The 42,384-nt window shown below is 55.3% G+C and carries 39 protein-coding genes; 16 read left to right on the plus strand and 23 right to left on the minus strand.

All coding sequences use genetic code 11. From position 1 onward, the window contains the following. Nucleotides 1–113: 113 nt before the first annotated feature. The 5 genes from astE to AC4FIC_RS08490 all read right to left on the minus strand — a co-directional run bounded on the left by astE (nt 114) and on the right by AC4FIC_RS08490 (nt 4,383). A complete protein-coding gene (gene astE / locus AC4FIC_RS08470) occupies nt 114–1,118 on the minus strand; it encodes a succinylglutamate desuccinylase (protein WP_100258307.1) in 1,005 nt (334 codons plus the stop codon). Nucleotides 1,119–1,145: 27 nt separating this feature from the next. Then, a complete protein-coding gene (locus tag AC4FIC_RS08475) occupies nt 1,146–1,847 on the minus strand; it encodes an ABC transporter permease (protein WP_100258308.1) in 702 nt (233 codons plus the stop codon). A 3-nt stretch (nt 1,848–1,850) separates the two neighbouring features. After that, complete coding sequence (locus AC4FIC_RS08480) at nt 1,851–2,558, minus strand: ABC transporter permease (RefSeq protein WP_100258309.1); 708 nt, start codon at nt 2,556–2,558, stop codon at nt 1,851–1,853. Between the two features lie 160 nt (nt 2,559–2,718). After that, nucleotides 2,719–3,471 carry a transporter substrate-binding domain-containing protein gene (locus tag AC4FIC_RS08485; protein WP_100258310.1) on the minus strand — a complete coding sequence of 251 codons (753 nt, stop codon included), beginning with the start codon at nt 3,469–3,471 and terminating at the stop codon, nt 2,719–2,721. Nucleotides 3,472–3,609: 138 nt separating this feature from the next. Next, nucleotides 3,610–4,383, minus strand: a complete 774-nt coding sequence (locus AC4FIC_RS08490; protein WP_100258311.1) for an ABC transporter ATP-binding protein — start codon at nt 4,381–4,383, stop codon at nt 3,610–3,612. Between the two features lie 452 nt (nt 4,384–4,835). On the opposite strand from AC4FIC_RS08490, the gene AC4FIC_RS08495 reads away from it, so the two are divergent. The 5 genes from AC4FIC_RS08495 to AC4FIC_RS08515 all read left to right on the plus strand — a co-directional run bounded on the left by AC4FIC_RS08495 (nt 4,836) and on the right by AC4FIC_RS08515 (nt 10,462). Further along, nucleotides 4,836–6,431, plus strand: a complete 1,596-nt coding sequence (locus tag AC4FIC_RS08495) for an ABC transporter substrate-binding protein (RefSeq protein ID WP_287439167.1) — start codon at nt 4,836–4,838, stop codon at nt 6,429–6,431. A gap of 83 nt (nt 6,432–6,514) precedes the next feature. Next, nucleotides 6,515–7,525 carry an ABC transporter permease subunit gene (locus AC4FIC_RS08500; protein WP_100258313.1) on the plus strand — a complete coding sequence of 337 codons (1,011 nt, stop codon included), beginning with the start codon at nt 6,515–6,517 and terminating at the stop codon, nt 7,523–7,525. An 8-nt stretch (nt 7,526–7,533) separates the two neighbouring features. Next, nucleotides 7,534–8,454 carry a dipeptide ABC transporter permease DppC gene (gene dppC / locus AC4FIC_RS08505; RefSeq protein ID WP_100258314.1) on the plus strand — a complete coding sequence of 307 codons (921 nt, stop codon included), beginning with the start codon at nt 7,534–7,536 and terminating at the stop codon, nt 8,452–8,454. Nucleotides 8,455–8,462: 8 nt separating this feature from the next. Further along, nucleotides 8,463–9,443, plus strand: a complete 981-nt coding sequence (dppD, locus tag AC4FIC_RS08510) for a dipeptide ABC transporter ATP-binding protein (RefSeq protein ID WP_100258315.1) — start codon at nt 8,463–8,465, stop codon at nt 9,441–9,443. After that, nucleotides 9,440–10,462 carry a peptide ABC transporter ATP-binding protein gene (locus AC4FIC_RS08515; RefSeq protein ID WP_273286250.1) on the plus strand — a complete coding sequence of 341 codons (1,023 nt, stop codon included), beginning with the start codon at nt 9,440–9,442 and terminating at the stop codon, nt 10,460–10,462. The genes dppD and AC4FIC_RS08515 overlap by 4 nt, the downstream gene beginning before the upstream one ends. Before the next feature lie 73 nt (nt 10,463–10,535). On the opposite strand, the gene nusB is transcribed toward AC4FIC_RS08515, so the two are convergent. The 6 genes from nusB to AC4FIC_RS08545 all read right to left on the minus strand — a co-directional run bounded on the left by nusB (nt 10,536) and on the right by AC4FIC_RS08545 (nt 15,056). Further along, nucleotides 10,536–10,991, minus strand: coding sequence for a transcription antitermination factor NusB (nusB, locus tag AC4FIC_RS08520; RefSeq protein ID WP_100258317.1), 456 nt, complete (start codon nt 10,989–10,991; stop codon nt 10,536–10,538). Then, the gene (gene ribH, locus AC4FIC_RS08525) at nt 10,988–11,476 is read right to left on the minus strand and encodes a 6,7-dimethyl-8-ribityllumazine synthase (protein ID WP_100258318.1); all 489 of its coding nucleotides are present in this window, start codon (nt 11,474–11,476) and stop codon (nt 10,988–10,990) included. Before ribH ends, nusB begins: the two co-directional genes overlap by 4 nt. Before the next feature lie 58 nt (nt 11,477–11,534). Beyond that, nucleotides 11,535–12,650: a bifunctional 3,4-dihydroxy-2-butanone-4-phosphate synthase/GTP cyclohydrolase II gene (ribBA, locus tag AC4FIC_RS08530; protein ID WP_287420777.1), complete on the minus strand. Its 1,116-nt coding sequence runs from the start codon at nt 12,648–12,650 to the stop codon at nt 11,535–11,537. A 126-nt stretch (nt 12,651–12,776) separates the two neighbouring features. After that, nucleotides 12,777–13,880, minus strand: a complete 1,104-nt coding sequence (ribD, locus tag AC4FIC_RS08535) for a bifunctional diaminohydroxyphosphoribosylaminopyrimidine deaminase/5-amino-6-(5-phosphoribosylamino)uracil reductase RibD (protein ID WP_227003702.1) — start codon at nt 13,878–13,880, stop codon at nt 12,777–12,779. Further along, a complete protein-coding gene (nrdR, locus tag AC4FIC_RS08540) occupies nt 13,877–14,332 on the minus strand; it encodes a transcriptional regulator NrdR (RefSeq protein WP_100258320.1) in 456 nt (151 codons plus the stop codon). The genes ribD and nrdR overlap by 4 nt, the downstream gene beginning before the upstream one ends. A gap of 406 nt (nt 14,333–14,738) precedes the next feature. After that, entirely contained in the window at nt 14,739–15,056 is a 318-nt protein-coding gene (locus AC4FIC_RS08545; RefSeq protein ID WP_100258321.1) for a c-type cytochrome, read from the minus strand. Nucleotides 15,057–15,304: 248 nt separating this feature from the next. Here AC4FIC_RS08545 and AC4FIC_RS08550 point away from each other — a divergent pair, with 248 nt between their 5' ends. Next, complete coding sequence (locus AC4FIC_RS08550) at nt 15,305–16,216, plus strand: hypothetical protein (protein WP_100258322.1); 912 nt, start codon at nt 15,305–15,307, stop codon at nt 16,214–16,216. An 11-nt stretch (nt 16,217–16,227) separates the two neighbouring features. Here the strand turns inward: AC4FIC_RS08550 and AC4FIC_RS08555 are convergent, their stop codons facing one another. Further along, complete coding sequence (locus AC4FIC_RS08555; RefSeq protein ID WP_100258323.1) at nt 16,228–17,610, minus strand: L-serine ammonia-lyase; 1,383 nt, start codon at nt 17,608–17,610, stop codon at nt 16,228–16,230. A 210-nt stretch (nt 17,611–17,820) separates the two neighbouring features. Here AC4FIC_RS08555 and AC4FIC_RS08560 point away from each other — a divergent pair, with 210 nt between their 5' ends. From AC4FIC_RS08560 to AC4FIC_RS08580, 5 genes are all read left to right on the plus strand, one after another. Beyond that, on the plus strand, nt 17,821–18,777 hold the full coding sequence (locus AC4FIC_RS08560; RefSeq protein ID WP_100258324.1) for a carbohydrate kinase family protein: 957 nt from the start codon (nt 17,821–17,823) through the stop codon (nt 18,775–18,777). 66 nt (nt 18,778–18,843) lie between these two features. Further along, the gene (locus AC4FIC_RS08565) at nt 18,844–20,037 is read left to right on the plus strand and encodes an AGE family epimerase/isomerase (RefSeq protein WP_100258325.1); all 1,194 of its coding nucleotides are present in this window, start codon (nt 18,844–18,846) and stop codon (nt 20,035–20,037) included. A gap of 23 nt (nt 20,038–20,060) precedes the next feature. Beyond that, nucleotides 20,061–20,531, plus strand: a complete 471-nt coding sequence (locus AC4FIC_RS08570; RefSeq protein WP_100258326.1) for a GNAT family N-acetyltransferase — start codon at nt 20,061–20,063, stop codon at nt 20,529–20,531. Nucleotides 20,532–20,673: 142 nt separating this feature from the next. Beyond that, nucleotides 20,674–20,952 (plus strand): RNA recognition motif domain-containing protein, encoded by a 279-nt coding sequence (locus AC4FIC_RS08575; RefSeq protein WP_100258327.1) that lies wholly within the window; start codon nt 20,674–20,676, stop codon nt 20,950–20,952. Then, nucleotides 20,945–21,157, plus strand: coding sequence for a VF530 family protein (locus tag AC4FIC_RS08580; RefSeq protein ID WP_162495508.1), 213 nt, complete (start codon nt 20,945–20,947; stop codon nt 21,155–21,157). Before AC4FIC_RS08575 ends, AC4FIC_RS08580 begins: the two co-directional genes overlap by 8 nt. A 14-nt stretch (nt 21,158–21,171) precedes the next feature. Here AC4FIC_RS08580 and AC4FIC_RS08585 read toward each other — a convergent pair whose 3' ends face one another. The 4 genes from AC4FIC_RS08585 to rpe all read right to left on the minus strand — a co-directional run bounded on the left by AC4FIC_RS08585 (nt 21,172) and on the right by rpe (nt 24,589). Next, complete coding sequence (locus AC4FIC_RS08585) at nt 21,172–21,921, minus strand: hypothetical protein (RefSeq protein ID WP_100258329.1); 750 nt, start codon at nt 21,919–21,921, stop codon at nt 21,172–21,174. 96 nt (nt 21,922–22,017) lie between these two features. Then, the gene (locus AC4FIC_RS08590; RefSeq protein WP_100258330.1) at nt 22,018–22,926 is read right to left on the minus strand and encodes a DMT family transporter; all 909 of its coding nucleotides are present in this window, start codon (nt 22,924–22,926) and stop codon (nt 22,018–22,020) included. Nucleotides 22,927–23,001: 75 nt separating this feature from the next. Further along, the gene (locus AC4FIC_RS08595; RefSeq protein WP_158524408.1) at nt 23,002–23,832 is read right to left on the minus strand and encodes a Cof-type HAD-IIB family hydrolase; all 831 of its coding nucleotides are present in this window, start codon (nt 23,830–23,832) and stop codon (nt 23,002–23,004) included. 85 nt (nt 23,833–23,917) lie between these two features. Next, nucleotides 23,918–24,589 carry a ribulose-phosphate 3-epimerase gene (gene rpe / locus AC4FIC_RS08600; protein ID WP_100258332.1) on the minus strand — a complete coding sequence of 224 codons (672 nt, stop codon included), beginning with the start codon at nt 24,587–24,589 and terminating at the stop codon, nt 23,918–23,920. Between the two features lie 68 nt (nt 24,590–24,657). On the opposite strand from rpe, the gene AC4FIC_RS08605 reads away from it, so the two are divergent. Both AC4FIC_RS08605 and AC4FIC_RS08610 read left to right on the plus strand, forming a co-directional pair. Next, entirely contained in the window at nt 24,658–25,515 is an 858-nt protein-coding gene (locus AC4FIC_RS08605) for a DUF3530 family protein (RefSeq protein ID WP_100258333.1), read from the plus strand. A 137-nt stretch (nt 25,516–25,652) separates the two neighbouring features. After that, on the plus strand, nt 25,653–26,144 hold the full coding sequence (locus AC4FIC_RS08610) for a TIGR00645 family protein (protein WP_100258334.1): 492 nt from the start codon (nt 25,653–25,655) through the stop codon (nt 26,142–26,144). Nucleotides 26,145–26,214: 70 nt separating this feature from the next. Here the strand turns inward: AC4FIC_RS08610 and AC4FIC_RS08615 are convergent, their stop codons facing one another. The 6 genes from AC4FIC_RS08615 to AC4FIC_RS08640 all read right to left on the minus strand — a co-directional run bounded on the left by AC4FIC_RS08615 (nt 26,215) and on the right by AC4FIC_RS08640 (nt 37,377). Then, nucleotides 26,215–27,966: an ABC transporter ATP-binding protein gene (locus AC4FIC_RS08615; protein ID WP_100258335.1), complete on the minus strand. Its 1,752-nt coding sequence runs from the start codon at nt 27,964–27,966 to the stop codon at nt 26,215–26,217. Further along, nucleotides 27,963–29,708, minus strand: coding sequence for an ABC transporter transmembrane domain-containing protein (locus AC4FIC_RS08620; protein ID WP_476195037.1), 1,746 nt, complete (start codon nt 29,706–29,708; stop codon nt 27,963–27,965). The genes AC4FIC_RS08615 and AC4FIC_RS08620 overlap by 4 nt, the downstream gene beginning before the upstream one ends. A gap of 155 nt (nt 29,709–29,863) precedes the next feature. Next, the gene (locus AC4FIC_RS08625; protein WP_100258337.1) at nt 29,864–30,394 is read right to left on the minus strand and encodes a leucine-rich repeat domain-containing protein; all 531 of its coding nucleotides are present in this window, start codon (nt 30,392–30,394) and stop codon (nt 29,864–29,866) included. A gap of 151 nt (nt 30,395–30,545) precedes the next feature. Continuing rightward, nucleotides 30,546–30,842, minus strand: a complete 297-nt coding sequence (locus AC4FIC_RS08630; protein ID WP_100258338.1) for a hypothetical protein — start codon at nt 30,840–30,842, stop codon at nt 30,546–30,548. A 71-nt stretch (nt 30,843–30,913) separates the two neighbouring features. Next, nucleotides 30,914–35,593, minus strand: a complete 4,680-nt coding sequence (locus AC4FIC_RS08635; protein ID WP_476195038.1) for a translocation/assembly module TamB domain-containing protein — start codon at nt 35,591–35,593, stop codon at nt 30,914–30,916. Then, nucleotides 35,593–37,377 (minus strand): autotransporter assembly complex protein TamA, encoded by a 1,785-nt coding sequence (locus tag AC4FIC_RS08640; RefSeq protein WP_273286234.1) that lies wholly within the window; start codon nt 37,375–37,377, stop codon nt 35,593–35,595. Before AC4FIC_RS08640 ends, AC4FIC_RS08635 begins: the two co-directional genes overlap by 1 nt. Nucleotides 37,378–37,612: 235 nt before the next feature. Between AC4FIC_RS08640 and AC4FIC_RS08645 the strand changes: the two genes are divergently transcribed. Beyond that, complete coding sequence (locus tag AC4FIC_RS08645) at nt 37,613–37,888, plus strand: PA4642 family protein (RefSeq protein WP_100258341.1); 276 nt, start codon at nt 37,613–37,615, stop codon at nt 37,886–37,888. A gap of 69 nt (nt 37,889–37,957) precedes the next feature. Here the strand turns inward: AC4FIC_RS08645 and radA are convergent, their stop codons facing one another. Further along, entirely contained in the window at nt 37,958–39,343 is a 1,386-nt protein-coding gene (gene radA / locus AC4FIC_RS08650) for a DNA repair protein RadA (protein WP_100258809.1), read from the minus strand. A gap of 152 nt (nt 39,344–39,495) precedes the next feature. On the opposite strand from radA, the gene AC4FIC_RS08655 reads away from it, so the two are divergent. Beyond that, nucleotides 39,496–40,818, plus strand: coding sequence for a deoxyguanosinetriphosphate triphosphohydrolase (locus AC4FIC_RS08655; RefSeq protein WP_100258342.1), 1,323 nt, complete (start codon nt 39,496–39,498; stop codon nt 40,816–40,818). A gap of 134 nt (nt 40,819–40,952) precedes the next feature. Further along, the gene (locus tag AC4FIC_RS08660) at nt 40,953–42,353 is read left to right on the plus strand and encodes an SLC13 family permease (protein ID WP_287439888.1); all 1,401 of its coding nucleotides are present in this window, start codon (nt 40,953–40,955) and stop codon (nt 42,351–42,353) included. Nucleotides 42,354–42,384 lie beyond the last annotated feature (31 nt).

A 42,384-nucleotide genomic window follows, 5' to 3' on the forward strand; every position in this document is an offset into this window, starting at 1 on the left:
CTGAGGGGGTTGGCTGAGGCCTGGGGTTTTAATCGCAACAGGCCGCATTGGTTCCAGCTTGCCGGGCGAAGGGCCGGCACGGTTAAACCCCTCGCGAGCGGATACCTCTTGCGCTAACTCAGCTTGCGTAACATTAACCCAGCGCGTTGGCCGATCGGCACCTGTCCATTGGGAAAAACCAGGTATTCAGGTTCATCGCCGACCCGATATTCGTGCTCCCCGTCCTGCCAAATCAATTGACCGGGTAGAAATTCGGCGAAGTTGGCGCTCTCATCGGCCACCAGAAACTGCCACTGCTCGCTGGTGCGTTCAATTTCATGGCATACGCTAAAGCAATCGACCGGCCGCGCCGATCGGTTGGGCAAGGCATCCCCACTGATCAACTTGCGCAACGCCCCGTCAATGCCGCTGAACTGGCTTAGGTCGTTTTCTCCGAAGGGCTTTACCTTGCCCAGCTCAAGGGTAAAGCTCTGCGCCTGCTGGGTGCTCGCGCTGAACGAGCTAAAGGTATTGCCGGCACGTTGCTGCAACAACAGGGTCTGAATATCGGCTTGGTCGAGAAAGGCTTTCTGGCTGTCGGGTATCTTGCGGTCGGCGACGAAGGGGTATAGTGCAAAGCGCGCGCGGGCACTGTCCTTGATAGCGGTGTGGCAGTCATAGTGAAAGCGCTGCGTCACGGTGACCGGCTCTTCGGCATAGAAGTTCGCTACATAGGCTTCCAGCTTGGCCGCACGCTTAACTTCCTTAAGCGTCAGATCCTGGTGTTGCCATTGGCCGCAAAACAGTCGATTCATATTCAGGTCGACAAAGCGCTCGGCGGCGACCATTGACCAGGGGTTAGCGAGAATAAACAGGATCCGCTGACCACACTTCTGCTCTTCGGCTAATAGGTCATCGATAATCCGGCTGATAATTTCGATCGGGGCGGTCTCGTTGCCGTGCACGGCACAGGAAATAACCAGTGAGGTGTCGCACGCGGTATTGGGTTCGAACTTAATCACCCCGGTATCGAGAAAGGTCACCTCGGTGCCGGCCGTTAAAAAGTCGTGTTGGCGGACGTGCGGTGCATCGGCGTTGGCTAGGGTGTGCGAAATAATACTGCTGTGCGTGTCGAACATGCGGACTCCGAAAAATAGTGGCCTGGACTATCGGGGCTGCAAGTGCCCCAACATTCTCTTTTCAATCTGTTTAAAGATGGCCAGTATGCCAAAGGTAATACAGAGGTAGACCAGACCAATGGAAATAAAGGCTTCGAACGGGGCGTAGTAGCGCGCGTAAATATCGCGCGCCGCGCCCAACAGATCTATCAAGGTGACCAGCGAGGCGATCGAGCTGGCATGCAGCATAAAGATCACCTCGTTGCTGTAAGCAGGAATGGCTCGACGAAAGGCGCTCGGCAGTATGATCCGGCGCATTCGCTTGGCCCAGCTCATGCCATAGGCCTTGGCGGCCTCGATCTCACCGCGCGGGGTTGCTTCTATGGCGCCGCGGAAGATTTCGGTGGTGTAAGCGGCGGTGTTCAAGGCAAAAGCGATCAAGGCGGGATAGAAAGCCCCCTCGAAAATCACCCACCAGATAGAGTCCTGGAAACCCTCGATCAGGGTCACACCGTAGTAGATCATATAGAGCTGAATCAATAACGGCGTGCCACGGAATATGTAGGTAAAGAACCAAACGGGCCAATTGATAAAGCGGTTTTTCGAGGTGCGCATAATCGCCAAGGGCACCGCCAATAGGCCGCCTACCAAGAGCGAGAGGAACACCAGCTGAACCGTGGTGACAAGTCCGTCCCAGTAGTGATACCAGGTCTCGGGATTACTGAAAATTGAAATGGCCGATTCAATCATTATCTATCCCCTCTCCAGGCCGGCGCTGTAGCGCACATTCAAATGTTTGAACACCAGATCCGACAGGGCCGATATGGCTAAATAGACCAGGGCCGCCGGCAATAAAAACTTAAAGGGTTGACCGGTGCTCTTCGACGCTTCACTGGCCAAGCGGACCATATCGGCCAGACCAATGACACTGACCAGAGCCGTGGTCTTGAGTAGCACCTGCCAATTGTTGGCCAAACCGGGTATGGCGTGGCGCATCATCTGCGGAAACAAAATCCGCCGAAAGACCTTCATCGAACTCATTCCATAGGCTTTCCCGGCTTCAATCTGGCCCACGTCGACAGCCATAATGGCACCGCGAAAGGTCTCTGACATATAGGCCCCAAAGATAAAGCCGATGGTCAGAACGCCGGAGGTGAATTCGTTAAAGGGCAGGAAGATGTCGATCTGCCCGTCGGACACATTGTAGAGCATATCGAAGAAGGCATTGACCATGATCTGGCCGCCGTAAAACAGCAACATCATCCAGACCAAGTCGGGTACGCCGCGAATCAGGGTGGTGTAAAAGATTGAAACACCCTTGGCCAGTCTATTATTCGACATTCTACCCAAGGCGCCAAATAGGCCGAGAATGAAAGCCAACACCAGCGACAACAGCGCCAGTTCAATGGTTAGAATTGCGCCACCGAAAATACCGGGGCCATAACCTTGAAAGTCAAACATCAATGGTTCTCTCTATAGCGCTCTGCAGACATGAGTATTCCGCTCTGTATTGACTGTTTAGGATCAACAATTAATAGAGAGCGTAACAAAACTGAATAGATTGGGGCTGTAAAAACAGCGCCCCGCGACCTGCTCGTGCAGGAAGGGGGCACAGTCGCTATTACATTTTGATGCTATAGCTGAAATAACGGTACATTATTTCGTCATAGGTACCATCTTGCTTGAGCTTATCCAGTGCCTTGGCAACGGCTGCTTGCAGATCGACATCACGCTTACGGAACGCAGCACCGGCGCCTTCACCGAAGATGCGCACCGGATCTTTCATCATTTCGCCCACCTGAACCACATCAGAACCTTCACCGAGCATTTCCATGCCCACTGGCGCGTCGATAAACATCGCGTCCAAACGGCCGCCTTTGATATCGACGATCATGTCGTCGGCCGTGGTGTAACGGACCACTTCGGCGTCGGTAACAAATTCAGTCACGTAGGTGTCTTGCACTGTTGCACGCTGCACACCGACACGCTTACCGGCTGAGTTGGTTGGGTCAAAGTTGGTCGATGAGAAGAAGGCCGACGGTGTGGTGTAATAGCCCGGCGTAAACAGGACGCGCTTCTGGCGCTCGGCGTTGATCGACATAGAAGAGAAGATCATGTCGTATTTACGGGCTAGCAGGCCAGGAATAATGCCGTCCCATGCTTGGATAATCCAATCACATGCCTTACCGGTCACTTCCATACAGACCTTGTCGCCCAGCTCAATTTCAAAACCGGTCAGGCTGCCGTCCGGTGCCTTATATTCAAACGGTGGATAAGGCGCATCGACACCGACTCGAATGGAGTCCCAATCTTTTGCGTCAACGGCTGAAACAACAGCCAATACAGTTGCCAGGGCTAAAAGCGTTTTTTTCATTGTGTGTGCTCCGTCATTATGTGTCTGAGTCGAGCCTTAGGGCTCTGTTCTTTTTTGTGTAAACCGGATAGATCGGGGTACTGCATCGGCCTGGCCAAAAGAGGCCAGACCTTCTTTTTTTCACTCTACCACTAACCGCTAGTATTTGGGTGAAAGAAACTGTTTCATACGCTCGGAACTGGGGTTGGCAAAGACGTCTTGCGGGTTACCCTGCTCCTCGATACGCCCCTCATGCAGATAGACTACATGGTTGGAGACGTCCCGAGCGAAGGACATCTCATGGGTCACGACGATCATGGTACGGCCTTCTTCAGCTAGGCCGCGCATCACCTTGAGGACTTCACCGACCAATTCTGGGTCGAGTGCCGAGGTCGGCTCATCGAACAACATAACCGTTGGGTTCATCGCCAAGGCGCGGGCGATGGCGGCACGTTGTTGCTGGCCACCAGACAGATGGGCGGGATAATAGTCCCGGCGATCGAATAGACCGACTCGGTTTAAGTGCTCCTCCGCCCGCTCAATAGCCTCGGCCTTGCTGATGCCGAGAACATTGATCGGCGCTTCAATAATATTTTCCATCACGGTCATATGCGACCAGAGGTTAAAGCTTTGGAACACCATGGCCAGCCGAGCCCGAATCTGCTCGACTTGGCGAATATTGGCCGGCACACGCAATCCGCGCTTATCGGTTTTGAACTCGATCGTCTCGCCGTGTACCTGAATATCGCCCGACGTGGGCACTTCGAGTAGATTGATGCAGCGCAAAAAGGTCGACTTACCCGAGCCCGAAGAGCCTATCAGTGAGATCACGTCCCCTTTGTGAGCGCGCATCGAGATACCCTTAAGCACCTCATGGTCACCGAACTGTTTGTGGATGTCGGTCGTCACTAACGCCGGGGCGTCTACTGCCATGGGGCTTTCCTCTTTATGCCTAAGATCAGCCCGGGTAAGGGAAACTTAGTCTTTAGGGCTGTTATTGTTTTTCTATCAGTCATTCTGACCAATCTTAGCATGAATTGTAAACCACAATATCACCCGGCATTTTTGCCTGTGCGACATCTGATGCTGTTGTTTAGGTCATTTGAGCTCGGCACCATGAACCCTGCAACGGTTCCCCGTGCCACGTCATAACGATACGCAGGGGTATAAAAAAGCTGCGCGCTTGGACAAAATATTCAGTTGGATCCATTTCACATCTTGCCCTCCGGATTCGCCTGCACTATTGTGTTCGCACTCAGCCGGCAAACTGCAATACAGTCTTGCCAAATAAAAAAAGAGGCGCGTATCACGCTTTTACGCAAGCCTTAAACTCAATGATGTCGCTTCTGCATAAATTGCAGACGACTCAAAGGAGCACTCTACTGATGAACAAAAGCATATCTCTATTCGCCACCGCAACCCTAGCTGCGACCCTTGCAGCTGGCGCTATGGCCGCACCGAAAACCTTTGTGTATTGCTCTGAGGCGAGCCCCGAAGGTTTCAACCCGGCATTTTACTCCTCCGGCACCACCTTTGATGCCTCCTCACGGACCCTCTTCAACCGTCTGGTAGAGTTCGAGCGGGGCGCCACCAATATCGTGCCGGGCCTGGCCGAGAGCTGGACCGTGTCAGACGATGGCAAAACCTATACCTTTAATCTGCGCAAGGGTGTGAAATTCCACCAACGCAATGATTTCCGTGCCTCGCGTGACTTTAACGCCGACGACGTGCTGTTCAGCATCAACCGTCAGCTGAAGGAGAGCCACCCGTACCATGCTGTCAGCGGTAAGTCATATGCCTACTTCGGCTACATGGATATGGCCAACATCATCGCCTCGGTCGAAAAACTGAATGACTATTCAGTGCGCTTTAATCTGAATTCAGCCGATGCAACCTTCCTGGCCAACATGGCGATGGATTTTGCGTCCATTAACTCGTCTGAATACGCCGATGCCATGATGTCAGCCGGAACACCTGAACAGTTCGATAAGACGCCCATCGGCACTGGCCCGTTCATCCTGGCGCAGTATAAGAAAGATTCGGTCATCCGGTATGTTGCCCACAACGCCTATTGGGAAGGTAAGTCTGCTCTGGATCGCCTGGTGTTCTCCATCACCCCAGACGCCAGCGTACGCTATGCCAAGTTGCAGAAAGGCGAGTGTCATATGATGCCGTACCCGAATCCGGCTGACGTAGCGGCGATGAAGCAAGACAGCGACATCACGGTATTGGAGTCCAATGGTCTTAACGTCGGTTACTTGGCGTTTAACGTCCAAAAAGCCCCATTCGACAACCAATTAGTGCGTCAGGCATTGAACATGGCAACTAACAAAGAAGCCATCTTAGAAGCGGTTTATCAGGGTGCCGGTGCGGTTGCCAAGAACCCAATTCCACCAACTATGTGGTCTTACAACGACAACGTTGTTGACTACGCTTACGATCCATTAGAGGCCAAGGCTTTGTTAAGCGAAGCGGGCTTCCCGAACGGTTTTGAAACCGACATTTGGGCTATGCCAGTGCAGCGTCCATACAATCCGAATGCCCGTCGAATGGCGGAAATGATGCAGGAAGATTGGGCCAAAATCGGTGTGACGGCTAATATCGTCTCATACGAATGGGCTGAGTACCTAGAGCGCACTAAGAAGGGTGAGCACCAGACGGCCATGTTGGGCTGGACGGGCGACAATGGTGATCCGGATAACTTCCTTTATGTACTCTTAGGCTGTGATTCCGGCGGTGGTAACATCGCGTCCTGGTGCAACCAGGAATTCCAGGGTTTGATCGAAGAAGCCAAGGTCACTGCAGACATCGCTGTCCGCACCTCGCTCTATGAAGAAGCTCAGGTTATCTTCAAGGAAGACGCGCCATGGATCACTGTTGCCCACTCGGTGGTATTTGAACCGATGCGCAAAGAAGTCACCGGTTACAAGATGAGCCCATTCGGTGCTCACGATTTCTACAGTGTTGATCTAGCCGAGTAACCATCCGGCTTTGCTCTATAGCAAACTAAACGGCGCCTGCAGACTGTCTGCCGGCGTCGTCTTTTTTCCGTTCAGGATCTCTCATGTTTCAATTTATTCTCCGTCGCTTGACCATGGTCATTCCAACCTTTGTTGGCGTCTCCATACTCACTTTTTCGCTTATCCACATGATTCCAGGCAATCCCGTTACGGTAATGGGTGGCGAACGTGGATTTTCGGCTGAACAGACCGCCGAGATCACCGCCATGCTGGGCTTGGATAAGCCGCTTTGGCAACAGTATTTTGTCTACGTTGGCAATGTCTTGCAGGGTAATTTAGGCACTTCCTTTATCACCCGCGAACCGGTCTTGGATGAGTTTTTAACCCTCTTCCCGGCCACAATCGAACTATCATTCTTTGCCGCCCTATTTGCCCTATCGATCGGCTTGCCGCTGGGCATTATCGCAGCCACCAAACGCGGCAGTTTCTTCGATCACAGCGTAATGACCATCTCATTGACCGGCTATTCGATGCCGATCTTTTGGTGGGGCCTGCTGTTAATACTCTTGGTCTCGATCAACCTCGACCTGACCCCTGTCGCGGGTCGCATCGATGTGCTCTATTGGGTCGATGAGGTGACCGGTTTTATGCTGATCGACGCTTGGTTGTCGGGTGAAGCAGGCGCGGTGAAATCTGCCGCAGCGCACCTGGTGCTGCCCAGTATCGTCTTGGGCACCATCCCGATGGCGGTGATCGCTCGGATGACCCGATCCTCCATGCTCGAAGTGCTCGGCGAGGACTATATTCGCACCGCCCGTGCCAAAGGCCTGTCGCCCTTTCGGGTCACCATGAAGCACGCCTTGCGCAATGCCTTGATTCCGGTCGTGACCGTGATCGGGCTGCAGGTTGGTACCCTGCTCAGTGGTGCCATCCTAACCGAGACCATCTTTGCCTGGCCCGGCATCGGCAAATGGTTAATCGAGGCGATCGGCCGGCGCGACTATCCAGTGGTTCAAGGCGGTCTGTTGATGATTGCGAGCATCGTGATTGTCGTCAATCTGTTGGTCGACCTGACCTATGGCATCATCAATCCACGTGTACGACACAGCAAATAGGAGTCGTCATGACACAGGCTGATCCAACCACCACAGTCCCACACCAATCGGTATCGACCGCCCCGGCGCCGCGTGCGCCATGGGCCGAGTTCTGGTTCTACTTCAAACAAAATAAGGGCGCCGTGATCGGCTTCGCCTATATCTGCTTTGTGGTCTCGATTGCCCTGCTGGCCGATCTGCTGGCACCGCACTCTTCCACCGAACAGTTTCGCGACTTTATTCTTACCCCGCCGGCCTTTTCCGACGGCGGCCAGATGCAATTTCTGCTCGGCACCGATGGGGTTGGGCGCGATATATTGTCTCGGCTAATGCACGGCGCTCGTCTCTCGCTCTTTATCGGCCTGGTGATTGTCAGCATCTCACTGGTACTCGGCATCTGCTTTGGCCTCATCGCGGGTTACTTCGGCGGCCTGCTCGATACCACTATTATGCGCCTGAGCGATATACTGCAATCCTTGCCGGCCCTGCTGCTGGCGATTGCGGTGGTAGCGGTACTCGGACCGAGCATCGTCAATGCTGCTCTGGCCTTGTCCTTGGTCTATTTACCGCACTATGTCCGCCTGACCCGGGCGTCGGTCTTGGCCGAGCGGCATCGCGACTATGTCGTCGCCTCCAGCGTCGCCGGCGCCAGTGCATGGCGTCTGATGTTTATTACCATCCTACCCAATTGCTTGGCCCCGCTGATCGTGCAGGCCACCCTAGGCTTTTCCAATGCCATCTTGGATATGGCCGCACTCGGTTTTCTCGGCCTGGGCGCCCAACCGCCGCTACCGGAATGGGGCACTATGCTCGCCACCGCGCGGGAATTTATTCAGAGTGCTTGGTGGGTGGTGACCTTCCCAGGCTTGGCCATCCTGACCACGGTGTTGGCCTTTAATCTAATGGGTGATGGCTTGCGTGATGCCCTCGACCCCAAACTGAAACAATAGGCTGCCGTATGAGTTTGTTATCTGTACAAGAATTATCGGTTACCTTCGGCACCAAAGAGCGCCCCTTTCGGGCCGTCGATCGACTCAGTTACACCGTGGAAGCGGGCGAAGTGCTGGGTATTGTTGGCGAGTCTGGCTCGGGCAAGTCGGTTAGCTCTTTAGCGCTGATGGGTCTGATCGACTTCCCCGGCAAGGTGTCGGCGCAACAGCTTGAGTTTGAAGGCCAAGATTTGAGCGCGATGTCCGATCGGGCCCGACGCAAGATAACCGGCGATCAGATCGCGATGATCTTTCAGGACCCGATGACCGCGCTCAACCCCTGTTTTACCGTCGGCAACCAAATTATGGAAGCCATCGCAGTACACCAGGGTGGCTCTAAGAAGGAACGTCGGCTCAAGACCATCGAATTGCTGCGCCAGGTCGGCATACCGGCGCCGGAATCGCGCATTGGCTCCTATCCGCATCAGCTCTCAGGTGGCATGAGTCAACGCGTTATGATTGCCATGGCGATCGCCTGCGATCCCAAGCTGTTGATCGCCGATGAACCGACCACGGCGCTCGATGTTACCATTCAGGCCCAAATCATCGACCTGTTGCTCGAACTGCAGCGCAAAAAAAATATGGGTCTGATCCTGATTACCCACGATCTGGCGCTGGTCGCCGAATCGGCCGATCGCGTGGTGGTACTCTACGCTGGCCAAGTGGTGGAGATGGGGCCAGCCAGTGAGGTGTTTCGCAATCCGCAACATCCTTACACCGAAGCGCTGATGAAATCGTTGCCCGAATCCGGCAAAGGCCAGGCCCGGCTCAATGCCTTGGCGGGCGTCGTGCCCGGTGCGAATGATCGACCCAATGGCTGCCTATTAAATCCGCGCTGCCCCTATGCTATGGATCGCTGCCGGACAGAAGAGCCGGAATTGATTACCAGCCAAAACCATGCCGTGCGCTGTTTTATCCCGCTCGGCGCAACCCCAGAGGTGGCCCAATGACCGACCGTGAACAGGGTCCTGTGCTGGCCGGTAAGGGCCTGAAACAACATTATGAAATCAGTCTTGGCGCCTTTAAAGCCAAGGGCATCGTAAAGGCCGTCGATGGCGTCGATTTCAGCGTTCAGGCCGGCAAAACCCTGGCCGTGGTCGGTGAGTCCGGCTGCGGCAAGTCAAGCCTGGCGCGCCAACTGACCCTAATCGAAAGTCCGACGGCCGGCACCCTGACCTTCGACGGTCAGGATATTCTCAGCCTAAGCCCGGCGGAGAAGCGCTTGGCTCGGCAACGTATCCAGATTATCTTCCAGAACCCCTATGGCTCGCTCAATCCGCGCAAAAAGGTTGGCCAGATCCTCGAAGAGCCACTGGTGATCAATACCAATGTCGGCGCCGCCGAACGCAAGGAACGGGCGCTGTCTTTGTTGGCCAAGGTTGGCTTGAAGGCCGAGCATTACGATCGCTACCCGCATATGTTTTCCGGCGGTCAGCGCCAACGGATCGCTATTGCGCGCGGCCTGATGATGAATCCGCGGGTCGTGGTGGCCGATGAGCCGGTGTCGGCCTTGGATGTCTCGGTCCAGGCGCAGGTGTTAAATCTGATGATGGACCTGCAGCAGGAATTTGGTCTGGCCTATGTCTTTATTTCCCACGATCTCAGTGTGGTCGAACACATAGCCGATGATGTGCTGGTGATGTATCTGGGTAAGGTGGTGGAAAGTGGCACCACCGAACAGATTTTTAACCGGCCTCAGCATCCCTATACCCGCGCCCTGCTCTCGTCGACACCGCGTATCGATCCGGCCAATCGGATTGAGAAGATCCGTCTGCCGGGTGAGCTACCGTCGCCGTTGAATCCGCCGTCTGGCTGCGCCTTTCACGGCCGCTGCCAATACGCCAACGCCCGTTGTCAAAACGAAACGCCAGCCTTAGATCAAGCCGGGCACGATAGCGCCGTCGCCTGTTTCGCGGTCGAGGAACAACGTTTGGACTATCTAACAAACCGCGCAGGTTTAACCGAATAGGACAAGGGGTTGGCGAACAGGAAGGGGGCTGAGCGGGCCACCAGCCGGTCTTCGACCGGCGGTAGCTGGGATCTTAGGGCTCTTGTTTGTTATGCTTCACTTCGGGCATACGCAGCTCTTGAGCGAGCTGATCGAGCACACCGTTGACAAAACGGTGTGCTTCGTTGGCGCCGAAGATCTTTGATAGCTCGACACCCTCATTGATCACCACCTTGTAGGGCACATCGATGCGATGGATCAGTTCATAGGTACCGATGCGCAGAATGGCCAATTCGATCGGCGTCATCTGGCTGTTGGTACGGTCGGTATACTTGCCGATTAGATCGTCAAATTCCGATTTAAACTTGGGTACGCCGCGCAACAACTCACAAAAATACTCTTTATCGACCTTGGTCATATCGTTGTCGGTTAAAAACTCCGCTTCGATCTGGGTCACTGGCGTTTCCGCGACCTGCCATTGATACAGCGCCTGGATCGCCAGTCGGCGCGCCTTGCGACGCTGTCCGGGGTTGGCTTTTTGCTGCGTCATTCTGCTGCCTCTCCCGTACCGATCTGGGTCAGGAGGTTAACCATTTCGATGGCCACCAACGCTGATTCCGCACCCTTATTGCCGGCTTTGGTACCACTGCGCTCAATAGCCTGTTCAATCGAGTCAACAGTCAGCACACCAAATACCACGGGAATGTCGAAGGTCAGGGCTACGCTGTTTAAGCCACCAGCCGCTTCGCCGGCAACATATTCAAAATGGGGTGTCCCACCTCGAATCACGGCACCCAGAGCGATCAGGGCGTCGTACTGACCGGTATCGGCCAAACGCTGGCAAACCAGCGGCAATTCATAGGCACCGGGGACCTTGATCACGGTGATCTGTTCGTCGCTGATACCATGACGCTTCAATGCATCGATAGCACCGGACTGCAGATGATCGACCACAAAGCTGTTCCAGCGTGTGACCACTATGGCGTAGCGGCCCTGATTGGCCGAGAAATCACCTTCAATTGTATTAATAGTCATAAATAATCCTGTGCGTTTTGTGCGAACCTGCCCGCTCGGTGCCGGCAGCGCTGCCTACTTAAGTGGGTTCAACAAATTCGACGACTTCCAGATCAAAGCCTGAAATGCCCCCGAAACGAATCGGCGAACTCAATAGGCGCATTTTCTGAATGCCCAGCTCGCGCAATATCTGCGAACCGGTGCCAATGAAATTGTAGGTGCCGTACTTGTCGATATTGGGATTTTTAGCGCGTTTGTTATTGCCTGACAGCAGTGCCAATTCAGTTTCGACATCGAGTGACTGCTCCACATCAAGCAAGACCACTACGCCGGAACCGGCTTCGGCCACAGCCTGCATGGCCGCTTCAAGGGTCCAGCTCTTGCGTTCGGCGCCAGTGACACCAAGCAGATCCTTTAGGGTCGAGGTAACGTGCACGCGCACCAGAGTTGACTCTTCTGCGGTAAAGGGCTCGCCCTTGGTCAACGCTAGGTGGGTGCCACCGGTGATATTGTCGCGATAGACCCGTACATCGAAGTCACCAGCCTTGGTCGGTAAGCACTGCACCTCAACCTGTTCAATGGTGCGTTCGTTCAAGATGCGGTAATGGATCAGGTCGGCGATGGTGCCGATCTTCAAGCCATGCAGCTCGGCAAAGACCTTCAAATCGGGCAGTCGGGCCATCGTGCCGTCGTCATTCATGATTTCGACAATGGCGGCAGCCGGCATCAGGCCGGCCATCCGGGCCAGATCACAGCCCGCTTCGGTATGGCCGGCACGGCTCAACACGCCACCGGGCTGGGCCCGCAATGGAAAGATATGGCCCGGCTGTACAATATCGTCGGGTGACGATAGAGGGTCGACGGCGACTCGAATAGTGCGTGCTCGATCGGCCGCTGAAATGCCGGTCGTGACGCCTTCACTGGCTTCGATCGACACCGTAAAGGGGGTGCCATGGGCCGCCTGATTACTCGGTACCATGGGTGGCAGACCTAGAAACTCACAGCGTTCACCGGTCAGCGTCAGGCAGATCAGCCCACGTGCCTTGGAGGCCATGAAGTTGATGATTTCCGGGGTCACCTTCTCGGCGGCGACAATCAAATCACCCTCATTTTCTCGGTCTTCATCGTCTAACAAAACCACCATTTTGCCCTGGCGGATATCTTCGATAATTTCCTCGGTACTGTTTAACGACACGGATTCTACCTTTACCAGATGGGGTTTCGACGGGCCACCGCGGCCAATCGGATACTGTTTATGAAAACTGTGCGGATTATGGAGCTAATTGGTGCAAATTCAAGCAAAAACGGGCTAATTAGCCCGCTAATCGTGAATTGGCCGTAAGCGCATCCGAACATCCTGGCCGATCATGCGCCTATCGAGCACCGAGAAGCGCACGCCATCGGCCAGGCTGTGCCATTGATTGGCCAGCATCGGGCGCGTTTGCGCGCCGAGAAATAGGGGTGCCTGATAGAGCATCACTTCATCGGTGTTGCCCGACCCGATCAGGGCACCGGCCAGGGTTGCTCCAGCCTCAACCCAAAGCTGATTGAGCTGCTCGTGCCCGGCCCAGTCGAGCAGTGCATTCAAATCGATACGGTTGTCGACTAGGGGCAACCCCACGGGGCGATAGCCCGCCTGTTGCAGCGCGGCAACCCGTTCGGCCGCCAGATGCTCGCCATGCAACACCAGGGTTGTGCCGGGCATACGCAAGAGTTGCGCATCGAGCGGAATTCGGCCGTGGCTGTCGAGCACCAGACGCAGCGGTTGGCGACTGCAGTCGGGCAAGCGCACGGTCAGCGCCGGGTCATCGGCAAGCACCGTATCGACACCGGTCAAGATAGCGCAGGACTGGGCGCGCCAGCGCTGCACATCGGCGCGCGCCTCAGGTCCGGTAATCCATTGACTCTCGCCACTGGCCATGGCGGTTGCACCATCTAAGCTGGCGGCCAGTTTGACGATCACGCGCGGCCGGCCAGTGCGCATGCGCTTGAGGAAACCCAGATTTAACTGCTCTGCCGCGCTGGCCAAAACACCGTGTTCGGTGGCAATGCCCGCGGCACGCAACGCCGCCAAACCTTTGCCGGCAACTTGCGGATTCGGGTCCACCAGGGCACAGACTACGCGCGCCACGCCGGCGGCAATCAGGGCATCGGCACAAGGTGGGGTTTTGCCCTGATGGCTACAGGGTTCGAGCGTGACGTACGCGGTCGCGCCGGTCGCCGCCGACCCGGCTTGCAGCAGCGCATGCACTTCGGCGTGCGGGCCACCGGCACGCTGATGGTAGCCGGCGCCGATCAGCTGATCGTCTTTCACGATCACACAGCCGACATTCGGGTTGGGCGTGGTGGTGGTGCGCCCCTGTTCGGCCAGCTTGAGGGCCTCGGCCATCCAGAAGGCATCGCGGGCGGGCAATGGCTCGCTCAATCGTCTTTCTCCAGTCGATCGATTTCACTGCGAAACTCGTTGAGATCCTGAAAGCTGCGATACACCGACGCGAAGCGCACGTAGGCGACGGGGTCGAGCAGGCGCAGCTCCGCCATAACAAATTCACCCAGCTGGCGCGAGGGCAATTCCCGCTCACCGGTGCCGCGCAGCGTCTGCTTAATGCGGGTCAAGGCCGCTTCGATAGCTTCGACCGAAACCGGACGTTTTTCCAGCGAGCGCAGGAGACCGGAACGTAACTTGTTTTCATCGAAGGGTTCGCGATTACCGTTCTGTTTAATCACGCGCGGCATCACCAGCTCGGCGGTTTCATAGGTGGTATACCGTTCTCCGCAGCTATTACACTCTCGACGACGGCGCACCTGCTCGCCTTCAGCGACCAGGCGCGAGTCGATGACCTTGGTGTCATGGGCGTTACAGAAGGGGCAATGCATAATGGGAACCCTAGCGCTATTTACAGGGGCTTAGTGTAATGCGAAAAGGCTGGCAAAGATAATAGCCAAACTGCGTTTGAACCTTGAACATTGCCATGATAAACACTTGACTTTAGGGCCGCACCGGTAAAACAAAGGGTCAACAGGTTTCGGTTATGCACATTTTCGCTTCGTTCGGCAAAAGCAAGCAAAAAACTTTAACCGACCTAACATAAAACACTTGAAAATTACTCAAACCCTTTATTTCTGGGCATTGTGGCGAAGACGTTCAGAAATCGTGCAGATTGCACTAAGGCAGGAAGGGTGGGGCTTGAAGGCATTTGCTCAAGGGTTACCCCCAAAGTTATCCACAGCTTTTGTGGATGTATGGCGCCCACAGGTGGGCGCCATTTCGGTGGGGCGGGAATTACTTGCCAGTCGGGCTCAGGCTGGAATAGTAAGCCGCCAAGTTCGCGATAGACTCATCATTCAGTGAGGCGGCCATGCCCCACATCATAGCGGCGCTGCCGCCCTTGCGTTCTTGTGACTTATAGGCTTTCAAAGCCGATTCCAAATAGGCCGCGTTCTGGCCGGCCAGATTTGGATACATCGGCACAATGGCAATGCCGTTGGCACCGTGGCATGCGGCACACATCATGGAACTGGCTTTGCCAGCGGCGATATCGGCGCCCATCGCGCCACTGACCATGAGGCCGGTGAATAAAGTAATGGCTAACTTTTTCATAGTGTTGCTCCAAAGGTTTCTATTATTGAAAGGATGAATAGATTTATACGGCTGTTTTGCCACTCTCGGGCCAAAATTGCTACATATATTTGTCAGTCTGATGATAAAAACCTCAATAGGGTCAAATAATGCCCAAATAGGGCAGTTATTTTTTGCTCGCCAAGTGGTGAAAATTAGACCCTGTTCAATATATTGACGCCCAGATTCTCTACTATTGTTTTTCCCTATTCAAATTTGAATGATCAGCCATGACAAAACACTCTTGTATTAACCGGCTTGGCGTCGGCTTAGTAGTAGTCTCACTGCTTGGCTGTGGGCCGGAGACCAACTCGCGGGTCGGCGACCAGTTTTGGGACCCCAATACCACTAAAGAAGTCTTCGATCCGATCGACGCGCCGGCCTATTCGGTGGTCTATCGGGATAACACACCCGCCAACAGTGAAGACGACGACTGGACTGCACTGGTAACGGTCGATTTTACCGCCCTCAGCCGCCGCTCCAAGGACGGCATCGTGCCCACCTATACACGCGGTCTCTCGGCGCCCAAGGTGATCGATGACCTTATCGAAAGCATGGTGTCGGGCATTAACGATAGCCAATTTTTCAATAACTTGGCCACCGGTGAAGACGCGCGTCTGCAGGCAGACAACCCTGGCGACTATCGTCTGATACTCGACTTTGACGTGATTTGGCCAAACGGCAACAGCGTCTCCTATCTGTTCGATGATATTCGCTTTACCGTACCCGGTTGCCAGACTAGCTATCTTTATTACAGCGATTATATCAATCCGGTGCTCGCCGAGAACTGCGTTAACTGCCACAACGCCGGCGATGCCAGCGCCGCTTTCGACCTAGATGCCGGCAACCTAACCACCCGGCGTACCAGCTTTCTCGCCAAGGTCGATGCCAGCGCGCTGACGGCACCACGCACCGGCACCATGCTCGACTATATCTACAGTGCCGACCACAGTGGCGCCACTACCGTGGCCGCCTTGGCCGCAAGCGATAGCTCTGTGCTGCGCAGCTATATCACAAGCCTAAAGGCTATCGATGCTGACAGCAACGATGGCCGGGACGTGACCAGCGACTTTGCCTTTAGCGAGAGCGATGGGGCCGACTACTGCTTCGCTCGGCCGAGCACCCTGGTGGTGGAAAACTAACGCCTCTGGGCCTAACAGACCACAACATTGACCGCGAGGCCGCCTTGGGCGGTCTCCTTGTATTTGCTGGTCATATCTTCGCCGGTTTGACGCATCGTTTCGATACACTCATCCAGTGACACACAATGGTCGCCCGGCTCGCTCAGGGCCATCCGGGCCGCTTGCATAGCCTTGACCGCGCCGAAGGCATTGCGTTCGATGCACGGCACCTGAACCAACCCAGCAACCGGGTCACAGGTCATGCCCAGATGATGTTCCATGGCAATTTCAGCGGCGTGTTCAACTTGCTCCGGGGTGCCGCCCAAGACTGCGGCCATGCCGGCTGCAGCCATCGAACTGGCGACGCCGATCTCACCTTGGCAGCCCATCTCGGCCGCCGAGATTGAGGCATTGCGTTTGTACAGCCAACCGATGCCGGCACAGGTCAGTAAAAAGGTTTGCAACCAGTTGGCCAGCAGATCCTCACGATGGTATTTCAGATAGCCCATCACCGCCGGAATCACGCCGGCAGAGCCATTGGTGGGGGCGGTTACCACGCGGCCACCGGCGGCGTTCTCCTCATTCACCGCGAGGGCATAAACGGTAACCCAATCTATTGCGCTCAGATCATCGTTTGGCCGTTGACGCAGCGCTTGCGCCATGCGACTGGCGCGCCGCTGCACCTTAATGCCACCGGGTAAGGCTCCCTCCAAACTCATGCCCCGCTGCATACAACTCAACATGGTTTGACTGATCGAATCGACCCAGACCAGGAGTGATGCCGGAGTAGCCAATAGAGCCATTTCGTTGTCGCGAATGACCTCGGCAATGCTTAGGTGGTGCCCGGTGCACTGGTGCAGTAACTCATCGCCATTGCGAAATGGATAGAGCCGAGGATCGGGGAACTCCTGCAACAGATCGCGCTGGGCCGAGTTTTTCGCCAGCTCATTGGCAATGGCCCCCCCACCAACCGAATACCAGGTTTCGGCCAACAGCTCGATGCCGGCGACATCCAGGGCACTGAAGCGCATGCCATTGGGATGCTCGGGTAAAAAGATATCGCCCATAAAGCGGATACTGTCACTAACATTAAATGGGATCAGCCGGTGCCCGGCTAAGAACAGCTCGCTTTTGACCCGCGTTGCTTGGAACAGCTGTTCAGCCAAGTCCGGCTCGATGGTGGCCGCATCCAGGCCCTGCAGGCCAAGAATAATGGCCTTGTCGGTGCTATGACCGATGCCGGTTAGGGCCAGTGAGCCATAGAGATTGACCCGTACATGCGCCACCCTGGCGAGCAGATTCTGCTGCGTCAGACCGTCGACAAAGCGGCCGGCAGCCCGCATGGGCCCCAGGGTATGAGACGAGGATGGGCCAATACCCACTTTAAATAGATCGAGTACGGAAAAGGGTTGCACAGGGTCACCAGTTTTTATTTTTAGAGTGCTTGCACCCTCGCGCAAGCTTGGCGAAATGGCAACTTTTAGGTCAAAATAACCAGCGTCAGCGCTGGCCTAAATGATTTACACAGGCTTTTATAAGCCTTAAGGCCTGTTCAGTATAAAAATCCCACGGTACACTGCGCATCACCTTTCGACACACTATCTAACACACCTGGAGACACAACAATGGGTACAGTTACCTGCTTCGGCGAAGCCCTGATCGATTTTTTAAACACCGGCGCCAAACAGGAAGGACCCATTCGCATACCCGAATTCCGTCAATTTCCAGGTGGCGCACCGGCCAATGTGGCCGTCGCAATCAGCAAGCTCGGCGGCGAAGCGGCATTTGCCGGCCAGGTGGGTAACGACACCTTTGGCCTATTTATTAAGCAGGCATTGGAAGATTACCAGGTCGACACCACAAACCTGGTCTTGCACCCGAGTGCCAAAACGGCATTGGCCTTCGTCTTTCTCGATGATCAGGGTGAGCGGTCGTTTGAGTTTTTCCGCACCAACACCGCCGACCTGCTGCTCACCCCGCTCGATGTGAAAGACCGCTGGTTCATCGATACCGATATCTTCCATTTCTGTTCCAATACCCTGACCGACACGGCGATTGCCGAGACCACTCGCGTGGCCATCACCAAGGCCCGTCATCAAGGCTGCTTGGTCAGTTTTGACGTTAATTTGCGCCACAATCTATGGCCCAATGGCCAAGCCGACATAAAGGCGGTTACCGACTGCTTTAGCCAGGTCGATCTGATTAAAGTGTCCAAAGACGAACTCGATTATCTCGAGCCGGCCGGCGAAAAAGCCTTCGTACAGGCGGCCATCGCGCAAGGCGTTAAAACCGTCTTGATCACCGATGGCGGCAATACCATCAAGGTTCTGGCCAAGGGCGTATATTCTGAAATTACCCCGCCGCAGACCACCGTCGTCGATACCACGGCCGCCGGTGATGCCTTTACCGGTGGTTTTCTGTTTGCCTTAAGCGAGCAGGGTGATATCCGCAAGACCCTGGGCGATCAGGAGAAGCTCGAAGAGTTGGTGCTCTTTGCCAGTAAATGCGGAGCCTTTACCGTGGCCCGTCAGGGCGCCTTTACGGCCTTGCCCACGCTCGATGATCTAGCGCCAGAAGACTGACCAATATCTTGCTCTCGATCGGGCACGGTGCCTTGTCGAGGGCTTAAAAAAATCGGAGTACACCCCATGTCGCAAGCACCCAAGTTCCGCAGTGCTGAATTTTTAACGGCCCATATCCAAACCATCCTCGATTTTTATCAGCCAAATATAAAAGATAGCATGGGCGGGTTTCAGCAGAACTTTCTCGATTCCGGGGTCGCCTTTGACGGCGACAAAAAGCATCTGGTCAGTTCTTGCCGGATGATCTTTAACTATATCAAGGCTGACGCCCTATTTGACCGCGCCGAATACCAGCATCTCTGGCACCACGGACTGGACTATCTGCGCGCCACCCATTGGCAGAATGATCGACAAGGCTATAGCTGGACCTTAGATAAGAACGGGCCTACCGACGAGACCAACCAATGTTACGGCCTGGCCTTTGTCTTACTGGCGTTTGCCACGGTCTTAAAGGCTGGGGATGAGAGCGCCCGGGCCGATGTCTATCACACCTGGTCGCTGTTAGAGCAACATTTCTGGCAGGCCGATATAGGTCTCTATGCCGATGAGATTTCCGCCGATTGGCAGACGGTGTCCAGTTATCGTGGTCAGAACGCCAACATGCACTGCTGTGAAGCCCTGATCCTGGCCTATGAGGCGACCTTGGATGAGCAGTTTTTGGATCGCGCCTATCAGTTGGCCCACAAGATCGCCGTCGAACAGGCGGGTAAGTCCAATGGTCTGATCTGGGAACACTTTAACGCCGATCTGTCGATCGATTGGGACTACAACCGGGACGACGCCAAGAACCTCTATCGACCCTGGGGGTTTCAGCCCGGTCACCAGACCGAATGGACCAAGCTCTTATTGATGGTTCACAAACACCGGCCCGAAGCTTGGCTGCTGGCGCGCGCACAAGAGTTGTTCGATCGGGCTTGGGCAATAGCCTGGGACGAGCAAAACGGTGGCCTCTTTTATGGCTTCGACCTTGACGGCGCAATCTGTGATGACGATAAGTATTTTTGGGTCCAGGCGGAAAGTTTCGCCGCGGCCGCCCTGTTGGCGAAGGCCACCGGTGACGAAAAATACTGGCGTTGTTACGATCAACTGTGGCAATACAGCTGGGCGCACTTTATCGATCATCAGCACGGCGCCTGGTATCGGGTACTCAATGCCGACAACAGTAAGCAGAGCGACATCAAGAGTGCCGCTGGGGCTAAGTGTGATTACCACACCTTAGGTGCCTGCGAACTGGTACTGCGCGAAGTATTCCAAGACTGAATCAGAGGATAGGAGGCCAGAGCATGACCGATGACCTACAGATTTTGATCGATCACCGGGCTCATGCCAAGCGCCGAGAAAAGGTGTTACTGGCGCTGCGCGCCTACAATGATGGGCAGTCGTCTTGGCACAAAGAAATGCGCTCCAAAGGTGGGCGACCGCTCGATGTCTATGCGCTTGACCAAAACAAGCAGATTATCGCCGGCCTGGTTGGGGAAACCTTTTGGGGCTGGCTGTCGATCGATTACCTCTGGGTCACCGAGGCGCATCGCCACAATGGTCTGGGCAGCCTGCTGTTGCTCGAAGCCGAGACCGCTGCTATCGCGCGCAAATGCCAATGGGCGAAGGTCACGACCTTCAGTTTTCAGGCACCAACTTTCTACCAGAACTTGGGTTACCAGGTGAGTGGCCAGCTCGACAACTACCCTCCCGGTCATACTCTCTATTGGCTCAAAAAAAACCTTCCCGAGGCCACACTGCCAACCTCGGCGTAGCAGGCTGCGCAGCCATTTATCGACTAGGCTTAATGGTATGCGCGTAAGCGGACCGAAATCGCTATACTGGGTAACAGTGTCCGACAATAGGCCCTTCAATTAACCGGGCTGGCCTGCCCACGCCACTCTTTAGGACTTCCGCATGAAAATATTGGTACGTAATTTAAGCAAGGTCACCACCGAGGCAACGCTGCAAGGCATGTTCGAAGCCTTTGGTCAGGTACAGTATTGCACCCTCATCAATGATGTTAAGACCGGGCAACACAAGGGCTTTGGTTTTGTTGAAATGCCCAAGGCTATCGATGCCAAGAAGGCCATCCATCAGCTCAATAATGCCCAGGTGGACGGTCGAGCGATTCGCGTCAAACGCGCCATCGACAAGCCAGTTGACGCCCCTGAGGCGCGTCCGGCCGATGAGTAAGGACCCATTAGAGGGCATTAGCCTGAAAACCATAGTGACGCTACTAGAGGCCCGCTATGGTTTCGAAGAATTGGGGCAACGGATCAATATCCGCTGCTTTACCGATGACCCCAGTATTGCATCGAGCCTGAAGTTCCTGCGCAAAACGCCTTGGGCGCGCACCAAGGTCGAAGAGCTCTATATTGCCAGCTTAGATCAAGCCTAGGCGTTATCGGGCTTTTAGGCGGGGCAACTGAAATCGCTGGCCATCCGATACAACAGCTCTATTGCGCGCAGATGCTCTGCCGATCCCGGCACCCAGCGTTCCCCGCCCGAGTGCACCAATGCCCCGCCGACGGCCTGTGGCCAAGCATCGAACTGGGCCGCGACGTGGGCGACGAAATATCGCTCTGATGCAGCGCGAATCTTGTCCCAACGTTTTAGTGCCGCAAACGAGCTGTTGTCCGGTTGCTCAGTATGGCAACCGGTACAGCTATTGAAGCTGCTCTGTACCTGATTGGCAAAAAAATTCTCATTGAGCCCAGAACACTGGTTGCCGATGTCCAGGCTGAGTTCAGTGCTGTCACGTTGTCCGTCCTTGATAATGGTTAATTCGACAACATTGGCGCCGGCCTGGGCAAAGGTCAGGTAGGTTTGGCGGATATTATCGTTGCTGGTGAGGCCTGAGAACGGGCCAGCCACGACAGCCTCGGTCGGCATATTGCCACTTTCGAGTAACTCGCCATTGAGGCGCAGCTCGTATTGAGACCCGACGACGGCGCGCATCTGGACCCGAGCGGCAACCGGGAAGTCGCCATTGGGTGTGGTGCCGGCGGTAACGTTCAAGGAGGTGATGAGCGCTCCACCCGTTGGGTTGGTTTGACTGGCGCCGCTGGCAGAAGCCTGCGACGCCTCCTGGGGTGGCTCGAGCAATAGATTGCAGCCGACCAATAGCCATGGCGCAACCCAACTTACGATCGCTCTCTTCATGCCCCGCCCCCCTGACCGACTCAATAAAAACAGGATGCCAGTGGAGCGAGATCAATTCTGAGTGCAAGCGCACAGTTTTGAAGACCTAACTGCCGCCTAGCCGGTGATGCCGGGCGGAACTTCTTTGGGGATAATCGAGCGCCGCTCGTAGCTGAGATAAACACCGACGAAGACCACGCAAATAGCGATCCACTGGATCAGCGTCAATCGCTCGCCTAGGATCAACATGGAAAATAACAGCGTAAAGACCGGCAGCAGATTGGCATAGCCGGCCGCCGTCGAAGCCTTTACAAAGCCTAGGGAGAAGTTATACAGACCGTAGGCGCCTAAGGTAACCACCAGGCCGAGATAGAGCAACCAGCCCATGGTCGAGAGCGAAATCTGGCTGGGCCAATCCGATAACAGCGCGAGCGGCAGATAGAAGATGGCCCCAGAAAAACTTTGCAGCGCGGTTAAGACAAAGGCGGAATAGCGTTTCACCAGGTGCTTGACCAACAGGGTGTAGCCAACCGCCATGACCATGGCGAGGAACTCGAGAAAATTCCCGAGGATGGCATTGGGTGCTTGAGCGGAGTTGTCACCCGTCAGGGTCATCGCGATTACCCCGGCCACGGCGATGAGAAACCCGAACCACTGCTTCAGATTATTGCGCTCACCGAGGAAAAAATAGGCCGCAATGGCCACCATCAGGGGCAGCATGGCGGTCACCATGCCCGCTTGACCGGCACTGGTATAGCGCAGCGCCTGCGATTCAAAAAGAAAATAGAGGCAGGGTTCAAACAGCACCATGCCAAGCAAAAACTTCCAGTCACCACTCTGATAGACAAAGCCATGGCGCAGCCAGGGCCAGACCACCAGAAAGGCCACGGTGCCGATGGCCATCCGTAAAAAGACAACGATCATCGGCGACATTTCATTGACCGTAATCTTTAAGGCAATAAAGGAACTGCCCCACAGGATCATCGCCAGTAACAGTGCCAAATGGGCACGCAGGGTGGTGTTCATGGTTTACCTCAGGTGTGCTGTGCACGCCGGCTGGCGTGCAGGGTGATAACGCTAGGGTTGCTGATTTGGCCCTAACTAAAGCTCGAAGCCATAGCGAGCGGCAAGAAAATGGGCAATACCGTCATCCACATTGGAGCCGATGGTGGCGGTGGCGATGGCCTTGAGTTCGTCCAGGCCTTGCCCCATGGCATAACTCTCGTCCGCCAGGTGAAACATCGATAGATCGTTATCGGAGTCGCCGAAGCAGATCATTTTGCGTGCCCCCAGCTGTTTTTGAATAATTTTAACCGCGTCGCCCTTGGTGCCGCCGGCATGGTGAATATCCATCCAATAGCCGCCGCTGTGATACATGTCATGACCGGCAAACACCGCCACGCCAGGCAAATCGGCCAGCGCTTCGGCCATACCCAATACGGCCGGATTATCGGTTGCGGCAAAGATATTCAAGACATGGTCGCGAATATCGGAAAAGTCGGGCTGTTGTTGTACGGTAATGTCCTTGGAATTTAAAAAATCGACCCACTTCTTCTCTCTTGGCGTCGAGACACCGGCAATAATGGCACCGATGATATCTTCGTGGTCGATGGTATTGATCCAGGGATTAATGCCGTGCTGATGCAACCTTGTGCAGACTTCGATAACCTCTGCTTGGTCCATGGGCATTTTACTGATGATTTTGTCGGCATTCAGATCCCAGAGCAATACGCCGTTTTTGTACACCTGAGGATGGTTAAAATGCACATCGGGCAAGGACTCGCGCGCACCGTGGGGCATACGACCGGTCGCGATGGTCCAGTTAACACCCAACCGATCCAATTCGGACAGCGCCTTACGGGTTACCGCCGAAAGTTTTTCGAACGGATCGAGCAGGGTACCATCGAGATCAAAAACCAATAATTCTTCCACGGGGTCGTCCTTACTATTTGACTGAGCGCAACGCCCGCCTCGCGCAGGCGAGGACGTTGCAGAGCGTACGATGAATGGCTGAGAGCTAGCGCGCCAGTGCCAGCTCGGCGCGCATTTTGGCAATTTCTGTTTGGTAATCGTCGGCGTTAAAAATGGCCGAACCGGCGACAAAGGTATCGGCACCGGCCTCGGCGATGGCGCGGATATTGTCAACCTTGACGCCGCCATCCACTTCAAGCCGGATTGGCCGGCCACTGGCGTCGATCCGTGCTCGGGCCGCTTGAAGCTTGTCGAGCGTCGATGGCAAAAAGGATTGCCCGCCAAAACCCGGATTGACCGACATGATCAGAATCATATCGATCTTGTCCATCACGTAATCCAGATAATGCAGCGGCGTCGCCGGATTAAACACCAGGCCAGCCTGTAAACCGGCATCTTTTATCAGCTGCAAAGAGCGGTCGATATGCTCGCTGGCTTCCGGATGAAAGGTAATCATTGACGCGCCGGCCTCAATAAAATCGCCAATCAGCCGATCTACTGGGGAGACCATGAGATGCACATCGATTGGCGCGGTAACGCCGTGCTTTCTCAAGGCGTGACAGACCATCGGGCCGATGGTCAGATTGGGCACATAGTGATTGTCCATTACATCAAAATGCACCCAGTCGGCACCGGCCGCGAGGACATGATCCACATCGTCTCCCAAACGGGCGAAGTTGGCGGACAAAATGGATGGAGCTATGACAAAATTAGACATCGAAGGGCGGCCTCGGCGGCATAAAGGAGCGACCATTCTAGTGAGTCTCAAGGTGAGGTCAATTTCCAATGACCGTTAAGTGGAGTTTATTTTTAGTTGGGCTGCTCGCAGCGAATGCCATGGCGTTCGCAGAGACCGACCCTATGGCAGGTCTGCAGCGCAATCAAGAGCTGCCCAGACACTATCAGAACAGCCTCCAAGGCGATCAGGTAATCGAACTTAGCACCCCGTCTGAACGCTTTTTCGCCCTTAGCATGGAGCAGGAAACGGGATCCCCTGAAGGCGGGTTGCTGATATTACACGATGCCGGTCACACACCGGATTATCCTTTTCTGTTGCAACAGAGCCGAACCTATTTGCCGGTGGTCGGTTGGAGTACCCTGTCGATCCCGCTACCTACCCCGCAACGAGACGCCATCGCTTGGCAACCGGTGGCCGCAGATTCGGCCCCGGAGTTGCTGGTGGAAACCGATGAGCAATGGCAAGAGCGGGTTATGGCGCGTATCACCAGTGGTATTCAACAACTCAATGAGCAGGGCAACTATAATATTGCTGTGCTCGGTTATGGCTCTGGCGCCTATTGGGCAAGTCGCTATCTGGCCGAGCGGATGCCGCCCGAAGAGGCCCTAGGTTATGCCTTGATCCTCTTTCAGGCACCCGCCCTTAGACCCGATCTGGCCGACTATGTTGGCCGGCTGAGCATTCCGATTCTGGACCTCTATATGGGCAATGAGCCGGCCCAGGATAGAGCGGCCCGGCAACGTAAGGCGGCGGCAGCCCGCGCCAAACACCCAGACTACCTGCAGATACACGATGCCAGTCGCCATGGTTTCTATGGCGCACCGGCCATCGATCGCTCAACGCGGCGCATTTGGGGTTGGTTGCGCACGCATGCCGGGGGTGAGGAGATACTGGCTGGCGGTTAGGCCCTCAACAGATGCCCCGCCAAGCTTCTAACCAAATATTTCGCCAAGACCTACCTCAAAGTGATGACTAATTCATGACGGCTCAGCTTGCATGCTATATTCTTCAGTTTTAACTCTTACTGGAACTGGAACTGGCTATGGAACGTTTTATCGAACGACTGATGTATGCTTCACGCTGGATAATGGCCCCCGTGTATCTTGGCCTCAGCCTGATCTTGGTGGCCTTGGCCATTAAATTTTTCCAGGAAGTCGTTCATGTCTTTCCAATTGTCTTTTCGATTAACGAAGTCGACCTTATTCTGGTCATACTATCGCTTATCGATCTGACGCTGGTTGGCGGCTTGGTGGTCATGGTGATGTTTTCCGGTTACGAAAACTTCGTGTCCAAATTGGATATAGATGAGGACAGCGAGAAACTATCCTGGCTCGGCCGGATGGATCACGGTAGCCTGAAAAACAAGGTCGCCGCCTCAATCGTGGCAATATCGTCGATCCATCTGCTCAAAGTCTTTATGAATGTAAGCAATATCGACAATGAGAAGATCCTCTGGTATCTGCTTATTCACATCACCTTTGTACTCTCAGCCTTTGCCATGGGCTATCTCGATCGACTCTTGCACGCCAAATAAACTTCCGCACTGGCTAGGCAGCATGGCACGCAGGCGACTTACAGGGTCCTAGCCGGGGGCGCGATGACACCTAGCCATCAATCAGCGCAAAGGGGTCCTTCTGCTGCTGCAGCTGATACATGTGCTGGTACAGTCCATCTGCTGCCATCAGCTCACGGTGGCTGCCCTGCTGCTGGATATGGCCCTGGTGCAAGACATAGAGTCGATCGGCGTCGCGCACCGTGCTCAGGCGATGAGCGATGGCAATGAGCGTGACTTGACCGCGTAAACGCATCAGAGACTTCTGAATCAGCGCCTCAGTGTGGCTATCGATATTGGCAGTGGCCTCATCGAGAATGAGGATCTTCGGTTTCCGCGCCAGGGTGCGGGCCAGGCTGAGCAACTGCCGTTGGCCGGTGCTGAGGTTTTTACCGCGTTCGGTCAGCACCGTCTGGTAGCCATCGGAAAAGCCCATCACGGCATCGTGCAGTTGGGCCTGCTGCGCCGACTCGATCACTTGCTGATCGGTCAAATCCAGATTGAGCCGAATGTTGTCGGCGATAGTCCCGGCAAAGATAAAGGGGTCCTGCTGGACAAAGCCGACCAAGCCGGTTCGAGTCAGCGTATCCATCGTGGCTATATTGGCACCGCCAATAGAGATGCTGCCCACCTCGAGCCGATAGAAATCCATCAACAAGGCCATCAAGGTACTCTTGCCCGAACCGGTGTGGCCCACTATGCCGATAAAATCCCCACCGGCGACCTCAAACTCAATAGCGCTTAACACCGGCTGCACGCCATCGTAACTGAACGAGGGCACGTCGAAGCGAATATCGATACCCTGCGGTGCCTGCGGGCTGGTAATAGGGGCGACACTCGGTTCGTCGAGCAAGGCAAAGACCCGACTGGCCGAGACCAACGCCTGCTGAGCCATATTGAGCCGAGAGGTCATGTCGATCAATGGCTCGGTAACAGTGCCCAAATAGTTGATAAAGGCATAGATCACCCCGATCTGGATCGTCCCGGTCGAGCTCAGCTCGATCACACCAAAACCAAACAGCAGGGCCGACAACAACAACAGATAGACCAGATCGATCAGGGCGCGCAACAGAAAACCATCGATCACCAGATTGCGAATCTTGGCTCGATAATGATCGGTACTGGTTCGTTTAAACGCTTGTTGAAACGCCTTTTGCTGATTCATCAGCTGGATAACCGCCATCCCTTCAATGCTCTCGTTGAGCCGGGCGTTAATGTCGCTGAGCAAACTGCGTACGCGCTGAAAGATCGGTGTGGAGAGTTTTTGGTAGGTCCACATAATCAGCAGGACAATCGGCACCAAGGTGGCACAGATCGCCATCAGGCGCAGATCCAGGATTGCCATGGCGATGAGGATGCCCAAGACCCGCACGCTATTTTGCACAAATACCGAGATCACGTTGACATAGAGGTCTTTGATCGCCTCGGTATCGTTGGTGATCCGACTGATCAGACTGCCGGTCGCGACCTTGTCGAAGTAAGCAATGGGCAAGGTCAATACATGCGCAAAGACTTGCTCGCGTAAGGTTTGGATGACGTCGAGGGCAATACGGTTAAAGCGCATCGCTTGTAAATAGTAGGTGCCCGCGCCAATCAACTGCGACAAAGTATAGATGGCCGCTAGGGTCCAAATCGCTGGCATATCCCAGTTGGTCGGTCGCAGATAGTCATCGATAAAGACCTTAATCAAATAGGGACCGAGCACACTGGCACTGGTGGCCAACAGGAGCAGCAAAAAGGCCTCGACAATGGTCTTGCGATAAACCCGGGCATAGTCGAGCAGGCGCATAAAGGTGCTCTTCATCGCCCCTCCTCCACGGCCAATTCGAGCTGTTGGTAATCGAACATTTTGCGATACCAACCCCTTTGCGCCAGCAACGTCAGATGGTCACCCTGCTCGACGATCTCGCCTTGGCTGAGTACGACAATTTGCTCGGCCGTGGCCACGGCCGAAAGCCGATGACAGACGATAAGCGTGGTACGGCCGCGGCGCGCCACGCGCAGATGATTCAAAATGGACTGCTCGGTTTTAACATCCACGGCAGACAGCGCATCATCGAGAATGAGGATCGGTGCATCTTGCAACAGCGCGCGAGCAATCGCCAAGCGCTGCTTTTGACCGCCCGATAGGGTGACTCCGCGCTCCCCGACGGCGGTCTGATAGCCATCCGAAAAGCGCACAATGTCATCGTGTATTTGTGCGATCTGAGCCACCGCTTCGATGTCGGCCTGGCTTGCCTCGGGCCGCGCCAGGGCGATATTTTCGGCAATGGTCGCGGAGAACAAGAAGGGCGTTTGTGGCACGGTGGCGATGTGGGCGCGTAAGTTGGCGAGGCTGAAGTTCGCCACCGGGTGTCCGCCAATGCGGATCTGCGCACCCTCTTGCTCGGCCATGCGCACCAATAGATTGATTAGGGTCGATTTACCGGCACCGGTGTGGCCGACTATTCCCAAGGTCTGGCCCGCCGACAAGGTCAGATGAATATCTTTCAGGGTCGGACGCGGCGCCTGGGCGAAGCGAAATTCGTCGATCGCAAACTCGATCGAGGGCAGCACGACCGAGTTCAGAGTGCCCTCATCTTTGATGTCGGGCGCCATGGCAAACAAATCCGCGATCCGCGTGTAGGCCGCCTGACCGCGTTCCACCAGGTTTAATAACCAGCCGATGGCAAACATCGGCCAGATCATATAACCCAGATAGAGATTAAAGCTGGTTAACTGGCCCAGGGTCAGAACGTCCTGGTTAATATAATAGGCCCCGCCGGCGATACTGAGTAAAAAGGAGAAACCAATGCCCAACTGGATCGCCGGATCGTACTTGCTGTCGGTGCGGGCAACCGCCAGATTGGCTTGATTGGCTCGGGCGGCAACCCGGTTGAACTCGACCTGCTCGACCCCCTCCCGACCCAAAGCGCGAGTCAACCGCAAGGCCGAAATACTTTCTTGTACATCATCGTTGAGATCGCTGAAGCGCGCCTGAGCGTCCTTAAAAGACAGATGCAGCTCCTTGCCAAAACGCCACATAAAGTAACCGACGATCGGCCAGGGCACGAGAGCGATCAGGGTGAGCGGCCAAGAAATAACCAGGGTCATGACCAGCAACACCAGCAAGCCGGTAAAGGCACCGTCGAACAGCGCCAAAACGGCTTCACCGGCGGTCATCTCGACGGCTTGAATATCATTGGTGGCCCGGGCCATCAGATCACCGGTTTTCATGGTTTGATAAAAGTTGGGTGACTGTCGGCTCAGCTGGTCGAACAGCTGTTGGCGCAATTGATTGGCGAGCTTATAGCTGGCGCCGAACAGTGCAATACGCCAGATAACTCGCAGACTGTAGCTGGTGATAGCGGCCAGCAAAATCCAGCCGATATGGCTGTACAAAAACGGCCAGGTTGCGCTGCCATCAACCAACGCATCGACAATTTGACCGATCATCCAGGGCGGCACCATGGTCGCGAATGCGACCACCACTAAGGCGACCAACGCCACGCCATAACGACGCCATTCTTGACGGAAAAACCAGAACAGCTGTAAAAAAACCCGCACCTGCGATCCTCTGTAAGTGGATAACGAAATCAATTTCGGAACTGCAACTGGAGCATCAATCAACAGTCGGTTGTTGTTAAGTATGAACGATGTGGCAAATAATTTTGGCTGCGATTAACCTTGCGCTGGCAAAAGTCGGCTCCGTTTCGGTGTTCTTAAACAACCACTAAAAGGCCCGGCCGTCGTTGCCTTAAGGCGCTGAATTTTGCTCGTAAGGGTTGAGAAAAGGCGTTTTGCTCAACACATAAGATCTGTAATTTTGTCGCTCCGAATGCCCAGGCTAACAGAGCCTCACCGCCCAAATCGCTCAGCCCACATTGTACCAAACCAACCTCGGTCACGGTCGGGGGCAATCTTTTAACCAGACTCACCATGACCTGATCGGATACCTTATTATAACTCAGGCTAACCGAGTGCAAGGCCGGCCCGCCCTGGCTATGAATCGCCTGTATGGCGGCTGCGATGTGTTCGATTTGCATGCTGCTTAGGTTGGCATTGCGTAGATGCAAGTCGTAGTCCAGGCTATTTTCGTGCAACAACATCAGCTTAGCCGCGGCCGTTTGACACACTGCATTTTGGGTCGACTTTAAGACGTTCACTAGTGTTGCCAAGGTCATTTGTGGGTTTTCTTCTGCGTTAAGGCGACGGGTAAAGGCTTGCAGTATGGCAGTCAGGCCGAACAGCATTACTGACCCTTTTTTAAGCAGCCTTCTTCTGGTTAGATTTTTGGGCTTCGGATTAGATACATAATTCTGTGACATTTCCTAACCTACCTCAACACTTAACAGGCTGTAAAACAACCGATCGACTTTGCCATGGGCTTGCTGGCTTGGGTCATCAATCGCCTTTAAACGATACCACCTTGCCTTCACCTTTGACCGCGGCGACCAAAAAAAACAATCCAAAGGAACCCAGCAGCAAGGTCAAGAAGCCGCCCTGAAATGCCGTTTGCACCCAAAACCAAACGGGCTCCTGGTCTTGGAAAGTTTCCACGCCCTGGCGAGCATAAAAGATACCGCCCGTTAATGGCACGAGAAGGTCTTGATAACAGAAGTACCCCGCTAGAGCGGTTAGAAATACGCCAGAAAAGATTGTTTTTATCTTACTCTGAGTACTCAAATCTGTCTTAAACATAGCACGGATATCCTCGAAGATTGTTACTTTAGCCCGCCTACGCAAGCAGGCTATTGGAATTGCAAACCACTCTAGTAATCTACTGACCAGTTTAATTCTAGGCCGTTATTGTTGAATGACCCGAATTCTCCCTGCGTGTAGACTTCCAAATAGGTGCGCGGTGTCAGCTCATATTGTAGGCTGCTGCGGAAATCCTGGTCGGTCCCGACGCCCTGTTCAACCTCGAGATAGAGGTTTTCATTAACATATTTACCGGCACTGATATTAAAGGCAACATCACCTGAGCTGGTGCTTTTGGTGTCGACTACCAGAGAATCGAGGGCCAGCTCGTCGCGAGTCGCGGCGATCAGATCGAGCCCGGTTTCACCGGTACGTAAGCGGTTGACCACCGATGCCAGTTGCACGGCTTGAATCACACTCATTTGCTCCACTCGCCGGCCAAAGAGCAGCTGGGATAGCAGCTCATCTTGGCCCAGACCGGAGGGTGAACTGAGTACCAAGCTAAGAGCATCCTGGGTACCGCTAATGCGGATACCCACCTCTAAATCGCGCTCTTTGTAGAGCCCATTGACGTCCAGTACCAGCTGGTTGTTTTGAATTTGGACATTGCCGTCGGTCAGGGTAAAGGCCTTGCCAAAACCCACATAGTTGCCGCGCACGATGGCAAATTGACCGGAGATTTGCGGCAAATAAAAATCATCCGTTAGCTCCAGCGTACCGGCTAACTCGGCATCGATACCCTGACCGTAGAGGTTGACCCGGTTATTCGCCACCACCGAGACTTGCCAACGGCCCTGGGGCCAATAGGTCGGCTTTTGCGCAGACTTGCTGGCTACCCCATTCGCCTGCACTATATTTAGTTGCGGCGCGCCGTCCCAGAGGAAGGAATCCGACTGCATATTTAACGGTGCGACATTAAGTTTACCGGCCACCTGCAGCTGATGATAGGAACCAGTCGCCTGCAATGCACCGGACACAGTGGCGTCCATCTGCGCCTGATTTAACAGTCCAGCCTTGTTTAGGGTGACACCGAGATCAATCTTGTGAGCTAGCCATTGCTGCGCTTGCGGCAGAAATTGCACATCACCCTGAATGCGAATTTGTCCGCGATCACCATCCAGTGCACGACCATCGATTTGCCAAGTGTCCTGGTTGGCCGCCAGATCCAGATGAATATCACTGATCAATGTGCCGTAAGTGGCGTGTTCATAGAAACCATTGAGCCACTGCAGATTACCAGACCAAGATGGGGCCAACAGGCTGCCTTGCCATTCCAGTAACCCGGCCAATTCGCCACCGATTTGCTGGTCGGGCTGATCGATAAAAAACGGATCCAACACCGACAGCGGGGTGTCGATTTTCACACTTCCGGCAAAAAGCTTTTCGCTGACTAGAGCCTGCCATTGGGATAGAGCCACCCGAGCGGTGCCGAGTTCGACCTTAAGCCGGGTCTGAGCATCCGAACTGAGCGAGCCGCTCAGAAGATAACGACCAGCCTCGCTACGCAATTGGCCATTGATATTAATCGGCCAATTTTGTGCTTGCCAGTCGATGGCACCGGACAGCAGTGGGGCAGCTAGATTGCCACTGGCCTGCAGGTTAAAGGTCGCGATTCCAGGACCTATTTCGGCGTTATCGATCCAGTAGGCTGTGTCCGGTAACCGACCCTCAAAGAGCAGTTCGCCGTCTAGCCCTTGGCCCTGGCCGGACACCGTCAAACTGAGGGCATTGGGGATATCGAACAGTGTTTCGGCGACGCGCCAGTTTTCACGGTTGCCACTCAAGGACAGTTGCGCGCTAAAGGGCAGCGTACGGATATCCCGGCCTAAGCGACCGACACTGCTGACTTGGCCCTTGAATTCGGGCAACGCCAACGGGCCGGCCAGCGTCAGCTCGGCGCTCAGTTGCCCGGTTAAACCATCCGGGACCGGTGCGCCCAACTGACGGATCTGGGCAAACCGGAGATCCTTAATCGAGATCGCTCCAGTCACCGTTTGCTGCTCAGTCACCAGGCTAGCCTCGATACCGCTGGCACCCAATTGCCCTCTAAACTGGTGTTCTAGCTGATCCTGCCAGGCGCCTTGGCCTTGCCATTGGAGTCGATAGGGTTCTTCTAATAGGGTGCCAACGCTTGTCAGATCACCGTCGATGCGCCAATCGGCCGTGCGATTGTCGAGCTCTAACTTGCCATCGAGCGAGCCTTGCCAAGTATCCAGCGTGCTCAGATCGACTGACTCGCCGAGCACCGCCTTTAGCCAGGGCACCAGGGGTCGGGCATCGGGTGTTTGGGTGGCCACGGTCAAGGCTGCTTGCTCTAAGCGCCAGTGATATTGGCCCTCGATTTGCCATTCTCCGCCCGCCCACCGCCCTTGTGCCGCACGAATATCGACATGATCGACATCGAGCTGGGTCAGGTCGGCGCGCAGCACCACGGGCTGGCGATCGAACTGACCGCGAGCATCGACATCGCCGGTGATGATCGGTGCGGTTAGGCGACCGGTGAGCCGAATATCGGCATCGAAGCGCAGATCGAGCGTATCGGGTAGGGCGCGTTCAGCACCGATAAACTCACGCGACAGCAGTGGCAAGTGGCGACTGGCGATGGCTTCCAGCTCGGCATCGCCGTCTAGGGTCAGTTCATAGGGCCAGAAATCGCCCCGATAATACCAGCGAGCATCAAGCCACTGAGCCTCAAACTGATCGATTTTCCAGTGCAAATTGTCGTCGGGGCGAGTCACTAAGGCGAGCGTCAGCGGTTGCTCGAACCACTGGCCGTGTAAGATGCTGTCGGTGCCAATCGCCGGTTTGTTCCAGGGGCCGGTTAGGCTCGTTTGCCCGGTTAACTCGCCCTCGAGGGTATCGAGTATCTGCGGCCAAAAGGATAACCACGGCCGCAGCATGGCCAACGGCCAATCCTGATGGGTTAGGTTCAGGTCGAAACTTTTTTCACGCCAATCTATTTTACCCGCTCCGGCTAACTGGGATGTTCCCAGCTGCACTTCGGACGCTGCCAATTCAAGATGGCTCGATTGCAGGCTGGCAATGATCAGGCGTGCGCGCAGTGGCCAGTCTTGCCAAAAACCCTCAATAAGAACGTCACCGCTGATGTCGACCGCACGCCCCTGACCGGTGACGCTCAGGTCACCAGAGCCGGTGCCGCGAAACGCGACCGGCAAACTGACGCCCAGGCGCGCGAGCAATTCAGCGCGCCAGTCGATCAGTTTTAATTGGGCACGCCAGCTCTGATCGGCTAAGACATAATTCAAACTGCCGCCGGTTTGCAGTAACTCGGTTTCCAACTGAAATGCACTCAGGTTCAGTTCCCCCTGACCCCATGTGCCGGAGAGGCTTGCCTGCAGCGGTGCGTCATGCCACGTACCCTGCAGTTGGGCGTCGAGCGCAACCCGTGGGTCGGTGAATGACCCACTTAGGGTGCCGGCTACCGCACCGCCCAAACTAAGCTGAGCCAAGCTGGCGGGCAGCAGTTCCTGAAACAGCGGATCGGTGAACAGTTGGCCCTGATAACTCAGGTCTAGGGTATCGGACAACCAGTCGATCAAGCCAACGGCTGAGATCTGGTTGTTGCCCAGACTGAGCTTGGCAGTCTCTAGGCGCAGACGCGTTGCCTCCGCCAAACTGGTCATAGACAGATCAAAGGGTGTGCCCTGCCATGTACCCTGGGCGCCCACCTTGGCATCCAAGCGTGGTCGACGCCAACCGCCGTACCACTGCGCCTGCATCGAGAGTTGGCCGGTCAACTCTGCCACACCGGCAAATTCACTGAACGGGTCGAGCACCCAATCGGTCATCTCGATAGACAGCTCGGAGTCGTTCGGGTCGATCCAGCCGAGCAGCGCAGCCGGCTTACCATCAAGGCTGATGTCGACGGGTAGGAAGGTCAGTCGTCCGTCCGCTATCCGATACTCTAGCGCGCCGCTGGCTTCCAGTCGGTGAGAACGCCAGGGCAGCGACCACTGATCAATGGCCACCTGCAGCGTCGCGCTGTTGCTGTAGTCGATGCGTGCATCCCACGAGGCCTGTGCCGGTTCAGTCAATGACCAACGCAGCCATCGGGCCCAGGCCGTTGATGGCTGTGCTAACAGCGAACCCTGCAAACGGAAGCGATCTATGGCGTCGGCCGACAGTTCGGCCGAATAGCTATTGGCCGTGCCCGGCTCAGTCAACGACAGGGCAAGCCGGGCCGGTAATGCGCCCCAGTTGATTTCGCCTTCCGCCGCCAGGGTGGCATGCAGCGTCGGGTATCGAGGTCGGTCCAGGCTAATGTCGCCAATGGCCACATTTTCGATGCGCACTGCGGGTAAGCGGGGCCATAACTCGATGAGACGGGCGAATGGATTCGCGCCAGCGCCGCTGCCCGGTTCGGCCAGTTGCATTTGCAGCCGACCGATGGCGATATCATCGAACCACCAGCGATTTTGCACGGCATAAGGCCATTGCCAGCTGAGTGACAAGTTATCCATTTGAATGGTCGGTGCCGCGGCTAGACCGACCAGTTTGATTTGCCCGATGCGCCATTGACCCAAGCCCGGCGAACGGATCCCGCTGACGCTGATATCTTGCCCCGACCACAGACGCAAGAAGTGAACCCCTTGCGTCATCAAGCCGATGCGACCGCCCTCGGTGCCGACCAGCATGGCGCTGATCATCAGCACCGCAATGAGCAGTAACACCGTCACGCGCAGCAGCGTGATCCAACCGTGACGCGCCACCGCGCGCAGACGAATAGCCATTAAAAGGCCTGCCCTAGGCTGACATAAACCTGAAAGTTGGCATCGCTCGCACGCTGGTTTAGTGGCCAGGCCAGATCGATTCGGATCGGTGCAAAACGGGTGAAATATCGAATGCCGAGCCCGACACCGTGGTACCACTGCTCAGGCGAGTCTAAACTGGCGCGCTCACCCAAGGCCCCAACATCCCAGAAGGCAACGCCACCCCAACTGTCATTGATGCGCAACCGCGCCTCGTTGACCAGTAGCCAACGCTGCGTCGCGCCCGGCAACTCGGCGGCCAAGCTGCTGGGGTTCTCGGCAGTAATTTCCTTTTGGGCTAACTGGATGCTCTGGTAGCCATAGCCTCGAATCGAGGCGCTGCCGCCGGCCTTCAACCATTCCGATTGCGGAATGTTGGCCAGGGTGGACCCAAGCTCAGAACCATACCAGAGGGAATCCCAGCGGACCCGGCTGGCAAAGGTGGCGCGCTTCTTCAACGACCAAAAATACTGTAGATCAACACCGGTCAAGAGGAAGGGCGTGAACTTTTCATCGATGTCCCAGACCGGCTCGGCGCCCACGGACGTGCGCAAGCCAAGGCTAGGATTGAACGGATCCTGGACCGAGTCACGGAGATATCTGAGCGGGGTGCGCAACTGGCGATAGCGGTCGCTGACGCCATAGCTGGTCTCGTCGATCTGACTGACACCGAGACCAAACTCATAATAGTCCAGCGTTGAGGCTTTGCGCGCCAAGCGCGCGATGCTGGAGTATATGGTCGATTCGACCCCGGCAACCTCAGCGTAACTTATTTCATTGTCCCAATTGAGGCGGTTACGGCGATCAAGAAAACTCGGTATCACCATATTGGCTGTGGCGCTCTGCTGAGCAGATTGCAATGCTAGGCCCAAGGCCAAACTTTGCGCTTCGCCAAAGAGATCTCTGTGCTGCCAACCGGCCGAACCGCCGATACCTTGATCACTCTTCCAGCCCAAGCCGGCGCGCAGGGTCCGGTCTTTACGCGACTCCAAGCCGAAGGTGACATTTACCTGGCCGGACTCGCCTCGCGTCAGGGTAGGCCGAATCTGACTAAAAAGACCGGTGTCAAACAGACTGATCACCGCGTTATCGATGTCGGCTCGACGGTAACAATCGCCGCTGTCGATACCGCTGACCCGGGCGAGAAACTCTAGTTTCGCATCGCCCGCACCGATAAATTCAACCTCACCAAAGGTAGTGGGATCGGACACGATGACCTGAAAATCAACATCGCCGACCTGCTCCGCCTCGTCTAGCGTGACTCGATGATCGATCGAGAGGCTGTAAAAGCAGCTGCGCGCTTCAATGTATTGCCGCAGCTTAACTTGCTGATTGAGTACCAGCGCAGCGTTTAAGGCTTCACCCACGGCCAGCACCTGCCACTGGTTATCTTCAGGCATAAAGCCTCCCGACAACGACAGGCTGCGAATGGTGAATTGAGGTCCCAAGGTGATTTGGTAGCGGGGGGTCAGTTTTTCCTCGTTCCAACTGCTGTTGATAATCGCCTGATAATAGCCGCGACTCCGAGCCAGTTGCTCCAGACGTGTTAACTCCGCTCGTATCTGGCGATCTCGACTGGGATCTATATTGGTCTGATTGACGGCCGCACGGTAGTCGTTAACCGCCCGCACAAACTCCCCCTGAAGCTCAAAACGATAGGGCGCTATGCTGATATCCCAACGATTGGCCGAGCGCAGTGCAGCGGCGCTGGCGCCATTGACCAGCAATAGAAGCAAAACCAGCGGTGTCTTTAAATATTTTATCATGCTGAAGATGTCATACCCTGGCGTAACCAAAACTGAAGACAAAAGCCATGTCGGGCATTGAACACGGAACGTCGCTTGACTGCCTGTTCGGTGTTCGAGTCTTATACGGCAATGACTTGTCACTATGCCATTTGTTCATTTGTCCTAACAGCTCCAACTGGGTATTATTTCGCGCTATATACACAGATCAATTGGCATTTGGTAACAGCTGCCATTCATTACTAACGGGGTCACAATGAAACGCGATAAAAAAAGAATCGAAGGCGAACCCTGGAGTGCAGAACAGCTGCAACTCTATTTGGATTTTAACACATACGATGGGACAGACCGAGACTTTCATTGCCTGTATCGAGCCTATACCAGGATGGATGAGACAGCGTTCTTGCAATTTGTGGCATTGTTTAAAAGTGAAGGTCGCAATTTGGCGGCGACCAACCCGGATGGCCATACCCTAGCGGCATTGCTTGCCAACCATGCGCAAAGTGAATTCTACCTCGGCGCCCTCGTCTAGCAGAGTCTGGGCAACCGAGGGCACGGCCAATGCACCGCGCCCACCGATGCAGCCTTAGGCGGCACCGGACTATTCGTCACGCAGATGTTTCAAGGCCTCGTCTAAGCTTTTGACGGCCAGCACAGTAATGCCCTCGATCGGTTTGCGCGGTTTGTTGCCGAGCGGCACGATGGCCTTTTTAAAGCCATGCTTGGCGGCTTCGACAATGCGTTCTTGACCATTGGGCACTGGCCGAACTTCCCCATTCAAACCAATTTCGCCGAAGGCGATCCATTCGTTCGGTAGGGGCCGATCCCGCAGACTCGATAAGATAGCCAGCACACTGGCCAGATCCGCGGCCGTTTCGGTGACCCGCACGCCGCCCACGACATTGATAAAGACATCCTGATCGCCGGTAAAGACACCGCCGTGGCGATTCAGTATCGCTAACAACATATTCAAGCGATTGGCATCCAGACCGACCGCCACGCGCCGGGGATGGCCCATGGTGGTGCCATCGACCAGTGCCTGAAATTCGATCAACATTGGTCGTGTGCCTTCCCACACCACGGTCACGATAGAACCGGAGGAGGCCGCATCGGAGCGATTCAGGAAGATCGAGCTGGGGTTTTTAACTTCCTTCATACCGCTGTCGAGCATCGCGAACACGCCCAGCTCATTGACCGCACCAAAGCGATTTTTGATCGCGCGCAGAGTCCGGTAGCGCGAATCGGCGGAGCTTTCGAGCATCACCGAGGCATCAATCATATGTTCTAGCACCTTCGGCCCAGCCAGAGTGCCGTCTTTGGTGACATGGCCAACCATGATCAGAATAGTGCCGGTCTGCTTAGCGAAACGGGTCAGCCAGGCGGCCGATTCGCGCACTTGCGACACACTGCCGGGCGCCGAGTCGACATCCGGGGCAAACATCACCTGGATCGAATCGATCACCAGTATCTTCGGGTCCAGCTCCTTGGCGACTTCGGTAATCCGCGCGACGCTGGTTTCGCAGAGAATTTTCAAATCGTCGCGCGGCAGATTCAAGCGTTGCGCGCGCAAGGCAATTTGCTGCACCGACTCCTCGCCGGTGACATAGAGCACCGAATGCTCACTCGCCAGATGGCAGAGGGTTTGCAACAACAGCGTGCTCTTGCCGGCGCCCGGGTGACCGCCGATCAACACGGCGCTGCCTGGCACCAGGCCGCCGCCCAAGACCCGATCGAACTCGCCGATACCGGTGACGATGCGCGTCTGATCCGCCAGGTCAACGGCGCTCAGCGTTTGCACTCCGGCCTGACTGCCGGTGTACCCTTGAAAGCGCTCATCCTGGGCAAAGTTGGGTCGCCCGGTCGGGTCCTTGGCCTCACGGAATTCCTTGAGCGTGTTCCAGGCCTTGCACTCGGTACATTGACCCTGCCACTTGGCGTAGTCGGCACCACAGTCGGTACAGACCAGTTGAATCTTATTTTTAGCCACTGTAGATATATCCAGTAAAATGATCTCTGTGGCCTTTATAACCAAAGCCCGGCCAGCACTCAAGTAAAAGCTTTGCATGCACAGCACTTGATCTCTGCCGCGCGCCCTCTCATCATGGTCGCAACTTCGCCCGATCTGCACTGAGCAACCCTATGACGCCGATGAATTGGCACCAGCTGTTAACCACCGCCCGCTTTGGTCACGATGCCCCCGGCCCTGCCGACATGGGCCGCAGCCACTTCCACAAGGATCACGACCGAATCGTCTTTTCCGGCGCCTTTCGCAAGCTCGGTGGTAAAACGCAGGTGCATCCACTGGCCAAGTACAACCATATTCACAATCGACTCATTCACTCGATGGAAGTCGGCAGTGTTGGCCGCAGCCTAGGTATCAGGGTCGCCGAGATCATTAAAGATCAGCTGCCTGAGGGTATTGAGCCCGACGATCTGGGTATTATTGTACAAGCTGCCTGCCTGGCGCACGATATTGGCAATCCGCCGTTCGGTCATGCTGGCGAATATGCGATCCAGGATTGGTTTAAGCGGGCCGACAACCAGATGTTTTTGTCGGGTTTGACCGATTTGGAAAAGCTCGACCTGCAGTGCTTTGAAGGCAATGCCCAGGGTTTCCGTACCCTCGCCCAGGTTGAGTACCATCTTAATAACGGCGGCCTACGCCTAACCTTTCCGACCCTGGGTACATCGCTGAAGTATCCCTGGACCGCCGAGCAGGCCGGCGCCAATGGCAAGTTTTCCTGCTTTCGCAGTGAACACCGCTTTCTCCAGGAACTGGCCAACCGGCTTGGCCTGATCCAGCAGCCCGATGGTCGCCTAGCGCGCCACCCACTCAGCTATCTGATGGAGGCGGCCGATGATATTTGTTACGCGCTAATCGACTTAGAAGATGCGGTGGAGCTGAGCATTATCGAATTTGTCGAGGTCGAGGAGATCTTTCTCGATATCCAGGGCACCAAGGTCCTCAACCTCAACAACAGCGGCAATATTTCCCCAGGCCGCCAACTCTCGGCGCTGCGCAGTAAGACCATCGGCTGCATCGTCGATGCGGTGGTCGCGACGTATGTGACCCACCTCGATTCGATCATGGCGGCAACCTTTACCGGAGATCTAATCTCCGCCTGCCCTGAGCGCATTCGCAATGGCATCAACCGGGCCAAGAATCTGGCCATCAACAAGGTCTTTATGGATGTGCAGAAAACCGAAACCGAGATCGGCGCTTATACGGTCTTATCGGTGCTGTTAAAAACCTTTATCGAGGCAGGCTTTGAGTTTCACCAAAAACGCGATCGAAAGACTTTGTCCTATCGCACCAAGCGGGTGTTCGACCTGATGGCCGGCGAGGCCCCGACCGAGCAAATGAGTCAATATGAGATCTATCAACGCATGGTCGACAATATCGCCGGTATGACCGACAATTACGCGCTCTACCTAGCCAAGCAAATTTCCGCACCCAGCTAGGCCCCGATGCGCAAAAACCGCGCGCCACTATCCCAGCAGCGCACACCGTTCAGTGCCCAAAAAGATGATCTGTGTGCGGTGTGGGCTAAGTCAATACCTTAAGATGGAGGACTCTTTTAGCCAGCAGTCCATCTATGCGCGCAGTGTTAAATTTCTATCAGGGTCTGGGGGTGCATCAGGCCAAACTCTGGGCCGCACTGGCATTATTGATCACCCTTGTTCTGCCCACGACCGATTGGCCGGCGCTCTCGGGGCTCAATCCGGCTCAGGTCAAGGCGGTCTTGATTCTCCTGTTAGCCGCGGTCTTGTGGGTTAGTGAGTGGTTACCCCTGTTTATTGTTAGCTTTATCATCCTCGCTCTAGAATTGCTCTGGCTGTCGCCAGCGCTAGCTCAGTTGGGTCAACCGATCGGCGATGCCCTATTCTTCGCGCCCTTTTTTTCCAATATTATTCTGCTTTTTCTGGGCGGTTTTGTCTTATCGAGCCTGATGCAAAAGGCCGGACTCGACACCCGCTTTGCCCATTGGATTTTGCAGCTGACCCAGGGCGAACCGAGCACCACCCTGGCCGGTATCATCGCCGTCTGCGCATTTTTATCGATGTGGATGAGCAATACTGCAACGGCGGCGATGATGTTAACCATGGTGCTACCGCTGGCTGAGCGTTTGCGCGTCGGCACCCCCTTTCGGGTGGGCTTGATTCTGTCGATTCCGCTGGCCTGTAATCTAGGCGGTATCGGCACCCCCATTGGCACACCGCCTAACGCCATTGCCATGAGCTACCTAGCGGCCAAGGACATCCAAGTGAGTTTTCTGGAGTGGATGATGCTCACCCTACCCTTCCTGCTAATAGCCTTGACGCTGCTCTGGTTTGCCCTGTTGAAGGTCTATCCGCCGGGCACCGCTAGGTTGGACATAGGCACGGTCGAGGCCGAGCCTCTAAGGGCTCGCCAATGGCTGTCTATAGGGATCTTTGTGCTCACTGTCCTGGGTTGGCTTGTTGGCGGCCAGTTCGGGATAAAGACCGGCACCGTGGCGCTCTTTCCCATTATTGCTGCCTTTTGGTTGGCTATTCTGGATCAGTCTGATTTTCGTGCCTTACCTTGGGACGTGCTCTTTATGGTCGCGGGCGGCATTGCCCTAGGCGTTGCGATCGACATTACCGATATGGGGAGCGTGATTGTCGGTTGGTTGCCCAGCACCGGCAGCTTTACCTTGCTGGTCGGCGCTTTGGTACTGGTCGCCGCACTACTCGGCACCGTTATGAGTAACACGGCAACCGCCGGACTGTTAATTCCCCTCGTGGTGTCCTTGAGTTTGCCGACCGAGCAGCTCTTTGTGCTGGTACTCGCCATTACGCTGAACTGCTCCATGGCGATGATTTTACCGGTTAGCACACCGCCCAATGCCATCGCCTTTGGCTCCGGAGTCATCAGCGTCAAGGACCTGGCCCGGATGGGCACCTTGATGGCGATCCTGGGCTTGGTGACCGCCTTTACTTTGGGCCCGCTCTATTGGTTCTGGGTCCTCAACTAACAACTAACAACTAACAACTAACAACTAACAA

The sequence above is a fragment of the Reinekea sp. genome (genome assembly GCF_982785585.1).

What these genes read in the sequence shown, in the direction of transcription:
- AC4FIC_RS08500 (WP_100258313.1), top strand. Translation starts at nt 6,515, where the DNA reads ATGTTTCAATTTATTCTCCGTCGCTTGACCATGGTCATTCCAACCTTT.
- AC4FIC_RS08605 (WP_100258333.1), top strand. Translation starts at nt 24,658, where the DNA reads ATGACCGTTAAGTGGAGTTTATTTTTAGTTGGGCTGCTCGCAGCGAAT.
- AC4FIC_RS08475 (WP_100258308.1), bottom strand. Translation starts at nt 1,847, where the DNA reads ATGATTGAATCGGCCATTTCAATTTTCAGTAATCCCGAGACCTGGTAT.
- AC4FIC_RS08515 (WP_273286250.1), top strand. Translation starts at nt 9,440, where the DNA reads ATGACCGACCGTGAACAGGGTCCTGTGCTGGCCGGTAAGGGCCTGAAA.
- AC4FIC_RS08655 (WP_100258342.1), top strand. Translation starts at nt 39,496, where the DNA reads ATGACGCCGATGAATTGGCACCAGCTGTTAACCACCGCCCGCTTTGGT.
- nusB (WP_100258317.1), bottom strand. Translation starts at nt 10,991, where the DNA reads ATGACGCAGCAAAAAGCCAACCCCGGACAGCGTCGCAAGGCGCGCCGA.
- AC4FIC_RS08565 (WP_100258325.1), top strand. Translation starts at nt 18,844, where the DNA reads ATGTCGCAAGCACCCAAGTTCCGCAGTGCTGAATTTTTAACGGCCCAT.
- AC4FIC_RS08550 (WP_100258322.1), top strand. Translation starts at nt 15,305, where the DNA reads ATGACAAAACACTCTTGTATTAACCGGCTTGGCGTCGGCTTAGTAGTA.
- AC4FIC_RS08490 (WP_100258311.1), bottom strand. Translation starts at nt 4,383, where the DNA reads ATGGCAGTAGACGCCCCGGCGTTAGTGACGACCGACATCCACAAACAG.
- AC4FIC_RS08635 (WP_476195038.1), bottom strand. Translation starts at nt 35,593, where the DNA reads ATGGCTATTCGTCTGCGCGCGGTGGCGCGTCACGGTTGGATCACGCTG.
- AC4FIC_RS08615 (WP_100258335.1), bottom strand. Translation starts at nt 27,966, where the DNA reads ATGAAGAGCACCTTTATGCGCCTGCTCGACTATGCCCGGGTTTATCGC.
- AC4FIC_RS08590 (WP_100258330.1), bottom strand. Translation starts at nt 22,926, where the DNA reads ATGAACACCACCCTGCGTGCCCATTTGGCACTGTTACTGGCGATGATC.
- AC4FIC_RS08630 (WP_100258338.1), bottom strand. Translation starts at nt 30,842, where the DNA reads ATGTTTAAGACAGATTTGAGTACTCAGAGTAAGATAAAAACAATCTTT.
- AC4FIC_RS08575 (WP_100258327.1), top strand. Translation starts at nt 20,674, where the DNA reads ATGAAAATATTGGTACGTAATTTAAGCAAGGTCACCACCGAGGCAACG.
- dppD (WP_100258315.1), top strand. Translation starts at nt 8,463, where the DNA reads ATGAGTTTGTTATCTGTACAAGAATTATCGGTTACCTTCGGCACCAAA.
- nrdR (WP_100258320.1), bottom strand. Translation starts at nt 14,332, where the DNA reads ATGCATTGCCCCTTCTGTAACGCCCATGACACCAAGGTCATCGACTCG.
- astE (WP_100258307.1), bottom strand. Translation starts at nt 1,118, where the DNA reads ATGTTCGACACGCACAGCAGTATTATTTCGCACACCCTAGCCAACGCC.
- AC4FIC_RS08610 (WP_100258334.1), top strand. Translation starts at nt 25,653, where the DNA reads ATGGAACGTTTTATCGAACGACTGATGTATGCTTCACGCTGGATAATG.
- AC4FIC_RS08625 (WP_100258337.1), bottom strand. Translation starts at nt 30,394, where the DNA reads ATGCTGTTCGGCCTGACTGCCATACTGCAAGCCTTTACCCGTCGCCTT.
- AC4FIC_RS08480 (WP_100258309.1), bottom strand. Translation starts at nt 2,558, where the DNA reads ATGTTTGACTTTCAAGGTTATGGCCCCGGTATTTTCGGTGGCGCAATT.
- AC4FIC_RS08560 (WP_100258324.1), top strand. Translation starts at nt 17,821, where the DNA reads ATGGGTACAGTTACCTGCTTCGGCGAAGCCCTGATCGATTTTTTAAAC.
- AC4FIC_RS08580 (WP_162495508.1), top strand. Translation starts at nt 20,945, where the DNA reads ATGAGTAAGGACCCATTAGAGGGCATTAGCCTGAAAACCATAGTGACG.
- rpe (WP_100258332.1), bottom strand. Translation starts at nt 24,589, where the DNA reads ATGTCTAATTTTGTCATAGCTCCATCCATTTTGTCCGCCAACTTCGCC.
- AC4FIC_RS08640 (WP_273286234.1), bottom strand. Translation starts at nt 37,377, where the DNA reads ATGATAAAATATTTAAAGACACCGCTGGTTTTGCTTCTATTGCTGGTC.
- AC4FIC_RS08570 (WP_100258326.1), top strand. Translation starts at nt 20,061, where the DNA reads ATGACCGATGACCTACAGATTTTGATCGATCACCGGGCTCATGCCAAG.
- AC4FIC_RS08485 (WP_100258310.1), bottom strand. Translation starts at nt 3,471, where the DNA reads ATGAAAAAAACGCTTTTAGCCCTGGCAACTGTATTGGCTGTTGTTTCA.
- ribH (WP_100258318.1), bottom strand. Translation starts at nt 11,476, where the DNA reads ATGACTATTAATACAATTGAAGGTGATTTCTCGGCCAATCAGGGCCGC.
- AC4FIC_RS08645 (WP_100258341.1), top strand. Translation starts at nt 37,613, where the DNA reads ATGAAACGCGATAAAAAAAGAATCGAAGGCGAACCCTGGAGTGCAGAA.
- AC4FIC_RS08495 (WP_287439167.1), top strand. Translation starts at nt 4,836, where the DNA reads ATGAACAAAAGCATATCTCTATTCGCCACCGCAACCCTAGCTGCGACC.
- AC4FIC_RS08660 (WP_287439888.1), top strand. Translation starts at nt 40,953, where the DNA reads ATGCGCGCAGTGTTAAATTTCTATCAGGGTCTGGGGGTGCATCAGGCC.
- AC4FIC_RS08585 (WP_100258329.1), bottom strand. Translation starts at nt 21,921, where the DNA reads ATGAAGAGAGCGATCGTAAGTTGGGTTGCGCCATGGCTATTGGTCGGC.
- dppC (WP_100258314.1), top strand. Translation starts at nt 7,534, where the DNA reads ATGACACAGGCTGATCCAACCACCACAGTCCCACACCAATCGGTATCG.
- AC4FIC_RS08545 (WP_100258321.1), bottom strand. Translation starts at nt 15,056, where the DNA reads ATGAAAAAGTTAGCCATTACTTTATTCACCGGCCTCATGGTCAGTGGC.